Source organism: Paraburkholderia sp. Ac-20336 (assembly GCF_017105025.1).
In the GTDB taxonomy this organism is placed as follows: Bacteria; Pseudomonadota; Gammaproteobacteria; order Burkholderiales; family Burkholderiaceae; genus Paraburkholderia.
Map to the genome: position 1 here is coordinate 1 of NZ_JAAGPS010000036.1, position 54573 is coordinate 54573.

Sequence of the window (54573 nt, forward strand, 5' to 3'; positions counted from 1 at the left end):
CGAAGCCGGCGTGCTCGGCCGCCTCGGTCACGCGGCGCGTGACGACGCCCGCGCCCGAGAAGATCGTCGCGACCTTGCGATCGACGCCGGGCAGGTCGGTCATCTCGACCGGGCCGAGCTGTTCGAGCTTTTCGGTGTTGAGAACGGCCGAGAACGGCGTGAGCGGCACCGCGCCGCCCGTGTAGCCGGTGCCGCCGCCGCGCGGAATCACGGTCAGGCCGAGTTCGAAGCAGGCCTTGATCATGCCGGCGATCTCGGCTTCGGAGTCCGGCGTCAGCACGACGAACGGGTATTCGACGCGCCAGTCGGTCGCGTCGGTTACGTGCGCGACGCGCGACAGGCCGTCGAACTTGATGTTGTCTTTCTGCGTGACCTTGCCGAGCACGCGCGTGGCGCGGCGGCGCAGGTCGCAGGTCTGCTGGAATTCGCTGGCGAACTGGTCGATCGCGCGGCGCGCGGCCTGCACGAGTGTTTCGACGCGCGCGGCGCGCTCGACGCCGGCTTCGTCGCCATGGTCGCGCAGATCGGCGCGGCGGCGCTTCTCGATTTCGGCGAGGCGGTGATTGAGCGCCTCGATCAGCAGCGCGCGGCGCTTCGGGTTGTCGAGCAGATCGTCCTGCAGATACGGATTGCGGCGCACGACCCAGATGTCGCCGAGCAACGCATGCAGAATTCGCAAAGACTGCCCTAGTCCCGGTTCGATGCGCAAGCGAACGAGTGCGTCCCACACGGCCTCACTCAGGAGGCGAATCACGATCTCACGATCAGAAAAAGACGTGTAGTTGTACGGGATGTCTCGATACCTTGCTTTCGCGTCGACGGGCATTCTCGTGTCAGCGCACAGGCGCGCCGCGGGCACATGGACATTCATCGGGTTGAGCCAATATAGGTTTCCGGGTGCGCATGGCCTGTTCTTTTTGCCGGGTTCAATCGACGCAAGCGCATTGATTCGGATTACGCAAGAAAGGTGGTACGAATCAGATCCAGCGCAGTCTTGAGCATCATCAGTGTCGCGCCCCCGATGAACGGCGGCGCGATGATCGCCGTAGCCCCCAGGAACAGGCGGCCCGCGATTGGCAGATCGGGTTTCTTCCAGGCGATGTATACGCCAGCGGGCGGAAGAAACAGGATCGAGAGTACATAGCTGCGATAGGTAAAACCGTGCTTCGCAACGAACGCCTTGATCTTGTCCTTGAACGACATTGCCATGCCCCTTTCAGATCAGACCGAGACGGCTGACTTTTGCAACCGCCTGAGCCCGGTTCGAGACTTTCAGCTTTTCATAGACATTGGTCAGGTGGAACTTCACGGTCCGCTCCGAGACACACAGAATCTTGCCGATCTCCCAGGCGGTTTTCCCTTCGATGACCCACTTGATGACGTCCCGCTCTTTCCTGGTCAACCGGATGCCGCTCAGATCGAGCGAAGGATTGGCGACCGTTTCGCCGAGGTTGAAACCGGCATCGGACTGATCCACTTCCATGATTTTCATCGCCAGAGTTGCATGCAGATGCATCGCGATGAAGCTGACCAGTAACGCGAGATGCACCGTGACATCCGCGCATTCGAGCTGCAGCACCGTGCCGACATCTTCCGCGCTCGACACGCTGGAACGCACGCAGGCCGCGACGCCCTCGCCGCCGCGCATATGGGACGCGACGTCATCGGTAATATGACCGAGTTCGTTGAATTCGCCACGGCAATCCTGCCATTGAAAAGCATGGTCGAGCGGATTCGATATCGTGAAACAGTTCAGGTATTGCTCAAGATCGACAGCGGGGCCGCACAATGTACGGCCAGGAGAGCAATCTGCCTGATCAGTGCGCACGCCATATCGATATACCATGCCATGCGAAATCGCCGTACTCTTGCGCTCATGCAAGATCACGCATCGGTCGAATTCAACCACCTCCCTGACTTTCTCCGTAAATCGGTCGAGCTGATCGGCCAGATCCGTCGGTCGAAGGATTTCGCTAATGATGCATGAAAGTGTTTTCAATTGATCGGTGCATTGAAGGCAAATCAAGTCACCACCTCCGGAAATTATCGTTCCGCTCCGTGTTTGTCATGATGGACCCATCCCCTCCTGTGCCGCTATCGGCGATCACTGGATCTATCGACTCATTGGAAACAGCGTCATTCTCTCGCTTTCCGCTACGACGCTGTGCAAGAGGAGGTCTTGCTGGAGACGGCACAGTATCAATCCTTACAATGACAGAACTATGTATATTGGGTCTTTTACGACGCTTCACCAATTCAGTTTGAATAAAAAAATATATCGATTATTCCACTATATGCTTTATGGATACGGTTTTTCCCACTCATGGCTGCGGGAAATACCGAAAAATCGAATGACTGTTCAAAAATCGGAATAGATTTCGCAATGATTACATTGAGACCGGTAATTTCGCGACGTTCATCACACGTGTAGCACAAGACAAACGAATATCTTCTTCTTATTTTTTAAATTTATTTTCTGATTCAAATAACGTGCCAGAAATCCCCTATTCAGTATCACGAAACGCGCAACGCCATCTCATTGCACGTTAAATTTAATGTGCGAACCAGCAACGAATTAAGCACATATTCATATAGCGAAAATCGTTGCGACTTTGGGCCCGGTCATTACCATGCAACTCCGCCGCACGCGTCACATCGTTCAGACACTGGTGGTCAGATTGCGTGGCGATGCGCTACCGCCCGGTGGCAATTGCCGCTCGTTACCGGCAGGACGGGCCAAATAGCCGGTCGCGTAAAAGTAGTCGAAATAGACGCGCAACCAGTCGTTGGTCGGCCTGATTCCCTCACTGAGTACATCGCCCGCGAGTTGCCGCAAATGAGCGATTGCGATAGGAAGCTGGCGCCCCACGGATGGATCGGCGACCGGATTCAACGTCCTGAGAACCGGAATCAGCATCGTCAACGGATGCGTCTGATCGCGCCGTACGTGAGCGGTCAATGCCTCAAGCCAGGATTCGTAATCCATACGTTCGATGGCGAAGCCCTCGCCCTCGATGAAATCGACCAACGCATCCATCGAATTCCATTGCGGGTTGACGACATGAATCGCCTTGCCATGTACAGCTGGATGCATCGATGTCCTGACGATGAGACGGCTCACGACATCGACAGGCAGCATGTTGTCGAACCCCGTATCGCGCGGTGCCTTGCCGAACAACACGATGCCCTTGATGAGACGGCAGAACAGGTCATCCACATTCATCCGGCCGGAACGTGAATGCCCAACGATACGCGATGGTCGATAGACCGAGACAGGTAAGCCCCTTTGTGCGGCAATGGCAAGCATCTGCTCGGCCACCCACTTGCTTTGTTCATAGCCACTAGTCAGCCTGTCGTGCAATGGAACCGCCAGGACCTCGGGAATCGTCTCGGCGAAACGGTTCAACGTGCCGACTGTCGACACGTAGTGCACCGGCTTCGTCTTGTGCAGGCTGGCAAGACGCAGGACGTCCTGGGTTGCCATCACGTTGACCTGTTTAAGTGAACTGTACGGGTAAACGAAATTGACGAGTGCGCCGTTGTGATAGATCGCGTCGATATCACTCGCCAGATTCGAGAACACCTGATCGGACATGCCGAGGCGCGGCAACGCCAGGTCCCCCGGCACGGCAACGATACGCGACGTCCATGATTCGTTCCATATTCCGTGCCCTTTGAGCGCATCGACGATTCTGCGATGTCCCGACGCGGCGTCGGTCGCACGCACGACGCAATGCACGTCGGCCTGTGTGTCTTGTAGCAGTTCCTCTAGCAGATGAACGCCAAGGAAACCCGTCGCTCCGGTAAGCAGCACTTGCTGATAGGGGCAAGGACGATACGCACTCGCGAGCACGATGTCTTCGTCCAACCTGGCGTCCGCAGACAGATCGATTCCTGCTCGCCCGGTTTCCCCGCCTCTGTTCAGAATCACCGCGGCGAGTCCTGCGATGGTGGGTCTGGCCAGTAGTGTTTCCATATCGATCTTGCAGCCCAGCTTTTCCTCGATCTGGTAAAGCATCACCGTCGCTTGCAACGAGTCACCGCCAAGATCGAAGTAACTGTCCTCAACGCCAATCCTGTCGCTCTTCAGCAACGCGGACCAGATGTCGAATATCGCGGTTTCGACAGCATTGCGCGGTGCCTGCTGATCCTTGCTGACAAGCGGCGTGATCTCGCCGCGCAACAGGGACAGACGATCAAGCCCGCCCTCGCTGCGAGGCAATCTGTCGAGTTCGACGAATTCCGCAACACCAAGCCCATACAACTCACTCGCCTCACGTATACGTTCGGCATGGCCGTCAGCCCGCGCGCCGTCGTTCACGCTATAGAAGACGCTGTACTCCCAATCGCCCATGTCTGAAACACGCTCGACGATAGCCGCCTCCGACACGCCAGCGCGAGCCGCCAGTTCGCTTTCGCGTTTCACCCATTGTCCGGTCAACGTGTCGAGCGCGGCCTCGGCATTCGGCAGTTCGGTATGGCACGCCGCATCGGTCATCCATGCACGCAGTGCGGTGCGCAGTCGAATGCCATCGCGTGTCGCAATCCATGCATGGCGGTCCGGCTTGCCGTTGCTCAGCAGCAGATCGGGGACGGTGTCCCCCGCGATCGTCAGCCGACCTTGTGCGTCGATGGCGGCACGGTGCAACCGGTTGTCGAGCACTTCGACCGTCGCGCCGGCAGCAGGCACACCGGCATCGGTCGACCACCGATACCCCGAGTCGTCCTCTGCGTGTGCTATCAACGTCGAATGAACCAGCGAGTGTGCGGGCCAGCGTAGTTCGCGCATCAGCCGTGCCTTCGGTGCCAGTGCCTGAAGACGATGCGCATCGCGCCGCGTAAGCCCACATGCATCGACGATCCAGTAATCGGAGTCGATCGTGCCCGCCGGGAGCACTGCAGCCGCCCGGCCAATGGATCGCGTATGCGTCGCGCTCAACACGACGCTGTGCCAATGCCTGCCCGACGATGCCAGCGTTCCGATGAACGCCTCTTCTCTCGCGCATGTGACGTAATGCAGCGAGAGGCCCGCGCACAGGCCAGCCAGCCCTGTCCAGATCGTCGAATGGGCGAGTGGGGAATCGCACAATGCCATGTCGAACGCGGCTTGCACGGGATACGTCCGCTCAAACGATTGCGCTGCGCGGAACAACTGCGACTGGCGGTAGCGCGTCAGCCTCCATGCACCCGTATCGATCCTGACGAGCAACGCGCAGGCGCCGCACGCCGGGTTGGCTGTGGCAGGCCCAGACAGGACGTCGGGTTGATCCCGGCGATGGCCGAACGCAGGATCACGCTCATCGAACACGTTGCACTGCATGCCCTGGATTGACTCGGATCGCACGGTACTCACGCAGCCACGCACCGGTTCCGGCCCCCACGCAGATTCCGCCGCCGACACCAGCGCATCGACATCCGATTCCTGATCGGGAACGATGCATTCGATTCCATAGGCAAGACCCGATAACAGCATCACCAGACCCGCCACCGGCTCATTGCTCCGGATCAGAACGCGGTCGCCGGGAAGATAACCGAGCCCCTGCCATTGCCACATCGCGCGCACGATCCGCGAGCGCAGTGCCGCGTAACTCAGACTGGCCGACAGAGTCAATGTCGAACTGCGTGTGCACCTGATTGCCGATGCGGAAAAGGCCAGCCGGTCGGGCGTGCTGTCGGCGTGCCGCATCACCATGGCGAGCAGCGTTTCCGCGCCAGCGGGCATCTCCGCTGCCGGATCACGCCGCGGCGCGGTTTGCAGATGCAGATCGCCAACACGTTGATACCTGGCCAGTACCATCGTTTCGAGGAGAGAGCGATACTGATCGGCCATCCGTGCGATCGCGGGGCCGTCGAAGCGCGCGGTATCGTAGGTCAGCTGGAACGTCAGCGGCTCTTGCGGCAACACGATCAGCGCGAGCGGATAGCTGGTTTCCTCGACCGCGCGCAGGTCCTCGACAGCCAGCCCGCAAGCGGCGACCATCGCCCTGAAAGCATCCTGACCAGGATAGTTCTCGAAGACATACAATGATTCGAACAGCGTGCGCCGCTCAGTGAGTTCGCTACATTGCAGCACGTCGGTCAGCGACCCATACGCATAGCGCTCGGCACGTTGCGTATCGGACTGGATTCGCCGAAGCCACTCCATCGTATCGAGTTCATCATCGAGCCGCACCCGCACGGGCAACGTGTTGATGAACAGACCGGCAGTTTTTTCCACGCCGTCTATCTCGGTCGAACGGCCCGACATCACCATGCCGTAGACGACATCATCGCTATCGCCATAAAGTCCCAGTAGAGCCGACCATGTGCCCTGGCACAGCGTGTTCAAGGTCAGACGGTTGGCGCGGCACAGCTTCGTCGCGACCGATGTCCAGTCGGCCGGCATCGCCGAAGTGATGCTTGCAAGGCGCCGCCTGCCGTCGTTTGCGGGCGCTATACGGGGCGCCATCGACGCCGCAAAACGCAACGGCGCGCGAAACCCCTTCAACGTCTCCTTCCAGTATTCGCGCGCCTGCGCCGCGTCCTGCCCGCGATGCCACGCCACGTAGTGCCGGAAGTCCGTCGACAAAGCGGGCAGTATGGTGTTCGGTTGCGCGTAAAACTGGAAGACTTCGTCGAGAAGAATCGGCATGGACCAGCCATCGAGAATCGCATGATGGTAGGTCCACAGAAAGCGAAACCCGTCGTGTCCCTGCGTCACGACAGTAAGCCGCATCAGCGGCGCCACGCTCCAGTCGAATCCCCTTCTTCGATCTTCCGCCAGCAGCGTGTCGAAACATCGTTGCTGCTCTTCAGGATTCCGGCCGCTCCAGTTCAGTGTCTCGAACGGCAACATCACGGTCCTTCTCACGACCTGCATGGGCTTTTCTTCGTTCAGTCGAATGAATAGCGTCTTCAGGACATCGTGACGATGAGTGACGGTCTCCCATGCGTGCCTGAAGCGCTCAATGTCGAGCGGGCCCTTGAGTACGCACGAGAACTGCTCGACATACACGCCCGATTCGGGATCGAGCCGCGAATGGTGCAGCATGCCGCGTTGCAGCGGCGTGAGGTAATAAATTGTATCGACGTTTTTGCTCATCGTGGATTCCTGCGTTCGGCATGCTTTCCCATGCCGCGCGCCGGGACGTTTGGCAACGGTGACCGGGATGAATCGCCGCCCTTCCTGTTAGCGCTCGAGCGCTTCGATCTCGTCCAGCAGTTCGTCCAGCCCGTCCTGGTTCACATCGAGCTGCGGCACATCGGACGGCGTCAGCCCGCCTGCACCTTCGGTACAGCAATGTCGAATCAGCATGGTCAATGCATCGCTAACCCTGCACATCAGGCAGCCGATGCTCTCGTCGATGCCGGGTGCGCCGTGAAAGCCGGATGCGATCGTGAGCCGGCCATCAGCGATATAGGCGGTCACGTCGAGCAGATGCGTACGGCGTTGCCGCGCGCTTCGGATGCCAGGCGCCGGCTTGAGCACTTCGTCATAAAATGCCGACGATCCGGCGATCTGATCCAGTTGACCGAGATAGGTGAACAGTATCGGTGAGTTCGGCAACGAATCCAGCAATGCCTCGTCCGTACCCTGAGACTCGGACCGCGGGGCTTCGAGATAGCGCAGCGCCCCAAAGCTCGCGCCTTTGCGTGGAATCTGCCGCAGCCGCTCCTTGACGTGCTTGATGAGGCGGCCGGGATCGTCATATGGCGTCGCCTCGATGAACACCGGATAGATCGATGTGAACCAGCCGATGCTGCGGCTCAGATCGACGACATCGGCCAATGCGTCGCGCCCGTGTCCTTCCAGATCGACGAGCAGCGCATCGCTGCCGCTCCACGAACGAAAGCCCGCGTGCAAGGCGGCGATCAGCAGATCGTTGGCATCCGTACCATAGGCCTGATGGGCGGTCGTGCGGAACGCTTCCGTCAGTTCAGCGTCGAGTGTGGCGGTACAGCCTCCCGACGGCTCGTTATACGTGTGATGCACGATAGGCGCGAGACCATGACGCATCAGCGCGACTCTGGCGGGTCCCGCCAGCGCGCCGCGCACATGAGTCACGAAGCGCTGCCAGTACTGGCGATCGCTGTCCAGCACGGCACCTTTGACGAGCGCGTCCCACTGCTCGACCCACGCTTTGGTCGAACTCGTCTTCAAAGGCAGCTTCACCGCCGACTGCGCGCGCAACTGCAGGTAAATATCGCCGATATCCTGCAGCAGGATATTCCACGACACGCCGTCGATGGCGAGATGGTGTACGACGATCAGAAGGCGGCTCGCCGTCAGCGTTGCACTCTCGAGCCAGCGCACGCTCAACAGTCGGCCGCGTTCGATGTCGAGTCCCGCCTGGGCGTCGGCGATCGCCTGACTCCAGATTTCCGCACAGGGCTCGCCCACGTTCGTCGTACACGACACGATGGCCCAATCGGGCGAGTGCGCAGGGTCATCGTCGGGGACGAACACCTGACGCCAGCCGCCTTCGCGCTCTTCGAAACGCGAGCGCAGCACGTCATGATGACGCACTACGAGCCGCAGCGCCTCCTGCATGATGGTAGGGTCCGGCGCCTCGCGCAGGGAGAGGAGCAGCGCCTGATTGAAATGTGACCGGTCCACGTCAACCTTGTCGAAGAACCATTGCGACGCGGGCCCCGGCATGACCTCACCCGTAACGCTCCCTTGCTCCGCCAGGATGCCGGGCACGGCGCTCACCCCCCTCGCAAGACCGGCGATCGTCGTCTGCTCGAAGATATCCTTCGGCTTCAGATACATCCCTTCGAGCGACGCCTTCGAGACGATCACGGCCGCCAGAATCGAATCGCCGCCGAGCACGAAGAAGTCGTCGTCGATACTCACCGACGACTTGCCGAGTACTTCACACCAGATCGCCGCGAGTTTGCGTTCGATGTCGGTAGCCGCGGCGCGGTTCGCCGTGAGCGTGCGCTGCGGCGGTGGCAACCGGCTGACATCGAGTGTGCCGTCGCGATCGAGGGGTAGCGCCTCCAGCATCACGAACGCTTCGGGATGAGTGTAGTCGGGCAGCCCCCTCTTCAAGCTGCCGCGCAGCGCACTTTCAAGCTCACCACGCACGTCATCGTCGATGGGCACCACATACGCCGTGAGCATGATCGCGTCGTCCGACTCGACCACGTGACAGACTGCTTCGCGCACTCCCTGCTGCGATGCGATGAAGCGCTCGACATCTCCGATGGCGAATGGCGCCAGCCGGTGCGTGACTACACGCCCGGACGGGTCGGCGCATACCATGTGTCCAGCGCGCCACGTGACCGTCAAGGACGTCGGGACGATGCCGGTATGCGCCAGCAGGTGTGAGAGATCGTCGTCTGTCGCGACTGAGGACCGCAGCGCGCATACCTCGCGGCTGACCAGACATAGGCGTCCGCGCTGCCGCTCGTCGGCGAGGTCCATGAACGGACCGAGTGCGACCGGCACATGAAAGGCGCCTTGCAACGACGCCAGTTGCCATTCGTCGCGAACCGGGGCGAACGCGACGGGTCCCTTCCAGGCGTCGCAATCGCACACCGGCGCAAAATACCGTGCCTTAGGTGCCGATTGGCACCGAGCCACCCATTCGAGCGTATGTGGATGATTGCCGTACGCGATTAACGCGTTCACACTCGCACGACTGTCGATGGTAAGTGACGGCAGCAGGAGCGCCGGAAACGCGAGCGCTGAAATACGGTCGTGTGCGATCAATTCGCTCAATTCCAGACGCGCCCATTCGGCTCGATCATCGCTGTCGCCGACAAGCGCGCCGATCGACACGCTTTCGGACACGCGAGCCCACCCACCCCGGCGCACGGCCCCGACCATGATCGATAGCGCGAACTGCACGGGCATGCCACGAAGCACCAGTGCGCGGCTTTGTTCGTCCATCTGAAGAAGCTGGCTCATTCCGTCGATGAAAGCGCCGACGCGGGCGGCTTCATACACGCCGCGAGCTTCGACACGCGACTGCGGCTTGACTACGTCGAGCTCATACGGATTCCAGTCCGACCATCCATCGCTCGCACTGCGGCAGATTGCATCGAAGCGCATGTGCAACGCATCGGCATCATGAGGCGACCCATCCGGCAAATGGCACGAGGCCCCTACCTCGAGCACGGCGAGCAAAGCGGCGGCAAGCTCGGCGATACTGCGCAATTGCAGGGAAACCGTACTGCCCGCTCCAATACCAAGCGTCTGCAGCCGCGACCGTACGGCATGTACCGCTTCGGATAGCTCAGCATAGGTGATCGCACGCCGGTCGAACCGCCAGGCGATCTGTCCACCTTTGCGCGATGCGTGGGTAAAGAACGACCCACATTGAAGCGACGGCGGTTTCGCCAACACGTGTGCATCCGCGATGCGCCGGCACGCCGCGTCGCGCACGGGCGGTGCCGTCATCCGGTAGTCGACGGTCCGACGCGCCGGGTCGGCGAGAATCTGCTCGACGAGACGGGCATACTGGCTCGCGAAGCGATCGATCGTCTCGTGATCGAACAGATCGGTGTTGAACGTCCACGCGGCGACGTACTCCGTGCCCATGTCCTGGACGTTCAGCGTCAGGTCGTGCGTCGCGCCGCGCGTACCTGTGCTGGATGCAGCGAGCAGTTCGCGGTAGAACGGCGCCTGGTCCCGCCGCCCGGTGTTCGCCTCGTTGCGCGCCTGGTTCCAGTTGTACATCACCTGATAGACAGGGGACCGGCTCGGATCGCGTGGCGGCCGCAACGTTTCGACCAGTAGCGGAAACGGATAGTCCTGGTGATCGAGCACGCGTAGCATCATCTCGCGCGTACGTTTGACCAGATCGCCAAACGAGTCGTCGGGGCGAACCTCGCAGGCAAGGACCACCGTGTTGACAAAATGGCCGAGCACGCTTTCGCTGCCGGGCGCGCTGCGGCCCGACGTCGGTGCGCCGATCATCAGGCGCGACTGTCCCGTGTGCAGGAACAGGAACAATTGATACACGGCAAGCAGCAGCATATAGGGCGTGACGTGCAGGCTGCGCGCGGTTTCCCTGATTTGCCTCGATACCTCCACGCTCAACGCAACGCTATGCACGCGGCCATGCTCGGTTTTGAGCGGGGTCCGGATGCGATCGGTCGCGAGATTCAGCACCGGCAGCTCGCCTTGCAGCTCGCGTTGCCAGAATCCGGCAAGCGCAGCGCCTTCATCGCCCTGCAGACGGTCGGTCTCGTGCTGCACGCAGTCCTTGTATTGCAACGCAAGGCGCGGCAGTTTCAGCGGCTGCTCCGCCGCCGGCTGCGCAATCGCCATCTGGTACAGCGTGTGCAGTTCACGGATGAGAATCTCGAGCGACCAGAAATCCGCCGCGATATGGTGGACGTTGAGCAGCAGCACGTACCGGATCGACTGCACGTCCGCGTTCGCGTCGCCATGCTCGTTGACGAGCAGCTTCATGCGGATCGGCGACACGGACAGATCGAACGGCAAGTTTGCCTCCTGGTCGATCCAGCGATGGATCGCCATGGTATCGGCGTCGAATACACGGTCGATCATGAACCGCGTGCCCGGCGCAGCGCTTACCTGCTGACGCGGTTGTCCGTCGCTCACCCGATAGACGGTGCGCAGAATCGGATGCCGGGCAATCAGATAGTCGATGCAGCGTTGCAGGGTCTGCAGATCGACGGCGTCATCGAGCCGCGTCGCGTACGTCACGTTATACGCGGCGCTGCCGGGATCGAGCTGATGCAACGACCACAGTGACTTCTGTGCATACGAGAGCGGGTAGCTACCCGCCGTTCCGGCGAACTGTTCGAGCAATGCAATCAGCGTCGCCTTGTGCTGTTTGAGTTCGGCGAGCAGTCCGGGCGTGACGGCGTCTCTCGGCGCCTTGTATTGCAGCTTGCCGTCCTGCGTCCACAGCTCGATGCCGCGACCGGAGAGTTCGTTGATGAAGTCGATCGAACTCATAGTTCGCCACCCTCCATTTCCACGCCAAAGGTCACTTCGCCCGATACGATATCGAGACCATCGGCTGCAGCCCGCCGCACGCGTGGCGCTTCCGGCGCGGGCGAGCCGCCGCTCATCGTGCCGATGATCGTGCGCACAATGTCGTTGAGCGTCGCGCCTTCCAGCAGCCGTCCGAACGGAATGTCGACACCGAGTTCATTGCGCAGCGCGTTACGGAATTCCGCCGCCATCAGCGAGTCGAGGCCGAGTTCGATCAACGCGACTCCAGGACTGACACGATCGCGCGCGACCTGCAACGTAGCCGCGATTTCGCCAATCAGGTGATCGCGCAACGCCGCTTCACGGTCCCCCTCGGGCAACCCTGCCAAACGTTGAGCGAGGCTCGATGTGCCCGCCGCCGGCACTGCAGCATGGGACGGAGCATCCGCGATTTCCTTCAGTAGCGGACGCAGCGAACGGCTCGTACTACGCTTGAGCAAGGTGTCGACATCGACGCTCCAGATCTGGCTCTGGCCCTGGCGCTCGGCCATCAGCGCGTCGAGTGCCTGGAGCGCCGCGTCGGGGTCCAGCGCCTTGAGACCATAGGCTTCGATGCGCCGTAACTGCTGCGCGTCGAGTTGTTCGGCCATGCCTTTGCCGCCCCATAGCCCCCAGTTCATCACATGGCCCGACAGGCCCTCTTCGTTGCGTCCGAGACTCAGCGCGTCGAGATACGCATTGGCGGCAGCGTAGGCGCATTGCCCCGGCGATCCGATACACGACACGATCGACGAGAACGACACGAAGTGATGCACAGAAAGATGAGCCGTCGCGCGATGCAGGTTTTGCGTGCCTGCGATTTTCGGCGTCAGCACTTTCATGACCGACGACATCGGCTGTGTTAATAGCAAGCCGTCTTCGAGCGCGCCGGCTGCGTGCAGGATGCCCTTGAGCGGACGAGCGGCGTCCGCTTCGATGGACTTGATCAGTTCCTCCACGTCCGCTGACGACGCGATATCCGCCGTCCGGAATTCGAGCGTCGCATCGCGCGTCTGCGCCAATTTGGCCAGCCGGCCGCGCTCCGCCTCGGCGGGCAATTGCCGGCTCACCGAGATGATCTTCGGCATCCCCTTCGCGATCAGCCATTCGATCAACCGTGTGCCAATCGCTCCACGTCCGCCCGTCACAAGCCAGGCACCGCGGGCGAGCGGTTTCATGGCCGGCGCGTTGCGCCGCACGAGACGCGGGACGAAGACCTCGTGGCCGCGCACGGCGAACTGCGTTTCGCCTGTACTGGCCGACTCGCTGATCACCGACAGCATCGCCTCGCACGATGCGGCATCCGCACCGGGCAAATCGGCAACGAGCACGCGGATGTCGCCGCTTTCGTGCATCAGACTGCGCGCCACGCCCCATGCCGCCGCCTGGGCCGGCACGACGAGCCGGTCGTGCCCCTGGATGCATTGAGCCGACTGCGTGACGAGGCACACCGTCAACGGGCGGCCCGCCCAGTCGGTGGCCTGCACCGCGCGCCAGAAATTCGCGAAACGGCGATACGCACCGGCAACCTGATCCAGTTCCTCCTCGCTCGTCGGCGTGTTCGCCGTGTCCTGGTCCGCTGACCCGTGTGGCCAGACATACAGGATGACGACGGGAGCGGGCGAACCCGCGCTCGATACGCCCTCGGAAAATGCCTTGCGAAAGCGCCGCACGGATTCGTCGTCGCCATCGGACGCGTCAGCGGACTGCCGCACGACGTGGCAATCCGCATCGACGGCGCGTAGTTGTGCGGCAATCTCTTCGTCGAGCGTCTCAGCGCCGCCGACCAGAAGACAGGCCGGCAATGACAACGGGCGCGCGCGTTCAACCGCCATTGGCCGCCATGCAAGGCTATAAAGGCTCGCCTGTGAAGGCGCCGTGTTGAACTTGCGCGGATCGACGGCAATCAGTTGCAGATGCGCGATCGACGCGACGCATTGCCCCGCATCGTCGTAGAGCCAGAGGTCCGCGCTGATCAGATGACGGCGCGACTTGACGCGCACCGCGCACCAGACGGCACGCGTATCGGGTATCGGCTGACAGGCGATGCGATTGATGCCGATTGGCACATACGCGGACTTGAGCCCGGCGTCCCACAGCGCAGCCGCCACGGTCTGAAAGCAACTGTCGAGCAAGGCGGGATGGATCGAGCGCGCCGCTTTACACGCATGCGATGCATCGAGTTCGATGCGGGCCAGCGCGGCATCGTCGCCGCGCCACAGGCTGCGGATCGACCGGAATGCGCCGTCATAGGCGAGCCCGGAACCGCGCAGCCGCTCATAGAACCGGTCCACAGGCAACACGTCCGCGCAATCGTGCTGGAATGCCGGGAGCGACGGTGTGTCGTGGTCGGCCCGTGCACTGTCCGCGACCGCCGGCAGCCAGGCCGAACAATGGTTGACCCAGTGCGGTTCCAGGTCGGCATCGATATCGTTCCGCGCGAAGATTTCGAGCTGCGCGCGCGCCGCCTTCACTGCGCCCCTCACGTTTTCCGCCGCGTGTACGACCGTGCCCAGCAGAACCGGCCGCTGACGTTCGAGCACCAGCGGATTGTCGAATGACAACTCCTGCACATGGAGCCACGGCGCCGGCGTCCCGTCGGCATCGCTGCCGGCCATGCCGCGCCGCGCCGCGTCGAGCACGATCTCGATGAACCCTGCGGCCGGAAAGACGAAACCGCCATGTACGACGTGTCCTTCAAGGAAAGGCAGATCGCTGACCGCAAGCCGATTCTCATAGCGCCGTCCATCGAGCGCCGGCAGCAACAATTGCTGACCGAGCAGGCTGTTGGGCGCCTGCGTCACCGCCGCGCGCGCGCTGCTCAATGGCCTCGCGCGATCCGCCGCCTGCCGCGAGCCGATCCAGTAGCTGCCCGACTCCAGTGGATAAGGCGGCAACGCAATCCGGCGCGGCCCGATACTCTGCGCACGCGAGCATTCGAAGGCGGCCCAATCGACACGCCGCCCCGCGGTGTACACGTGTCCGAGCGCACCGAGCAACTGCTCGCATTCGACCTCCGCATCGCCGAAACTTTGCAGCGCGCTGACCGCGCGTGCGTTTCCCTGCGCAGCACAACAGGCCTTGGCGAGACGGGTGAGCGTCTTGCCGGGTCCGATCTCGATGAAGGTCTGAACGCCATCGGCCGACAGCGTGCCGACCCCCTGGCGGAAATTCACCGTCGCGCGCACATGCTCGACCCAATACGCCGGATCGCAGTAGCGCTCAGCCTCGAAGATGCCCGACACGTTGGACACGATGCGGATACGCGGCGGCCGATAGTCGATCGAGGCTGTGATCTCGCCGAACGCGTCGAGCATCGGTTCCATCAGCGGCGAATGGAAAGCGCGCGAGACGATGAGCGCGCGTGTCGGAATGCCGTCGCGTTCGAGTTGCCGCGAGAGTTCGTCGATACCAGCGGGATCGCCCGAGACGACCACGCTGCTCGGCCCGTTGTCGGCCGCGATCTCGACGCGGCCCGTGAAAGCGCCCAGATAGCCGGCCAGCCTGGCAGCCGGTGTCAGCACGGCCAGCATCTTTCCGGGCGGCGTCATCGTCTCCATCAAATGACCGCGCACCACGACGAGCCGGCAGGCATCCGCGAGCGAAAACACGCCCGCGAGACAGGCTGCCGCGTACTCGCCGACACTATGGCCCATCAGCACGTCCGGCACGATCCCCCAATCCATCCACAGACGCGCCAGCGCCATCTCGACCGCGAACATCGCCGGCTGCGTATAGCGGGTTTCGTGAATCAACGTCTGCCTGTCGCCCCACAACACGTCGATCAGCGAGTGTTCGCCGAGCGCCTCGAAATGAGCGTCACATTCGTCGAGTACTTCGCGAAAGAGCGGGAACGTCTGATAGAGCTGCCGCGCCATGCCCGCGTACTGCGCGCCCTGCCCGGTGAACAGAAAGGCCAGCTTGCCGGGTTCGTCCGTTTGCGCGGAGCGTTCGACGACGCTTGCGTGTTCGGCCTTCGCCAATGCGTCGAGCAGTTGCTCGCGGGTGCCGGCGACGAGCGCGATACGATGCCGTTGCGTGTCGCGCCCGGCTCGCAGCGAGTGAGCGAAGTCGCCCGGCTCGACGGACGGATTCGCGCGCAGATAGGCGGTGCAACCGGCAACGGCACGAGACAACGTGTCGGACGTATGCGCCGAGATCGGAAAAATCTCCGGACACCCAGGCAACTGCTGTGCGAACGTGGCGATGCCGGGATCACGCGGGGCCGTGGCCTCGTCCGCCTCATCGTCTCGCCAGGCTTCGATGATCAGATGCGCATTGGTGCCGCTCATGCCAAACGAGCTGATCGCCGCGACACGTTTGCCCGGACGGCTCGACGGCCATACCATGTGCTGCGTGACGACCTTGATGCCGTTGCTTTGCCAGTCGACATGCGGCGTCGGCGTGTCCATGTGAAGATGCTTCGGAATCTCGCCCTTCTGCAGCGAACAGATCACCTTCATCAGCCCCGACACGGAAGCGGCTGCTTCGAGGTGCCCCATGTTCGTCTTGATGCTGCCGACGTAGAGGTCCTGCTTGCGGTTCGCATCGCGGCAATAGATATCCTGCAATGCGCGCAGTTCGATCGGATCGCCGAGCAGCGTGCCCGTGCCATGCGCCTCGACATAATCGACTTCGTCGGGCGCGACACCGGCATGGATCAGCGCGTCGCGGATCACGTCGCGCTGCGCGCGGCCATTCGGCGCCGTCATGCCATTGCTCCGGCCGTCATGATTGACCGCCGAACCGCGAATCACCGCGTGAATCGGCCGCCGCTGCGCACGCGCGTCGGACAGGCGCATCAGTGCGACGATCCCGCAGCCCTCGCCGCGCACATAACCGTTGGCCGCCGCGTCGAAGGTCTTGCAGCGGCCATCCGGCGAGAGCGCCTGAAGCTCGCACAACGCGATCGTCATTTCGGGCGACAGCATCAGGTTGACGCCACCCGCCAGCGCCACGTCGGCTTCGCGGTTGCGCAGACTCTGACAGGCCAGATGTACCGTGACGAGCGACGATGAACAGGCCGTGTCAAGTTGCAGCGTCGGGCCATGAAAGCCGAATAGATATGAAATACGCCCCGCCGCGAACGGACGCGCCGTCCCGAGCGACGTCTGCGCATAGCTGAGATCGGCGTGCGGCACCAGTTCGCTGATTCGCGCATAGTCGTCGAGCGACGAGCCGACGAACACGCCCGTCCTGTAAGCGCCAATCGCCTCGCGTGTGAAACCCGCGTCTTCGATGGCGCGCCACGAGCATTCGAGCAGCAGGCGTTGCTGCGGATCGATATGGCGCGCTTCCCGGCCGGAGATACCGAAGAACTCGGGATCGAAACGGTCGACGTCGTCGATGAAAGCGCCGTGCAGGCTGTAGCTGGTATCGTGCCGGCCGGGGCGCGGGTCGAACAGCGCGTCGGTCCAGCGCTCGGCGGGCACTTCGCTGACGGCATCGGTGCCGGCGGCGAGCACCTCCCATAGCTTGGCAGCCGAGTCGGCACCACCAGGCAGACGGCAACCCATGCCGACCACCGCGATCGGCTCATTGGCCGCTTCGCGGACCTCGTTCAGTTCGCGCCGCAACGCATCGATCTTCAGCAAGGCCTGCTTGACGGGCGTCAGTTTCGCGGCTGTAGGCTCGGTCATGATCGCACTCCCGGAATGGCGTTTCGACTTGCGCCGCGTCTAGCGGTCCAGTTCTTTCAGCAACAACGCCTCGGCCTCGGCGTCCGACAACTCCATCAGCTGTTCGGCGCTACGCCGCTCGTCCTCGCCGGTGGCGGCTGTCGCTTGCGTCGCGGGCGGCGGCGCGGGTTCGGCCGTCGCCGACGCGCCGCTTCCCGCTCCCCGCATATCCGCAAGATGCGCCGCCAGCTGTTCGACGTTCGCGCAATCCCAAAGTGCGGCGGCGTCGAATGCGACGCCCGTCGCGTGCTGCACCTTCAGCGCGAACTGCAGCGCGCTCATCGAATCGAATCCCATCTCGACCCAAGGGGTCGTGCGAGACACCTGCTCCTCGCCAATCTTCAGATGCGCGGCAACGATGCGCGCAATGCACCTCTCCAGATCACGTTTGACGAGCAGTGCTGCCGCTGCCTTGTCTTCACGACCCGTGCGCGGCGTAGGCGCTTCTCCCGGTTCGCCGCCCTCATAGCGGCCTTCAGTCCAGCTCGCGACCGTACGCAACTCGCCCTGCACGTAAGCACGGCGGCATAGGGCACGGGCGATCTTGCCGCTCGAGGTCTTTTCGATGGTCGCGGGTTCAACCAGCACGACGGCATGCGGCGTGATACCGAAGTCTTCGCCCACCACCACGATCATCTGGCGCAGCGTCGCGCGGGCATCCATCGCACGTCGCTGGGCGCGCCCAACCTCCTGCACGATGACAAGCTTCTCCTCGCCATCCACCGTCACCGACACCGCCGCGCCGCAACCGCGCCGCAACTCCGGCACCGCGTCCTGCACGCACTCCTCGACGTCCTGCGGATAGAGATTGCGGCCCCGGATGATCAGCATGTCCTTCACGCGACCGGTCACGAACAGTTCGCCATCGATAAACGCACCGAGATCGCCCGTGCGCATGAACGGCAAGCCGCCGGCCCCGGGCGGCTCATCCGGGAGCGTGGCGCGGAAGGTGTCCTGGGTGGCCTGCTGATTGCCGTAGTAGCCGATGCCGATGCCATCGCCTCGCGCCCAGATCTCGCCGACGCGGTACTGATCGGCGACGGCTGCGCCCGCGGAGTCGACGATGCGAATCTCCGTGCCTCGTCCCGTCGAGCCGCACGACACGAGGCTCTTGATATCCGCCTGTCCTGCCTGCGCACGCTCGATGACGCCCGCCGACAATTGCCTGTTGTCGACTTCAAGGTAGCGGACACCTTCGCCGTGTTTCACGCCGGTGATGAGCAGCGTGGCTTCGGCCATGCCGTAGCACGGATAGAACGCTTGCGGTGCGAAACCGTGCGGCGCAGCCGCCTCGAGAAACGTGGCCACGGTATTGCGGTTGATCGGCTCCGCGCCGCAAAAGGCCACCTTCCATGCAGAGAGGTCGAGTTGCGGCTGGGTGTCTTCCGGCAACTGCAACGCCAACGCGGCAAGCTGATAGGCGAAGTTCGGACCGCCCGACGTGTTTGCCCGATGCGCTGCGATCGCCCTCAGCCAGCGCCCCGGCTGCTGGATAAACGCGAACGGCGACATCAGGATCACGCTGGTGCCGATCGACGCGAGATGCAGCATCATCGACAGACCCATATCGTGATAGAGCGGCAGCCACGACAGCATGCGCGTCTCGCTGCTGTGCCCCATCAGGTCCGCAATCACACGCTGGTTATCGACGATGTTCGCATGCGTGATCATCACGCCCTTCGGCGTACCCGTCGAACCGGACGTGTATTGCAGAAACGCGAGATCGGAACCCGTCGGCAACGGCAATGGCGCATCCGCCGCGGGCGCGCCGGCCGTACACAGCTCCTCATAGGTAGCGAAATCGCAACCGGCGAACAGATCTTCCTTTTCGCGCAGCATCCGCAGCTTATCGATCGAGCCGACAGGAGCGACTACGAGCGATGCGCCGCTGTTTTCAACGATGGCCTGCAGCTTCTTCCACTGCGCTATCTTGCGCGGCTGCTGCGGATGGAATGCGGGCACTGCGATCATGCCCGCGGCAAGACAGCCGTAGAATGTGCAAACAAACTCGAAGCTCGTCGGAAGCAGCAGAATGACGCGCGCGCCGGCAGCGACACGGCTGCGCAAACCTGCTGCGATACACCGCATCCCCGCATTCAGATCGCTGAACGTGCTTTCGCTTTCGATCGTCTCCCCGTCGCGCAGGATCGTCAGCGCGGTGCGATCCGGTTCGCGCTCGCTCCATGCGGCGAGCGTCTCGATGATGGACGCGGGCTCGTGTGTCGTCGGAAACGGATGTGAGGTCATGAACAGTCTCTTGAATGTTGCGGGTCAGGTCTGTCGGCGTGTTGCGTTCTCGCGTTGCGCGCTCACGGCGTGGCGGCCCCGATTCATGCCTGCCGCAGAAAGGCTGCGGCGATGGCCCGCCTGTTGAGCTTCAGATTCTTCGTGCGCAAGCCGTTCTCGACGGTGAACTCGCTGCCGGTGAACACGATGTGCGTCAGTTGCCGTTGCGCCGGAAGCGTCTCGTTGACCGAAGCGACATGCGCGCGCAATGTCTGCGTGACCTCGGCATCGTCATGCCGGCGCGTCGAAATGACGACGTTCAGACCCGCGCTCTGGCCCGCCAGTACGACAGCGACCTCGACGCGCGGATCGCGGTGCAGCAGCGCCTCGATCGGCTCCGGATGAAACTTCTCGCCATTGCTCGTGACGATCGCGTCCTTCTTGCGGCCTATGACACGCAGAAAGCCCTCGTCGTCGAACTCTCCGATATCGCCCGTCGCTACCGAATTCGGCCCGACGAACGTCGTGCGCGCGTCCTCCTCCGACGCTTCGAAGTACCCCAGCGACAGCAGCGCACTGCGCGTGACGATCACCTCGCCCTCGTCCGACAGCGAGACGGAGCCTGCTTCGGCGGGTTGCCCCACGGTCCCGACGCGCACGCAGCCCGGCTTGTTCCACGCGACCATACCGGCCTCCGTGATGCCGAAGGCCTCGTAGAGTGGAATGCCGCATTCCCAGAAGAAATCGAGCGCCGTGCGCTTGATGGGGGCCATGCCGGTGATCATGTAGCGCATGTTGCCGCCCGTCAGTTCCTTCAGCCGGCGAGAAAGTGCGTCACCCTCGGCTTGCTGCGCGCCGGCACCGGCGCGTGCGAGGTTTTGCAGCGTCTCGTAGAGAATCGGCGGTGCGATCACGAACGTAGGCCGCTGCTGCTTCAGGCCGCCGAACAACAATTTGAACGGCACGGCGACGAAATCGATGCCGTGATAGAGGCAGAAGTAGTAGATCATCCGTTGCTGATAATTCGCGAACGGAAGGAACGTCAGAAAGCGATCGCCGGGCTCGACACCGAACGCTTCGAAATAGAGATTGAGCAGATTTTCCGTGCCGCACCGGCCGACGATCAGGCCTTTGTTCTTGCCCGTCGTGCCCGAGCTGAACACCATCGAATGCGTGTGAGGCAAATGCTGGATCACAATAGGCGACACGCGTGGCAGGCGGCGAACCTGGTTTGCCTGACTACCCTCTGTGTCGGGCACGAAGCCGATATCAATCACACGATCGGAGCGTGGCGCATCGGCATCGAGCCAGCCAGGATCGACGGCCATGAGGGTCAACTGATACTGATCGATCGACGCCTCGCAGGGTTGCGCAAGCCTGTCGTTCGGAAACGTGACGGACACGCATCCCAGTTCGATACATGCCAGATCCCAGACCATCCATGCGTAGCTACTCGGCGCCGCGATGCCGACACGGCACCCGGGGACAAGTCCCCGCGCCTTGCCGTGCTCGACCATCGCGAGCACGTCGACGAACAGATCGTGAAATGTCCTGGTGGTCTGTCCGCCCTTGTCGTCGACGAAGGTCAACGTATGGGGCTTGCCGCACAGACGACCGATAATTTCGTCGAGCCTCATGGCGTACGCTCCTCGATGAATGTCACGCGTCCAGCCGCGACGTTTCGGCCCCGGCATCGGCACCGAGCGCGTAGTATTTCTGCGCGGCGCTCTCATACATGTTCCAGAACAGACGGCAGGTGTGGCGCACCGCGAAGAGTGCTTCTTCCTGCGCCTGCGGCGTCCTGCACAGTTCCGATACGAGCTGGATGCCTTCGGCGACGTGTCCGATGTCCTCCTTCTGGTGAACCGAAAAGAACCGCGTGTCCTCCTCCGTGAGGCCATAGCAGCTCGCGAGAATCGTGTGGCGCGCGTCGCCCGCACGCGTTTCGAGGCTCTGACCCTCACTGGCGATCATCACAGCCGCCGCGCCGATGTGGTACGTGGCCTCGCCCTTGCAGTTCTCGAGGCGATAGTCGATCAGTTCGCGCGTGGCGTCCGACGGCGTCCATGCATCGCGCTCTTCGTCACTGATGCCTTGCGCGCGAATGAAATCTTCCATGAGTTCGACATGGTTCTTGGTCTTCGAAAAACGCCCTGTCTCTTCTTCGAACAGGTTGTACAGAAGACGCCGCTTGTGCTCCGGATACGGGCAGAGAAAATACAGATTCTCGATATATTCGAGAAAATATTTCGTGATCTGATAGCCCTCGAGCGTGATGATTTTCAGCAGGTTCCAGTTCCGCTCAGGCGTGAACAGCTCCCTGAAAATCGGATGATCGAGTGTGAGTTGTTCTTCGAGCGTCGAGCGCAATGCGCGTGCAAACGTTTCCTTGTCCAATGCAACGGCTTCAGCGGCTGGCGTCATGATCGTCGTTCCCTGTCGGTTGGGGGTAATCAGACTGTAAAGCCCAATGGCTGTCACCGAAACCTGTCCGTTCGGACGGTCCTGCCTCACCCTGTACGGCAGTTCAGGTTTTCAGGGCCCGGCGCAGCGGTTATAAAACAGAACGCCTGTGACCAATGGAGAAGCACATGGAAGATCACGTCAACGTGTTCGACGCGCTCACCGGATTGATCCCGCAGATCGTCGCAATCGACATAGCGCCGGCATCGATTACGCGCGACACGACGCTGACCGGCGATCTGATGCTCGATTCCATTTCGCTGCTATCGCTGATGGCTCTGACGGAAGAACGCTTCGACATCAGTTTCGCCGAGCACACGGAAGCCGTCGCGAATCTGGCGACTGTCGGCGATGCCGTCGATCTTGTCGAAACACTGCTTGCCGTCAAGGTCTGAGGTGCCTATGCCTATGTCTACCGGTGTGGCAGAAGATCGCGTGCATCCGCTCGCATTTCAATTCGCACGTTATTGCGAACGCATGGCGGGCGGTGGTCGTGTGGCGGAAGGTGGCGAATCGACTGTATTCCTGACGAAGCGGGACGTCAGTGCCTTGTGCGCGCTTGCTAACGGCGCTTGCGCGGTGCAGTCCCCAACAATTCAGGCATTGTTGCGTCGAGGGCGAGCGGAACGTCTGCGGTTGGTTGTCGATGATCCCCTGCTGGCGATGCATGAAGAGTACGGGCGCTTTTTACAGATACTCGGCGTTGTATTCGGCTATGCCCCAGATACGCTTGCCGAAGCCTGTATTGTCGTACTGGCTAACGCGGTAGCGGATTGCAAGGCCACAGACTCCGACGCCGCGGATTCCAACGCGGTATGCATGCCGCTCGATGCGCTCACCGATAGCATCGCTAACCCGATCTTCGAAGTCCGCCGTCGCGCCGATGCATACTTTGAATGTGAGCCGCTCGCGCTTCCGGCGGATGACACCGGCGACGTGCACCTGCTAACGGTCGAATCCGTCATGGCATGGCTCGCATCCGACGATGCATCGACACGCGTGCCCGGCGTCCACGTGCTTCGGGCGGATGCGTCGTTCACATGGCGCGCGTTGGTACAGACCGTTGCGAACGCGGCGAACGTCCCCGTGCGCGACGCCGGCAGCGAGTCCGGAACCGCAACGATCGACGCGCTCATCGAGCAGGAACGGCGCCATGTAGCCGAAACTCTTGCCCTCGACGATGGGCCGCACGAGGCACAGACCAGCAACGCGATACATGTGCACCGTCTCTCACCAGGCGGATTCGATTGGCGTAGTCTCGTGACGTATCGTGTGGCGACTCGACTCGGCTCGCATTGCCGGCGAACCGCACCGTGCTTTGGAAAACTTGCGGGGGTGCAGCGCAAATCGACTCGTACAGGTCACAGCTATCTGCGCGTCGGAAATGGCCATTTCGCCATTCTGCTGGTCAACGCGTTTGGCCTGTCCAACGATGTCTGGCACGACTTTGCCCATGCGTTGCTCGATCGCTTCACCGTGTTTGCGATCGACGACGAAACGGAACACGAAGGCGCTTCCCTACCGCGAATCTACTATTCGACGCACGACGCCTTGCCACGCTTCACCGAAGCGGTCTCGGCCATGCTCTCCGAGGAAGGCTACGAGACCTGTCATGTGGCAAGCTGGTGCGGCGGTGCGAAGTACGCGATCGAACTGGCGCGTGCGTTACCGGACACCATCGCGTCGTTGAGTCTCTTCGCCCCCTCGTTCGCCGGCGCGGAAGATCATGTGGGCTCCGACTCGGTCTATGAGAAGAACCTGCATACGATGTGCAAACTGGTCGACCGAACGCCACAGGCCGCGCAAAGCATGGCGAAGTCGATGATCGCGCTGCTCGAGCGGCAAGCAAACGCACAAGGCGGCGACCCCCAGCCGTCCGTGTTCGAACTCGCCGATAGCGCGACCGTTCACTGGCTGCACGCGCCGTTTCTCTCCGCGTCGAACATGGTGGAATACAGCAGACAGTTGCTGAACTTTCGCACGCATCACATCGTGGCGCGTCATCCGAACGAACTCGGTGATCTGCCCGTCATGCTCGTCACCGGGAAGAACGACAGCATGACATGCTCGATTCGTGCGCATGCTATTTGCGCTGACTTGTGCCGGCCTCTGCACTTTGAACTGCACCACGCCAGTCATCACCTGATCAACCAGAACAGCGACTTGCTCGCACACTTGATGCGGGCATTCGTCGCCGATGGTCCCGCAACCGCTTCGCCGCACCCGCGGCTCTCGCGCGCGTCCACATTGAAAGCAGCACACCCGGAACACAACGAAACCGTCGTGCATGGAGAAATATGACGTGCGGGATCGTCGCTCCACACTGCCCTAACGGACAGCTACACGCAGGTTCTGCATCTCACTAGAGTGACACTATCAACCACGCCTTTGGCCGAAGCGCGACACGTTGGCGAATGGTTAGCGAATAGCACGCGCCTCGCGGTCTCTGGATTGGCCAGGAAAAAACTGCTGGCTGGAGGATTTCCCATGTACGCAAACAGTCTGGTCGAACTGATCGGTAATACGCCTTTGCTTCATCTCAGGAGCCTCTCGAACGAGCAACGGAATATCCGCGTTTTCGGCAAGCTCGAGTGCCACAACCCAGGCTATAGCGTAAAGGACCGCAGCGCGCTGCAATTGCTGCGCCAGGCCGAGCGCGATTACGGTCTGAAGCCGGGCTGGTCGATTGTCGAATCGACCTCGGGCAATATGGGCCATGCGCTCGCGATGCTGTGCGCGATTCACGGATACCGCTTTATCTGCGTGCTCGACCCGAAGACGCCGAAGGCGAATGCCAACGTCGTGCGCGCGTTTGGCGGCCAGGTCGAAATGGTGAATCAGCCCGACGAAACGGGCAGCTACCAGAAAAAGCGCATCGCCGTAGCGAAGTCGCTTGCGGCGACCACGCCGAATTGCATCAACCTCGATCAATACAACAACCCCGCAGCCATCGACGCACACTACTACTCGACGGGTCCCGAGATCGTCAACCAGTTGTCGGGCAAGGTCGACGCAGTCGTCGTGTCCGCGAGCACGGGAAGCCATCTGAGCGGCATCGCGCGTTACCTGAAGGAGCGCGATTCGCGCACCCACGTGATCGGCGTCGAACCGGAAGGCTCGGTGGTATTCGGCGGGGTGTACGTGCCGCATCTGCAGAACGGCTCGGGGCTCAGCTTCAAGCCCGGCAACATCCTCACGGATCTGGTGGACGAAACAGTCAAGGTATCGGACCGTCACGCCTTCGCCGGCTGCCATCGACTGGCGCTGGACGAAGGGCTGCTGCTGGGCGGCTCGTCGGGATCGATTGCGCACGCGGCGCGGTGCTATGTGGAACGGCTGAACGATCCGGCGAACATCGTGCTCGTGCTGCCGGACAGCGGCGTCAAATACCTCGAAACCATCTACGACGACGAGTGGCTGAGCGCACACAGACTGCATGACATTCTGCGCGATCTCGACACCGCGACGGAAGCGACCGAGGCTCACGCGCTCGCGCTCGAATCTCTCTAACACGATCCTGGCAGCCATGAACGACTCCCTGAGAACCGTCGCGGCGGATGGCGCGCATTACGTCATCGTCTTCGAAAAGGCGCGAGTGTCGCATGTCATCTACCGCTGGCCGCCGGACGTCGATGCGCGGCTCGGCGAACAGATTGTCGAACTGATGCGCCATACGAGCCAGTCGGCACCGATCATCGGTTTTGCCGAAGCGATCAGCGATACGGAAGCCGAACACTATCTTGTCGAATTGCGGGCGAACCTCGCCGCGCAGAAGTGCCGCCTGCTCGCGATCCTCGCGGATAACGGCACGCTGATCGGTCTGTGCACGCTGCGCCGTAATCTCAATCCGAACAATCGCCATATCACCGATCTCGCTAAAGGCATGATCCACGAAGCATTTCGCGGCGGCGGCGTGCTGCCCGCCGCCTTCGTCGAGATTGCGCTGCAATGCGAGGCCGATGGCGTGGAACTGGTCACGCTCGATGTGCGCGCCGACACGCCCGCCTATCGCGTGTGGGACCACTTCGGCTTCCAGACCTACGGTGTGCTGCCCGACTACGCTCGCGCGCAAGGCAAGACGCATGCGGGACACTTCATGATGCAGAAAGTCGCCGACCTCAAGGCACGCTCGCTCGGCATGCTTCAGGCACGCGTCGCCGATTCCCCGCGGTCCGGCGCGCAAGCGGCGTGAGCAGCATGAGCGGCACGACCTACGACGGGCTCGTCATCGATGCTCACTGTCACATCGCATCGACGCGATTCATCCCGCCTGCTTTCTTCGAAGGACTGTGCCGCAACGTCAAGGTGCGGCTCGCGGCGACGGGCGTAAAGAAATCGCTGGGCGAACTGCTCGACATGTATGTGAAGCTGAGCCAGGACCATCAGGGCGATGCGCTCGTCAAGGAGATGGATTCGGCCGGCATCGCCCAAGCCGTGCTGCTGCTGCCCGACTTCACGTACGTGATGAAGAGCGAGCTGACCATCGACGAGATGTTCGCCGAGCATCACCAGATTCTCGCGCGCCACGCCGGGCGCTTTTTCGTGTTCGGCGGTGTCGATCCGCGTTGGGGCCCGGATGGGCTGGCGCTCTTCGAGAAAGGCGTCGACCGCTATGGCGTTGCCGGCCTGAAGCTGTATCCGCCTTGCGGATATAGTCCGAGCGATCGCCTGCTCTACCCCTTTTACGAGCTTTGCAACGCGCGACAGTTGCCGGTGTTGATGCACATCGGCCCGACCAGTCCGACGCTTGACTTTTCGTACTCGCATCCGGACCTGCTCGAGCGCGCCGCGATGGATTTCCCTGACGTCAATTTCATTCTCGCTCACGGCGCGATCCATCACGTCGAAGCATGCGTCAACCTGTGTGCGTACCGGCCTAACGTGTATCTCGACATCAGCGCGTTTCTCGCCTCGATGCATCCGCAAGGCTGGCGCGCCGCGCTCGCCGACCTGTTCAGGATGGGCATCAATCACAAAATCCTGTTCGGCACCGACTGGCCGGTGTTCCGGAACTCGGGTGGACACCGAAAGGTCATGGACATGTTCACCGCGCAGGATGGCCCGTTGTCGGCCGTGTCGCCGCATCAGCGCACGTGGCTGATGTCGCATAATGCGATGCGCCTGCTTCCGGAGAAACAGCTTGCGACGATGGCGGCGTAATCGCGAAAGGAAGCGTTCAGCATCGGGAGAACACGTACGCGCTCTGGCTGCGCGGCTTGCGATCGTCGTCGCATACGGTTGGATCGCGTGCCTCGCTCACGCGCAAGACGGCCGGAACAGCGGCACTGGCACGGTGGACCTCGATCACTGGACGCCCGACGAAAAGGCACAACTGGCTGCGATGCGCTTGACGCCCGCCGCCATCAATATCGACCCGTCGAACCGGGTCGCCGCATTGCCCGAAGCAGCTCAACTCGGCAAACTGCTGTTCAACGATCCACGCTTTAGCCGGAACGGCGCTGTTTCGTGCGCAAGCTGTCATCACCCGGACCGGCAATTCCAGGACGGCCTGCCACGCGCGCAGGGATTGAGCGAAGGGGTGCGCAGGACAATGCCCGTCGTCGATGTGACAGCCGGGCCGTGGTTCTTCTGGGACGGTCGCAAGGACAGCTTGTGGGCGCAGGCGCTCGGTCCACTGGAGGACCAGAAGGAGCATGGCAGCAATCGCCTGCACGACGCGCATCTGGTACAGGAGCACTATCGAACCGGCTACGAGGCCCTCTTCGGCCCGGTACCGGACCTGGGTAAGCTCCCGCAAAACGCGAGTCCACTCGGCACCGAGGCCGAAAAGGCCGCGTGGCAAAAGCTCGATAGCCAAGCGCGCACCGACATATCGCGCGTGTTCGCGAACATGGGCAAAGCGCTCGCGGCCTATGAAGCAACGTTGCGGTTTGGAGATTCGCGCGTCGATCAGTACATCGACGGAATTTCGAAGAACGATCCTAAACTGCTCGCGGCGCTCACTCCTGCCGAAAAAACCGGTCTGCATCTTTTCCTCGGCAAGGCGCAATGCGCTACCTGCCATACCGGCCCGCTACTTACCGACCATCAGTTCCACAACGCAGCCGTTCCGCCCTCCGACCCGAGACATGCAGATCAGGGTAGAGCCGCCGCGATTCAAAAAGTGCTTACCGATGAGTTCAACTGCATGGGTCCGTTCAGTGACACCAAACCCGACCAGTGCGGCGAATTGCGCTTCATTGCCAAAGACGACCCTCACATGTTAGGCGCGTTCAAGACACCGGGGCTGCGCAATGTCGCACTCCGTCCACCGTATATGCACGCCGGCCAGTTCGCAACGCTCGCAGACGTGATGCGCCACTATTCCAAACCGCCGAACGCCGTGGTTGGGACAAGCGAGCTGAAAACACTGGATCTTTCGGAGACCGAGCAACAAGATCTTATCGCCCTGCTACATGCGCTCTCCGGTCCCATCATCGAGATGCCGCCCGCGCAGTGATGCGCGGGCGGCACGCTTACGCCGCATTGGACGACCGGCGCTCCCTGATCGCGACACCCATCACCTTGACCTGTCCGCCAAACGGCAGCGCGGCGACCTGATAGATCGTGCGTGCGGGGCGTCGGCCGGCTTCGAACCGTCCGGCGAAAACTTCGTTGACCTCTGGCAGCGCACCGAGATCCGTGAATGCGATATCGACGAACACCAGATTCGCGGGCTCGAAGCCAGCAGCGTCCAGCGCGCGAAACAGATTGTCGAAGGCAAGCTGTGCTTCCTGCGCCGGCGTACCGGCGACGTAGTGGCCATCGCTATCGATCGACAACTGGCCGCTCAGATAGCACATGTCGTCGACGACGACCGCATGACTGATCGGCGAGGACCATTGCGGCAGACCTTCGCCGGACGTAACGAAATGCCTCATAGTGCGTCACTCCTTTGAGTTTGGGATTGCGATGCCTTCCAGGACATCTCGGTCCAGTACAGTTCGCCGACACCCGATGCGCCGTCGATGCAAAACAGCCGTGCACGTGCAACCGCACAATCGGCGCTCGCGACCACGGCCAGCGTCGCGCATCCGATCTTCCTGCTCAGCCCTGTCCATTGACGGCCTTCGTACCACGCACCCGGCTGCGTTTCGTCGAGGTCTTGCCAGCACGCATCCCGTGGAGGGCGACTAAAGCCTGTGCCTGCCGCCTTGAGCAGCGCTTCCTTCAAAGTCCATAGACGAAAGAATGCATCGTCGAAACACGGCTGCCGCTCGAGCCAGCGGCGCTCCCGTACATTGAATACCAACCGCGCAAGCGATGCCGCACCCAAGATCGGTCGATGCCACTCCACGTCGACGCCCACCTCGACCGCCGACACCGCAATCGCTACGCAGTCCCCGCTGTGACTCAGGTTGAAACGATAGGGAAACGGCTCAACGACTTGCGGTTTGCCGCAATTGTTGCTCGTGAAAGCAAGATCAAGCGGTGAGTCTGCGTTGCCATATCGCGCAAGCACCAGGCGCTTCAACGAATGCGCGCGTTCGTAGCGCTTGCGCGCGACAGCGGCGCTGAACCGGTCGCGCCGTTGCCGCTCGTCGTCGCTCAGGCATGGCACAAGTGCCGGCGCGGACAGCGAACACCAGATGTCGAGCATGACAGTCACCTCAGAAGTAATGCTTGACGAGCACTTGCCACAGCGTCTGCTGAGGCATCGCGCCGTATTCGCTGAGGCTGCTGCCGCCATTCAGTTGCCACTGAAGCGCGACGTCGGTGCGATTGAGGTGATAGCGTGCTTCGAGCCATGTCAAACTGCTGTGATCGGCGAGATTCATACGGATGAAGCCGCTCAGATCGAGCCGCGGTATGAACGCATCCTGCCAGCGCAGCATCGCAAACACATCGTCACGCGTCGCCGGATCCTGCTGTGCGTTGGCGAGATTACGGTAAGCGAGGTACTGCTGCTGCGGGCCTTTCTGAAGCGATTCCCAGCCTGCCTTGTCGAGTGCCGCGCCGTCTCGCTGGTATTCGAGCGTCAACGACAGATTCCGCGACGTCGTACACGTCAAGCCCGTCGACAGGCTCCAGCGGAACGCGACATCGCTTTCCGGCTGCCCCAGCGCGCGCGCGAGGGTCGATGGGCTGCGGCCGCCGGTCCACTCGACATACCCCACACACGCGTTGTTGATCAGATGTGTGAGGTTCACACCGAACTGCGGCGAGCTCCCGGGCTTGCCGTCGCCGTAGAGCAGAAACTGCGGCGACAGATCGGCAACCATGTGCTGGCTCACGGCCATCAGCCAGCGCGTATTCTGGTTGGTTGCGCCAAGGTCGACGGAAAAGTCCGCATCATTCGGCCCGCTCGCGAGCTTCGGCGCAACCAGGGCAGTCAGCGAACCACCCGTCCACACTCGCTGGCCCCGCAGCATCACGGTGCCGAGGCGGTTCTCGCGCAGGCTGGCCGGGTCCACGGACGCGACGGAGCGCACGGCGTTGTCACGGAAATAGTCGGTCGGATTGTAGCCGGTCGCCACACCCAGGCGCATGTTGATCCGGCCGATATCGACGAGGTTCTGTCCCTCGCGTCCGACGCTTCCGCTAACGTAAAACTCCTTGAGTGTATTGATCGCGCCGGGGTCGCCGCTGAAGCGTTGCGGGCCATTCAGATCGAGGCGGCCCGCGAAGTTGAAGCGCCAGCCTGTCGCGAAGGCCTTTTGCACCGCCAGCTCGATGGCGAGACGCTCGGCCGTTTGCACCTGGTCGTCCGGCCGCACGGTCGCAAGACGCAAGGCCGGTTCGAGGCTGAACTGATAGTCCGCCTTGTCCACCTTCTGCGTCGGCGTGGCATCGGCCAGCTTCAGTCCGGCTTCTTCCGCATCATCCGCATGACACGTGCCGGCCAGCAGCGATAGCACGGCGAAGACGACGCACCCACGCATCATTCGGGCTGGAAGCTCGGCAGATAGTCATGCTGGAACCAGCTGTCGGGGATCTCCCGCGCGGTGAAGTCCGAGTAGCGCATAACCGTGACCAGATTCGGATTGAGCCCGTCGATGATGACGATTTCAGTCGGCCTCAGCGCGCCGAGTTGCTCCTGATAGCGTCGATAGAACGCGGTTTTCAGCAGCTTGCCGCTGTCGCTGAAAAAGCGCGCCTTGATGGGCCGCTGGCTTTCCTTGTCGATCCACATCTCGACGGAGTTGTACGTCATGTCCGGCACGCTTTCTGTGAGCGCCAGCTTGTAGGCGCGGCGCGTCTGCCGGTCGCCGTCCTGCACGTCCTCTTCGTCTTCGATGCGCGCCTTGTAGCCCTGCGCGAAATTCACTGTCACCACGTCGCCATTCGATGCCTGGCCAAGCAGGCGCTGTTGCGGCGAGATGCGGATGCTGGCCTTGCTGGTGGGATCGAAAAACCACAGGTCGTTGCCCGTCTTGAGCATCAACTTGTTCACATCGCGTGCGGGTGCCTCGAAGCGGATCAGGCTACGGAACTGGCCGCTGTTCGGATCGACGCGTGAATACGCCTGCAACGCGTTCGAATCCGTCTGCTTGCCGTCCGTGTATTGGGTCAGCGTCACGTTCAGCGAGAACGGCTGGGCGGGATTGCGAATGGCGTCGCTGGCGGCAAGGATGCCCTGCGCATCGCCCGCCACCGAGGCCGCCTGCACCGCGGACCAGACCACGGCGGCCACCGTCATGGCGACCGCGCCACGGATCACGAAACGAATCGACAACATGGGAGACTCCCTTGCGATGTGGCTTGTCAAAGGGTGTGCGGGACCGGCCCGTCCCTGAAAGGAAGGCAACGAAACAATCGGTTGAGCGCCGCGCATGCAGCGCGCGGCAAGGTTTGCGCGGCGGCTAGTAGCCCGGGTATTGCATCTGCAATGCAACCCACGCGGCGGTGCGTTTGCCGAAATCGTCGGCAACCGCCTTCAGCGATTCGTCCAGCGCCCGCAACGGCCGGCTGGAATCAGGCGCGGGCAGCATGCGGCTCGGCGCATCGATGCCCGCCACCCTGTCCGGCACGATCATGAGTCCGCGCTTCGTGCGTATCGGGTCGCGGCTTTGCGCAACCGTATAGGCGGTAGAACGAAAAGTGGTCGAATAGACGTCGGCTTGCAGCACGAGCGCAATTTCATCGACGCCCGGCTCGATCGGAATGCCGAAGTCGTCGTGCGACCAGAAGGACACGTAGTTGCCCGCGATCGTCATCATCGACGGCAAGCCGAGGTGAAAGCTCGCACTCGGAATTTCCGACGACCACGACTGCCGGCCCAGCGATTCCGCCAGTTCATCCGCGCGTTCGCGCCCCGCAATGGCCTCCACCAGCGCGAGCGATGCCGGAATCGTCGCCGTCACGCCCGTCGTGGTGACGACCTTGCCGTCGGCGATATAGCGCTTGCCCTCGACCCAGTTCGTCTTCGGGAACTTCTTGCGCAGATCGCCCATGGAGTACCAGTGCCCCGTCGCGCGACGGCCATCGAGCAGCCCCGCTCTCGCCACGACCCACACGCCGTCGCACACGCCGACGATCGTCGCCCCCTTCTTCGCCTGCTCCGCAACCCAGGATACCAACGTCGCATCGCTATCGCGGTGCACGGCCGGAACGATCACGTAGTCCGCGCCCTCGGGAACGCGCTGATCGAATTCCGCCGTCGTTTCCTTCGGTATCACGTTCATCGGCGCGGGGAACATGCGAATCGGACCGGGTTGCGTCGCAAGCGGGATGACGTCTGCCGCCCCCGAAGCCATCAGTATTCCGTACGGAACCACATAGTCCGTGAGCTCGGTGTAGTAGTTCTCGCCCACCACGACCACGACCGGACGCGAACGACCGAAGCGCGGCTGATAAGGCGGCAAACGGTCGGGCCTGGCACTCGTCGTCTTCGCCGATGTCGCAACGGCCAGATGCACGGCGGCAAACGGAGTGACGGCGATCAGCAGCATCAGCCAGAACATAACAATTCTTCGCATGGAGACCTCTTGAAAATTGCGTCACCAGGTACTTCAACCTGCATCCATCTGCTTCGACCTGGCAGGACCATCGTGCCGGGTTATCACGACGATGGCGGCAACACGACATTGAATGTCACCGCATCCGTACCCATTGGCGATCTGACCTTCAGATTGATCACCCACCATCCCGGCATGCTGAATTTCATGCCTTCCAGAAGGTAGTGCCCGGCATCGCCCTGCTGCACCACCTGAGGTTGCGTCGGCAGTCCATGTCCGTGCTGCGGCATGCCGCCGCCGACGTCGATCACCGCTCCTTGCACCAGTTGACCGGAGGGTGCGCGCAGCGTCATGCTCCACGTCTGGATCTGGTTGAGACGCACGTTCCGTTCCGGCGGTTCGAGCGCAATCACGTACTTGCCCGCGTTCGTCTGCTGCGTCAGTGCAAGATTCAGATTGGCAGGCACCTGCTGACCATACGCATTGCAAAGCAACAATGAGAGGACGAACGCCGCCAGTAACAATTTGAGCATCTTCTGCACGATTGTCCCGTCCATAAAAGAACGATTGATGAATTAAATTCCACATGCATAAAACATCCGCATCAAAACATTCGCTACGCATAACGAAGCGCATCGACGATGTTCATGCGCGACGCACGCCGTGCCGGCAGCAAGGCAGACAGTACCGACACCGCGAGCAGCCCGACTGCCGTTCCCGCAATCAGGTCGTTCTCGCCCCACACCCGGATGATCAGCGGTACGGGCGAGCGTCCCGGGGGCGTCCACGTGAGCCCGTTGTGATTGATGATGGCTGCAAGCGCGGCCGCACTCAGCACACCCAGCGATGCGCCCAGTATCCCCAGTAGTAATCCTTCGCAAAGGAACAGCCGGCGCACGCCCTCACGACGCAGTCCCATCGCCCGCAGCGTCCCGATTTCGACGGTACGCTCGAAGACTGCCATGCTCATCGTATTGCCGACGGTGAAGAGGACGATCGCGGCGATCAGCAGCGCAATGAAGCCGAACAGCGTGGCAAACATGGCAAGCGCCTGCCCATAGAACGGATTGAGTGTCATGTAGTCGACGACTTCCGTTTCTTCACCCTTGAATCTGGTGCCCAGCAGTTCTTCGATGCGTGCCTTGGCGGCAGGCAGTTCGGCTGTGTGCTTCAGTTGCACGACGATGGCCGTCGCCTTCGGTTGATCGCTACCATAGACGAGGCGCTGCGCCTGGGCCAGATGCAGGCCCACGTACATGTCGTCGTATTCTTTCACGCCCTGCTGTTCCGCCTTGACGACATGCAGTTCCGAGACGTTCGGCGCGCCGAGCGCCGTCGCGGCGAGCAGTTCGATGGTCGGATATTGCGCGGCCTTCTCCGGCACGGGTTCGGTCGCGCTGGCGAGCTGAGCGACATCCGCAGGCAGATCAGGGCCCGTGTTGTCGTGCGGCCTCGTCTGCGGCGCGCAGTTCTTGACCTCCAGCTGGCCGCACAGTTGCAACACGCGCGCGAGCCCCGTGCCGACGATCGCCGCGTCCGTATCCGTTCCCGTCAGCGCAAGCGGCGGGATAGTCACCGGAAATCGATAATCGTTCCACGCCCGCATCCGGTTCTGATCGTCGACGACCACGCCCAGCGCGAGAGCCGTACGCGACACCCCTTCCCTGAAGTTGCCGGCGATCCCCTGTAGCTGCAACGTCGGCGTCACGACAGTCACCATCGACGCCAGCACGGGGTCGGCCTTCAGCGTATCGGCGATCTCGCGATAGTTCGCAATGCCATACGCGGCCGGATCGCCACTGCCGAACTCGTAATAGCCCTTCCGTTCGATCTGCAGGTGGCCGCCATACTTCACGTAGTCGGTCTGCAGTCCATAGGTGATGTTGCGTGTGTATCCGCCGAACAGCAGCACCGCATGCGCACCGACGATCATCGCGAGCAGGGTCGTGATCGACCGTCGCCGGTTGCGCAGCAGATTGCGCAGAGCGAGCGAAAGCGTCTTCATGCCACTGCCTCCTCTTCTTTTGCCCGCGAGACGCTGACCACGCGCCCATCACCGATGCCGATCACGTCGTCCCCTTCGGCCAGCACCTTCGGATCGTGCGACGAGATCACGAACGAGACCTGTCGCTCGCGTTGCAGGCGGCGCATCAGACCGATGATCGCATCCCCCGTACCGCTGTCGAGATTGGCGGTAGGCTCGTCGGCCAGCACGAGATTCGGCGACGCGACCAGCGCTCGCGCAATCGCAACACGTTGCCGCTGACCGCCCGACAGTTGCCCTGGCCGGTGGCCCGCCTTGTCGGCAAGGCCCACCGCCTCGAGCAACTCCCTCACGCGCTGCGCCCGCTGCGCATCCGTCAGGCGAATGCCGGCGAGCAGCAGCGGATATTCGATGTTCTCGTGCGCCGTCAGCACCGGCAGCAGATTGAAGTTCTGGAAGACGAAGCCGAGATGCCGCGCACGAAAATCCGACAACGCATCGTCCGGCAATCTGGAGACGTCTTCATCCGCGACGACGATGCGACCGCGGTCGGGACGATCGATGCATCCAATCAGATTCAGCAGCGTCGATTTACCGCTCCCCGATGCGCCCGCTATCACCGTAAGAAGACCCGTTCGAATTTCGAGGTTGATGTCCTGCAACGCGGCGACTTTGACGGCGCCCATGAGATAGCTCTTCTCAACGGCTTCGAGTTTGACGGCGTTCATGGTCTTGGCGAATGGAAAAATTCCCAGCTCGAATGGAGTTCATCGCAGACGGATGGCGGCGACGGCCTTTACGCAGAATATCAACTTGTTCGCGAGGAAAAACCTGTTCGATGGGGCAGGCCTTTGGCGCGTCAAGTAGATTCCTTCGTCATCAAAATGTTGGAAAAAACATGTCATCGTTGCCCCATCCTCTCTATAACGTGCCATCGACGATGACAATCCGTCTCGCCACACCCGCTCCCGAAACATATCTTCAGCCGCTTCTTATCCATCACATTCTGTATGGCGCGATCACCGCGCATGCGGATCAGCAGATCGTCTATCGCTCACATCACCGGCAGACCTATTCGGATCTTTTCAAGCGCGTTCATCGACTTGCGAACGTGCTTGCTTCGCTAGGCGTCGACGAAGGCCATACGGTCGCTTTCATGGACTGGGACAGTCATCGCTACCTCGAGGCCTATTTCGCGGTGCCAATGATGGGTGCGGTACTCCAGACGGTCAATGTCCGCCTGCCGCAGGAGCAACTGATCTGGTGTCTGCAGGATGCGAAAGCATCCGTGCTCGTAGTTCATCGGGACTTTCTGACACTCGTCAATGCGATCGCGCCTCTTTTGCCGGATCTTCGTCGCTGCATCGTAATCGCGGACGGTGAAGCGTTCTCAGGGCAGAACGATGTGAGCGAATACGAGACCATGTTGGCGGCGTCCGGCACGAAATTCGACTTCCGCGAGTTTAATGAAAATGCAATCGCCACGACATTTCACACGACGGGAACGACGGGCCACCCGAAGCCTGTCAGTTTCACTCATCGCCAACTCGTGTTGCACACGCTCGCCCTCGCGACCACGCTCGCTGCGCAACCCGACAATCAGGGATTGCGACGCAATGACGTCTACATGCCGTTGACGCCGATGTTTCATGTTCACGCGTGGGGCGTACCCTTTGTCGCGACAATGCTAGGCATCAAACAGGTGTTTCCGGGTCGATACGACCCAGCACTTATGCTGAAGCTCAGACGCGATGAGAATGTGAGCTTTTCACACTGCGTACCAACGGTCCTGCAGATGATTCTTGCGGCCGCGCGGTCGGAGCAAGCCTCCGGTCTTGCACCATGGACAATGCTGATTGGTGGCTCAGCGCTTACACGTGCACTACGTCAGCAAGCCGCTGACTTTGGCATCGATACGCTTGCAGGGTATGGGATGTCAGAAACGGGACCCGCAATCGCCATTGCGAGAAATGTGGAAGAACACCCAGACAAGCTGGATGCGGCGCTCCGCCGTGCCGGCTGGCCGCTACCGCTGGTGCTGGTCGATATTGTCGATCCAGAGATGAACAGTCTTCCGCATGACGGACGCAGCCAGGGCGAACTGGTGCTTCGCGCCCCTTGGCTGACGCAAAGCTATGGCACCGATGCAGCCGCAAATAAAGCGCTCTGGCTTGGTGGCTGGATGCATACGCAGGATCTGGCTTCGATCGACCTGCGTGGCACGCTCACCCTCCGCGATCGCATGAAAGATGTCATCAAGAGCGGTGGTGAATGGGTATCGTCCGTGCAACTCGAGGAGTTGATCGTCTCGCATGAGGGCGTTGCCGAGGCTGCAGTCATTGCCGTCGAGGACGAAAAGTGGGGAGAACGCCCGCTCGCTTATGTTGTGCCGAAAGTCGAGTTTTCCGGCAATGTAACGTCGGACGCCATTCAACAGCATCTCACTGCTTTCGTCGAAAATGGCACGATCAGCCGTATCGCTGTTCCCCACGACATTCGCGTCGTTGAAAGTCTCCCCAAGACCAGCGTCGGGAAAGTTGACAAGAAGGCATTGCAAAAAAATACGCTGGCAAGTGCACGCCCTGATAGACATGTAGTGGTCAACCCATCCCGGACACTGCGTTAAGTTTTTCTTCCGCGACTGCCGGCGCCAGTCCGTCGTTGAACTGATGCGGCCGTATCCAGTTGTACCGATGCATCAGGTAGTGGCTGATATCCCCGTGTGCTTCCTGCACCGACATGTACCCCACTGACGGTAGCCATTCCGTCTTGAAGCTGCGGAACAGCCTTTCCATCGGAGAGTTGACGCTCCTATGTCAAGAAGTGCGGGCTGAATCCGCCAGGTCGGCCAGAATGAGCGGATACAGCTCTCTGACGATATAGCGCTTCAGGCAGCGGTGAATTTCCTTGTAGGACATTCCTTCCCTGGTTCGTCGCTCGACGTACGCCCGGGTCCTCGGGTCGCTGCGCATTCGCACCATGGCAATGGTCCACAGGGCGTTGTTCGCAGCACGGTCTCCAATGCATGAACGACCAGATCAACATCCGGACGTGCTGAGAACGCCCAGCCAACAACCCGACGCGTGAACAGATCGAGTACTACGGCCAGATAATGCCAACGGCCCCGCGCCCAGACATATGTGATGTCACAACACCAGACCTGATTCGGCGTACCAACATCGAATTCACGATTGAGATGGTTCGGGATATCAATCCGCTCGACCGTAGCCCGCCTGTAGTCATGGCGACCCGGTTGCTTGCAAATCAGCTCGAGCTCTTCTATCAAGCGGCTGGCCAGCGCGCTCCAGGTGGCACCGCAGATTCAGGCCATGCGTGATGACCGCCGCGCCTCGGGCTCGCCGTAACGGACGCATTGCGGTGAAGAAGTTCGCGCGAAGCAGGCACTCATCGGGCTGAAGAGACAGCGAGCAATTGACGTTACCGACATCAATCATGCTGTTCTGGAAGTCAGTGCTAAAGCAATGCAGGAACGCGGGGCGGCTGCGCCGCCCCGCCCCAAAACCATAAAAAGAAGCAAGACTAAAACCGCTCTGAACCCCGACATTTCTATTTAGCTGGAGGTACGGCATTTGAACTTAGCGGGGACAAAGGTGGTATCGTCTCCAGAGCTTCATGATCGCCACGTAGGCCAGAATCGTGACGATCAGTTCGATGACGACCATGGTCGGAATATAGAGATCGTCAGGGTCACGAATGCCAAACCAGTCCGAGGCGGCAAACCAGAATGCCAGCTGGCTTTCAGGCATTGGCATCGGGTACGTATGGACATAACGAACGGAAAGCAGAAACAGTCCGATAAATAGCGCCACTTTAAAAATGCTACGGACAAGTCGTACCATTGGCCACTACCTCGATAGTTCCATACGCGCGAATTCCTGAATTGCGGGCCGGGATAGTGAACGTGTGCAGAAGTGCGCGCCGTATCTTTTCAAAATCGGCGTAACTCGGCAAGGTGATACAGCCGAGTGAAATACCTCGGCCGCCGGCCGGATGCAGCCGGAATTGACCTCGCTCTATGCCATTGATCCAGGTGAGGTCATCGATAACACCGTCGTCCCGATAGAGCGCAAACCACTCAATATGGTGAGACGCCGGACCGACCCTCCCGCTCCACCAATCTTTGGCCTGTGCCACAGATCTGGATCGTAACCCGCCAGTCAGTCGATCCACGATCCAATACAACCCTGCCGGAATCGGACCTTTATCGGGAACAGCGGTACACCCACCCTTGTTCTTATAGACGTTGTCGCCTGAAAACGCTTTAAATGTACCAATTTCGGGAATAATCAATGAAGAATTATCCCCATCGATTATGAATTTCCCATAATAAGCCAATTGCCGCACTCCTCTTATGTCGACAGATTCCTTAATCAGGATGCCACACAAGAGAAAGCGCAGGGCATCTTAATAATACCTTGTTGCCGATTAACATCAGACAATACGAAATTATTAAAAATCAGAAAATTCCTAATCCAACAGACAGAAAATTCCCGTATCGACCCCGCCGGTTACTCGATCGACTTTAGATTTTCAGGCAGTGGAGAGTACGTACAGAATCACCATAGGACTCCTAGGTAGCCGTGGCTGTCGAGTACCTGCTGCATGTTGGAGCCTTCCCACGAACCGGGACGGCTGTTCGTCATGGCAGCGTCCTCGGCCAGCATGGCAAGCATGCCTCGGCACAGTCATCGGACCGTGCGTCGTCTTGTCTGGGGCAGTCCGATCATGTTCTGGTGTAGTCCAGCGCAACGCCGTCAAGCTGACGCTCGGTGTTCTGCTCGAAGGTGCTGACGCGTATATAGCCGACCCGTTGACCGTTCATGGACGGACGTCGGGTGAAATGTCAGCTTGAAATCCATGACGTTCCGAGTCCGGTGTCAAAGAATTGCGGAACCAGCCCCATCCTGATGTGCCCGACGGCATTTCCCTGACATCAGGATAGGGTATGCTCCAATCGGACACAGTCTGCCAGCCTGTCGTTGAGGGCGGATCAATGATGTAGGTCGCTTATTGATTGGCACGCACAGCAGCAAACTGACCTGATCGGCAGATACCGGCGCCGCGTTACTCTTCTAAAAACTGTATCAACTCCGCCGCGAATTTTTCCGGTTCCTCGATCCAAGGCATGTGGCCGCTTTCCTCGAACATCACCAGTCGAGCGTTGCCAATGCCCGCATGCAAGCGCTCCGCGACCGGCACGGGACAGATCCAGTCATGCCTACCCACCATAACCAGTGTCGGGGCGCGCACCTGATCAAGCAGGGCTGTCTGATCGCTGCCAGCCGCTTTGTCTGCTGCGTTCTGCGCCTCGAATGCATAAAGCGAGATCTGCTCGACCAGTAACTGTTCCCGAGCTAACGCAAGATTTTTTTCCGGACTCTGAAGGTATAACGGCAAAAGCTCTGCGACAAACGCTGATAGTTCAGCATCGCTCGCAAGGGGTTTGGCTTTGCCGGAAAAATGTCCGATCGCCGCCTGAACTGCGGTCTTATACCGGGGGTCCTCAGCTCTCGCTTCCAGGAATGCCTGCGTATCATTGCCCGAACTGAAGCCAAGCATTTGACTGTCAATCAGCACCAGTTTGCTGACGTGATTCTTATACCTTTCAGCGTACGAGAGTGCGATGGCTCCGGAGTTCGAATGACCCAAAAGTTGAAGAGTAGAAAGTCCTAGATACTCGCGTAGTGCCTCAAGATCATCCGCCATATCGTTGCTGCTCATCTTCATGCGATCGGCCGGGCGTCCAGACTGGCCGCTTCCCCGCGTGTCGATGAAAACCAAGCGAAATCTCTCTCGCAGGAAGTTGAAGCCCCTTTGCAAATAACCGCTACCTACTCCCCAACCCGGAGAAATCAAAAATAACAGAGGCCCTTCGCCGCACACGCGGTAGTGGAGATCGACACCGTTCAGATTGACGGTGTGGTCGCCCGAACCTAGCAAGTCTTTCAAATTGTCAGATCTTGTGTTCTGCGATGCTGTACTCATGTGTCGCTGTTCCTTGCATTTTCGATAGAGTGGTCAACTTGAGAGATTCCCGGCTGATAAATGGTTCACCTTGAACCGCTCAGAAATATCTCATTCGGAAGCCAGTTTTTGAGCGCGCACTCGTTATAACAGAAAAAAGTGCCCATCGTTGGTAGACAGGCAAGTCAACCATTTTATTCCTTGCACCAGCTAATCACGGAGGTAAAGAATTGGTGCGTTCGCCTGCTGCTGATCACCCACGCCGCGGCACTGCGCCGGCATCCTGAAAATCCGTTTCACACGTTTTTGTTTGCCCTGAGCGACGGTCGCTACTGCATCGATGCGCGCAACGGTGGCAATGCGGCACGCTGGATCAATCACCGCTGTGCCCCCAACTGCGAAGCGATCGAGGAACGTGACCGTGAGGGTGTCCTTGAGCGTGTGGACCAGATCGCTGCGAATCGTGCAGCAGAGGCAGCCGCTGCTCATCTCGACCACGATGTCTTCACGACTGTGCGCGACGAGCAGGTGGTCGAGCCCGATCTCACCGAACTCGTTGATCAGCACCAGTGCATCCGCCATTTCCGGCTGCGGCACCATCCGGTTCAGCACCGTCGTCTTGCCGCTGCCGAGAAACCCCGTCAGCAGGGTGACAGGTATCATGTCCATCGCACACTCCCCGTTTCGTTGATCCAGAGTCCCCGAATCCGGCCGTTGCGCGTTCTCCTTGGCGCCCGCGCCGGGCTGCGGGCTCATGCCGTACCTTCCGCCTCGGTTAGCAGACAGGCGTCACGGCGCTGGCGCCATGCTGGCTCGTCCATATCAACGCCGATCAGTACCTGGTCCTGATGTGTGTCGCCGACAGGCAGGCCGACGAGCCACTTCTGTTGCGCCTGGTAGCCGGAATCAAGCTTCACGCCGGGAATCGATTTGGCCTTGATCTGGTTAGAAATCCCCAAAAAGTCAATCTTCGCCTTTTAGGACTGTGTGTCGTGGATTGCGCCGGCTGCTACTTGAACGTGCGCTTAAATGATGCCTTTCGATGGCATGGGGAGTTAAATATGGGTGGCAATATCGGGGTTGGAAGGATGCCTGGTTTGGTTCCCCTGCCAGAGAGCGAGACCCCGAGGACGGAGAATCCGTCCCGCTCATCCGGTATGCCGTTGCCCGACACTCGGTTCATCGGGTTGAAACCGAAACCGGTGTCGGTTTCACCGACTGGCAGGGCCGGAACCTCAGGCATCGGGAGTACGCAAAGTTCCATTCGCAGCGGGGGAAAAAGCCTGAAACAACTTGATCTGCCGCTCAGCGATGTAGTGGCGTCAAGCGCGCTCGTGGGACCCAAAAATGGCAGGAGCGATTGGACGATGTTTGACGGAGGGCAAGTTCAGGCGAGGTACGAGCCTGGATACAAGCTGATCCGGACTTATGTTGGGCGTGCTCAAGAGGTGGTGAATATCAACCTGTCTGACGATGGGCAGAGGGTTCGTAGTATCACCGGCTATCCGCAGGTCTCTCCGGATAAATTGCAGCGCTTGGTAACCGCCGGCCTTCTGCGTCCAGATCTATTGGCTACCGTAGGCGTCTCGCAGGAACAGGTGAAAATTGCGATGGAGCGTACCGCCCATGACCAGCAAATGACCCTGCGCCTACAAACGCATAGTGTCGAAAAATTACCATCTATCGAAAAGTATTCCGGCACGAATCACAATACGAAATTTGTCGGGCAAGGCGAGGCCCATTTTCTTTCGAGTGCGAAAGCCGACGTCAACGGTTTGTACACGGCAGGCGCTACTTCTTGCGTTATTTTAATTGCCGTTTTCAAAAATGCTCTGGGAAAATCGGAGAACGTTGCGATGGCGCATGTGGATGGATACGTCACAGATCAGGCGCTTGACCAATTCTTCGGATCACTGTCTGCGTCCGGGAAAGCGGAGGTCACCCTGCTTGCCAGGAACGAGGAAGAATCTGCTAAACGTGCCATGAAGGCGGCGGACAAAGCGGGAGCAACTGTGGTCTTTGCCCATGCGGGGCACGAGTCAGGCGGCGGCTATGGTGCGGCCGTAGACCGAGACGGCCGCATTTACTTCGGTAGCAGGCTTTCTTTAAGCAAGCAGATTGCTACAAATAAGACGGAAAGAAGAATCATGAAAGGCATGATGTCCGGAGAGAAACTGCCAATTCATGAACAGTTGCCTGCCCAATTTCATGTTTAAAAGGAAATCAGAAAGCGCTCGTTTCTGTCATTTTCCGAAGTCGCTGCACCACGTACCCACACTTGCGTGCGAGTCGGAGAATGTCAGGCTGAAGCGGCCCTGTTTCGAAGTTGCATGATGGACTGCCGTGCCGTGCCATAGTCGCGTGCCAATTGCGAGACCGATTCGCCCGCTATTTTTTCAACCATCCGTGTGAATCTCAACCCGCCTTGAACACGGAAATCCTGCCCTCCCCCCGTGCGGACTTAAGGATCGTATTCCCACTGCCATAGTCTATCAAACGATACTGCAACGCTTTCCGGCTCCGCTGCAGATCTCAAGAAAAGACTAGAAACTCTGGTGGTTCGATACCGGCAATGCGGTCGAATACATGACCTGCTTTAAGGCAAAGCTCGACCGAATGTTTCGAATATTAGGTAGCCGCGATATCTCATCGATGATCAAGCGCTCCAATGCCTGAGTATCCCGGACCAGCACACGCAGGAGGTAGTCCGCGTCTCCGGACATCAAGTAGCATTCCATCACGTTTGGTATCGCAACTACCGCCCGTTCGAATTCATCGAGCCCGTCACGACGCTGATTTTCCAGGCTTAAATGAATGAAGACATTCACATTCAATCCCAGACTCGCTGGATCGAGCAGCGTCACACGCTGCCGGATTACGCCATGACGCTCTAGCGCTCGAACACGAGTCAGACACGGCGACGGCGAGAGGTTCACGCGGGCAGCTAACTCGACGTTAGTCAAACGTGCGTCGCGCTGTAGTTCCGCCAGAATCTTCTGATCAATTGCATCAAGTTGCATATGCACCCTATGAGACACCATTCGGACGAAAACTGGCCGGCATTAGGCGAAGTTCATTGCGCATCCAGGCAGCACGTCCGTCTGCTTGCGAGTTTCAGCTGCGTTCGGCAAGGACTGCAAGAACGTGTCAGCGCCGCAAGGAGTGACTTTCCACTCACCTGCGTATTTCATTCTAGCGTTTGCTAGTGTTTGGCGTTGTCCAAACTTGCAGACGATTTAACAGAACTCCGAAGGAGTGAGCTATTCGGCTCAGGCATACCTAAGGCACACATTACCGAGGGAGCAAAGAGAAGCGCGACAGTCCTAAATCCGTCGCGTCCGGGGAAATGCGGGATCGGCGCACTGCAACTGGCGATCGGCGTACTTTTCAACGCTATCGACTGGCCGGGATGCGTCAGTCGTGTACCACGTCACCCGACTCCATGAGCATATCCGACAATCCCGCTCCCGCTGGCACCATCGGCCATACGTTCTCGGTCGGATCCGTAATGAAGTCCATAAAGACGGTTCGGTCCTTCATAGCCATCGATTCACGCAAAACCGGTTCGACGTCGCTCGGCCGTTCAACCCGGAATCCGACATGGCCGTAAGCGCGCGCAAGCGCTACAAAGTCAGGAAGCGCGTCAAGATACGATTGCGCGTACCGTCCCTCGTAGTACACGTGCTGGAGTTGCTTTACCATTCCAAGGTAACCGTTGTTCAAAGAGGCTACCTTTACGTTCAAACCATATTGCTTGCAGGTCGACAGCTCCTGGATGCACATCTGTATCGATCCATCTCCCGTTACGGCCACAACATCGCTCTCCGGGAAGGCTCGCTTCACACCCATCGCATAAGGGAGACCAACTCCCATGGTTCCAAGCCCGCCAGAATTAATCCAGCGTCTGGACTTGTCGAAGCCGTAAAGCTGCGCAGCCCACATTTGATGCTGACCGACGTCCGAGCACAGAAACGCGTCGCCTCCGGTGACTTCCCAAAGTTTCTCTATAACGTACTGCGGTTTGATAATCTTCGGGCCCTGTTCAAAGGCAAGACAACGCCTCGAACGCCACATCTCCACCTGTTTCCACCATGAATCGCGCGACGTCCGGTTTACCGGCTGCCGGGTCAGAAGCTCATTGAGCGTGCGCAGGACACACTTCACGTCTCCGACGATTGGAACATCAACCTTGACTCGTTTGTCGATACTCGCCGGGTCGATATCCACATGAATGATCGTCCGCTCACCTTTAGCAAAGTCTTCTGTATTGCCGATGACGCGGTCGTCGAAGCGAGCTCCCAATGCGATTAGCACGTCGCAATGCTCCATCGCCATGTTTGCCTCGTAGGTCCCATGCATCCCCGGCATGCCAACGTAGCGCCGGTCGGTTGCGGGGAAAACACCAAGCCCCATGAGCGTGGTCGTTACAGGCGCGTCTACGAGTTCAGCGAGTATGCGCAACTCCGCCTCGGCCTGCGCCGCGACGGCACCGCCACCTACATAGATGTACGGTCTGCGGGCAGAAGCAATGGCCTTAGCCGCCCGCCCAATTTGGGCCGCATGGCCCTCGGTAGCCGGCCTATACGAGCGAATCGAGACAGACTCGGGATAGACAAACGCCCCTTGCGCCAGCAGGATATCCTTCGGAATGTCGACCACGACGGGCCCTGGCCGTCCTGTTCTCGCGATGTAGAACGCCTTCTTCATCACCAGCGGAAGCTGATTCACATCCCGAACCAGAAAGTTATGCTTAACGATAGAACGGGTGATACCGACCGTGTCACACTCCTGGAATGCATCCTGCCCGATTGAGTCCGTAGGCACATTTGCGGAGACAACGACAATCGGGATCGAATCGAAGTAAGCGGTTGCGATTCCAGTCACCGCGTTTGTCACCCCCGGACCGGACGTGACAAGCGCAACCCCGACTCTCCCGGTTGCGCGAGAGAAACCATCCGCGGCATGAACCGCTGCCTGCTCGTGCCTAACAAGCAGATGGTCGATCCCGGTCGTCTCCTCGAGCGCATCATAGATCGGCAGCACCGCGCCTCCGGGGTATCCCCACACTGTATCTACCCCCTCAGCGACTAGCGCTCGAACGACCATTTCCGCGCCCGAAATGACGAAGCTCTCCTCCCCTTCCGGCTTGCTTGCCTCTTCGATAAACTCCATTTCTGCTGATGCGATTTTCAAGGTGTACTCCCCTACGTAAACGACGTCACTTGAGCGTTGCTGGTCGAACAGGTTTCTCCTGAGTCGAGCGAGCAGTCGACCGGATCTGCACAGTCGCAAGCGACTGCCTCCGAAGGCCGAAGCGGCCACGAAATATCCGGAAGTTCTGGTAATCCTAGCGCAGCTGCTGCGCTCAGAAATTCCGAATTGCGTCTTCCCGGACGGCATTTTCAGCACAAACCACTGCTCGCCGGGCATGTGGATTAGCACTTGTGCCGCACACCCGCGCAGCCGCATATCAAGTCTGTCCTTCGATGGCGGCAAAGCCGGCCGTAACCGACACAGACTTCATTAGCCTGCCGCCAGGAGGAGGGAGTGCGAGAACCGCGTTAGATCAGCGCTTCGATCAGTCGAGGACCTCGTTTCCGCATCGCGTCCGCGAATGCATCTTCAAATGCGCGGGGTGAATCTACGCTTACCGCTTCAACACCCATACCGGTTGCGAGCTTCACCCAATCCAGTGAAGGGTTTTGCAAATCAAACATCGAAGCTGCAAGTGCCCCCTCGTTCGTTGCGCCTACTCGCTTGAGTTCGTTGCTGAGAATCTTGTAGCCACGGTTTGCGTAAATGACCGTAGTAACGTCGACCTTCTCCCGCGCCTGCGTCCAAAGCGACTGGAGGATGTACATCGCGCTGCCGTCGCCCTGAAGCGTTACGACTTTTCGGTCAGGGCACGCTATACCCGCACCTGTCGACACGGCCATCATGCTACCGATCGCACCGCCTGTCAGATTCAGATAGTCGTGAGGCAACGCTGACGCGGTCACGCCGTAGTGCATAAACCCGGACGACAGTGACTCGTCTGCAACGATTGCGTTTTCCGGCAGATGCTTGGCCACAGCCTGCATAATCGCCTGCGCATCAAGCACATTGGCATTCTTGACGCCGATCGGCTTACGTTCCAGCACGCGTGCTGTTTCGTTGTGCGCGCCCAAGGCATGCAGAAGCGCCTCGAGTGAGGCGGGACCATCCTCGTGGGGATGCGCGAGTACCGCAAGCTGGCATCCGGCAGGCGTCAGCCAGCTCGGCTTGTCCAGATATGCAAAGAAACTGACGGGGGGCGGCGCTCCAACGAGAATCATTTGTTCCGTACCAGCAAGAGCATCGACAACTTGCTCAGCAAAGTACGGAAGACGTTCGAGCTCAATTCGTCCGGCACCGCGCTGCAGACGCGGGAAGAACGTGTCACACATAATTCGGCATCCGGTCTGCGCCGCGATCTTGCCAAGTGCTCGAAGCCCGCGATCCTGAAGAGCCTCGCCTCTGGTCAGTATTACTGTCTTCTTTCCGTTACGAAGCAGACGCGCAGCATGATCCACTGCGTTTTGAGTTGCCAATTGTCGAACCGGAGCAGGCAACGGCGGAGCGACGAAATCCGCCTCTTCCCATGCAGTGTCAGCCGGAAGAATCAGCGTCGCAATTTGCCCCGCTCCTGAGCGCGCAGCGTGAACCGCGCGCGCGGCGTCGGCACCGGCCGTGCGCGAACTCGATGACGAATGTACCCAGTGGGAGACCGGCCTCGCGAAACCGATCACGTCTGATGACAGCGGCGCGTCATAACGGGCATGGGTCGCTGCATGGTCGCCGACGATATTGACGATCGGAGTCGACGCCTTACGCGCGTTGTGCAAGTTTGCCAAGCCATTTGCAAGACCGGGACCGAGATGCAGAAGCGTGCACGCCGGTTTTCCGGCCATGCGGCCGTATCCATCCGCAGCGCCTGTCACCACGCCCTCGTACAGACCAAGTACAGGATGCATGCCCTCCACTGCGTCGAGCGCTGCCACGAAGTGCATCTCAGAAGTGCCAGGATTAGCAAAGCAAACATCCACTCCGCTGGCAATGAGCGAACGCAAAAGACTTTCAGCACCATTCATATCTACTTACCCCTTGATTATCCTCGAATCTGACGGCCTACGCTGGGCGACGAAAGTGTCGCGGCGTAGTCATGGCCGGATCGTATCGACCGGGGTAAGATATAAAAATATAGTCCTACTACAATCATCTTTGTATCATGCGCAAGAATCTGGAAAACGGCGTCTTCCACGCGATGAACGCCTTTATTCGCGTGGTGCATTCCGGAAGCTTTACGGCGGCTGCAGCGCAACTGGATGTTACGACGCCGCAAATCTCGCGACTGGTTACCGAACTCGAATCGCGGCTTCAGACCAAGCTCCTGCAACGCACTACTCGCAAGCTGGTGCTTACCAGTGCGGGTGAAAAGTACTTCAAACAGGCAGAGCTGATCATGGAACTCTTGGCCGAGGCCGAGCAGATGGCTGCGGGCGCTGCGGCTCAGCCGGCGGGGCGCCTGCGCGTTCTATGCATGGCAAGCTTCGGAAATCGATATGTTGTACCGTTGGTGACGAAGTACTCCGCGCGACACCCGCTGGTGTCGATTGAATACAGTACTTCGCAGTACATGCCGGACCTGCTCTCGGAAGGTATCGACGTTAGCGTCTATCTTTCCCAGCATCTGCCCGACTCGGGCTTGATCGCCCAGCGCCTCGGCACGATCTCTGCGGTCCTGTGCGCCTCTCCAAAGTATCTGGCGACTCATGGGGTGCCCGAACATCCGCGAGACCTCGTCAATCACGCGTGCCTGCGCCTGGTCAATCCATCGCTCACCACTCACTGGAAGCTTATCAATGGAAACGAATCATTCACCATTGATCCTGTTGGACCGATTATTGGTGATCTCCCAGAGCCCGTTGTTCACGCTGCCATTCACGGCCTCGGGATCGCTTTGCTCATGAGCCACAACATCGTGGATGCGCTGCGCAGAGGCACATTGGTACACGTTCTTCCTCAGTGGAAATCGCCTGAGATTGGAATCTATCTACTCTTTCCATCGAGAAAGTTCGTCGACGCAAAGACCCGGGAGTGGGCAGAACTTCTGAAAACCGAAATTCCGATCCTGCTTGAAAAGGATGCCGAACATATGAGCCAGGTGATGCAGTCAAATGGAACCAGTACTCAATAATTTTTCTCCGACGTTCTATTTTTCTGGAGAACTTCTCCACAGAATTGCGATTTCGCTCTCTATTTCTCCGAGAGTCGCTCACACAAGGCACCAACCCAGACCCGTGCCGCCTTACTGAGGCACAGAGAAAAAAGCGATCCACACCCGGATCGCTTTTTTCATGCCGGACCAGCCGTTATGCCACGACAATGCGGCGGGGATCAGCGAGGGCAAGCGCCTCTGCACGATCCGCGCTGGGCGGGTAGATCCACTCCGTATTGATCTTGGTCTTCAGAGCTTTGGCTTCGGCGCCAACCAGTTTGACCTCACGTTCCCAGCCCTCGGTGTACACCGCTCCCCATGGGCCCAGGTCCAGGCACGTCACGTACTTGGGCTGGCTATACGGAATCGATGGCTCGCCAAGCAGATCGGCCGCCACGTTGTGGCCGGCGGAGCGACCCAGATTCATGGCGTGCTGGCAGGACATCTTCGCGTAATTGCCGTCGTCGTCCGTGGCGGCATAGGCGCAGTCGCCGGTGGCAAACACCCCGTCCAGGCCCTTGACCTTCAGGTTGCGGTCCACGTGCAGGCGACCGAAGTTGTCGCGTTCGGCGGGGATTTGCTGAGTCAGTTCGCTGGCTCGCGCTCCAGCGGTCCAGATCACCGTGCCGGCATCGATGCGTTCGCCGTTTTCCAGCGTGACGCCCGTGGCGTCGACAGCCGCAACACCCGAGCCCAACTTCCACGTCACGCCCAGTTCGGTCAGCGCCTCAATGATTACCGGACGCGGACCGGGGCCCAGATCGGGACCGACTTCGGCGTTGCGCTCGACCATGATCACCGTGACCGCCTCATCCGCGCCCAGGACTTCACGCAGACGCGCGGGCATTTCCGCCGCGGTCTCGATTCCCGTGAAACCGGCCCCAGCCACCACGACCGTATTGCGAGCCACGCTGGCCGGACGCTCGGCCAGACTGTGCAAGTGGGTTTCAAGCACAGCCGCGTCGGCGATCTGATCGACGTTGAAGGCATGTTCTTTCAGGCCGGCAATGGGCGGGCAGAATAGACGGCTACCAGCGGCCAGCACGAGGCGGTCATAACGGATGGTGTGATGCGAAGTGTCGGCCCCCACGCCGATGACGTTGACCTCTTGCCTGGCAACGTCGATGTTCTGCACTTTGCCCTGAACGAACTGGACGCCGACGGCTTTGAAAATCTCTTGCAGCGGCGCCTTCATTCCCAGCGGATTTTGCTCATACAGACGCGGGCGGACATGAAGTTCAGGCTCGGGCGCGACCAGCGTGATCTCTACGTCGGTACGTCCGACCTGATCGAGCAAGCGGGCCGAAGCCAGCGCGCTCCACATACCGGCGAAGCCGGCTCCAATAACAAGAATGCGTTGCGACATCTGTCGTGCTCCTGAGAAGAGTCTGCGGTACGGGTGACCGAGAAACCGCATGGCACAAAGGTCCCAGCCATCAGGACGACATGTTCATTACCATGTCGTTAACTTAGACTATATCAGTCGTAGTTAAGGCATGCAACTGCCCGTGATCAGCTTGCCAGGGCTTCCGCGCGAAGCCCCTTACAAATAGAGAGCAGACGATCCCGCTCTCACTGAACAGGTACAAAAATGTCTTTCACCTCAATTACATCAAATTTTAGATGAATAACCTTCAGATGCCGTTCAAACGTCCGCGAAATTCCCCCCCGGAGCCTGTCGGCAATTCGGCCTGGACGACAGTCGCATAAGACTCCGCGAGCCAGCAATGACGGACCCACTTTGCGTTGATCCTCTCCGGTTCGGGTCAGCTAGAAATATCGGGTTCCGTGAAGGTTGAGCGCCGGATAGCCTGCTTCGTCTATCAAACACAAAGTTCGTCTGGTGCACGACCGCGTTACGCCGGATCACTAGAGTGTCGTTGTGCAATGCATCGGGATCGGGATACAGCCATGAAAAGCGTGCTAACGAGATTCATCGCCTCCACCAGCGGGAGCACCCCGCCATCGGACGGCGTTCAGGAGAATCAGGACGCAGTCCGAAACAGAGTGAAAGACCGTTCCATGTCCGGGCCGCCGGCAAGTCTCTCCGGTCTTCGCAATCTGCCGACAGGTAATACGAAGACGGCTAATCGAACCAGGCTGGTGGGTGCAGACCAGGCGACGCAAAGTCCGAACCTGCCGGTGGAGTTGCTTCGTGAAATCGTCGAGAACGGCGACTCCGCAACACGAGACGCGATACGCTTTGCCAACCGTCGACTCAATGATATTGCCGAGGTTTATACCGACAGCCGCAGAATCACAGACCGCGAGCACCTCAGAAACGTTCGGGATGCGATGAACAATGGGCGTTATCCGCATACCACACACCTCGATGCGAGTGGCCTGGATATTCAGCCACCGGTGTGGACCAAGCTCAAGCCGTTTTCCAAACTCGGGACGCTACCGGCGTTCGGCATGGCCGAGAAGCTCGACGTGCAGGAAAATTCTGCTCTCGGCAGTATCGGGCTCAGGCAACTGTTGGGCAAGGGTAAAAAGATTCGCGAACTGAATGCATCCGGCACGCGCTCAGGCGACGCTGGAGCAATGAAGATTGCGAAGCTCCCTCTGTTGCAGAAGCTGATGTTTTGCAACGAAAACCTTACCCTGACCGGCGTAAAAGCGCTCGCTGCCGCCCCACAGTTGGTGGAACTCGATCTTAGCGATAGTCACGGTATCGATGACGACTGCGCGGCAGCGCTGGCCGAGAATAAGAATCTGCGAGAGTTGCTGTTGAACGGTTGCAGCATCAGTAATCTCGGCGTACAGGAACTGATGAAGAACCGTGCATTGCGAAAACTCGGCCTTGCGGAGAGCGAGCTCGACGAAAATGGATTTGCCATGCTGGCGGAGCATCCCTCGCTGGAGGAGCTCGATGTCAGCAATTCGCTGGAATCCAGCGACGCCTGTGCGATCGCGCTATCGCTCAACCCACGACTGAAAGTACTGGCGATGAATCACGCGAATATTCAGGCCGACGGCGCCATCGCGCTGTCGGGAATGTCGGGGCTGCGCAAGGTCACCCTTTCGTCCAATATGATCGACGATAGTGGAGCACGTGCGCTGGCAGCGAACACGCAACTTCGCTACATCGATCTGCGGAACAATCCGAAAATCAGCGAGAAGGCGAAGCGCGAGATTAATGAGCAAGCCGAGACATCGGGGCAGACGATTCTGTTCTGAGTGTGGGCTGGTTCTGGTTGCGACAGGCACGATTAGAGATTTACCGTGTGCGTGTGATAAACACGGCCGCGCAGCACGACACCCTGCCAATGAATTGCTCAAAGGACGGCGCGGTGTCGCGCACCTCCGGCATCACGATGAGACACGGCCGGAATCCGCAAAAAAACTCCGCCGGATTCCGACCCAACACTTTGACTTCAAGGTGAAGTTATTGGCCAAATCGATGCCCTTCCGCGCGTCAATATGACGCTGGTGGGACTAGCGCTGAGAGCAATAGCGATGCCTTGACCCGCCGAACCCCAGGCTGATGAGTTCGGCAAAAGGCCCGTTCAACTAGACATGCTTGCAAAACCAGTCAATCTGCCTGGCAACGCTGCTTTCGAAGTGTTGCCCATCGTACATGTCGTAGTGGCCGGCAGTTTGCTCGACGTGAAGCTGCTTCGTGGTCGCCGCAACTGCGTCAAAAAGCTCGATACCGTGATTCGGCGGATTCACACCATCTTCGCCGGCGATAACAACTAGCACAGGACATGTAACGCGCGCGGCATAGTCCTTTGGCTTGTAATTCAATATCTCACGAACGGTCAGGAAGGGAATCTTGATATCCATTGCTGGATAGTTCTTCCGGTTCTCCTCGAAAAATGTTTTCGATTGCGGGTCTGTGAGTACTTTCGTAATCGGGACAAACATTTCCCTGCCGGTGCTCTGTTTCTTCTCGTGCATCCGTTCGAGCGTCGCAACGAATGCCTGCTTTTCGGCTTCGGTCATATTGCGAGTCGTCGCTTGTTCGCCGTCAGCAAAGCCAAGCTGACTAACAACGGCCTTGATGGACGGATCACTTGCGGCTGCGGCAAGCACATGGCCGCCGCCGAGCGACGTCCCCCACAGCCCGACGCGCTCGGCGTCGACATAAGGCAGTTCCCTGACAAACGCGATAACAGTACGGATATCCTCAATCTGCATCGCCGGGATAAGCCGGCCCTGTTCTCCCCCACTCGCGCCAAAGCCGCGATAGTCGAACGTAACAGCCGCATAGCCGGCGCGGGCAAAAGCTTCGGCAAATTTTGGAAGCAGCAACTCCTGGATGCCGCAAAACCCATGACACAAGATGACGACGGGTGCGGGAGTCTGCGTGTCGGGCCGACGTACGGTCACTGCAATGTCGTTAGCCGCTCGATATGAAGTAGTTTCCATATAACCTGGAAGTAGATAATGAATAGACCAAAACCGGAATCGTTCATGTCCGTCATGTGCGATCACATGCGAATTTGGCATTGTCGCACGTTGCCGATATAACAGCATTGACGATGCCCGAATCACATTCCGCACTTTCATTTCATGGCGGTTTTCGGGCAATTGAAATAGCAAACATGCACGCACAGTTGTCGACAAACGTGACGTCTATAAAGCCGGAGCATTCGAGTTATTCGCGGGTTAGAGCATGCGTACGGAAAGTACTCCATTCAGCATCGATCGCCGATGAAAGAAGTAATACCGGTTGCGGCATCAGGTAGACCGGCCCCTGATCTGTGCGGCGCTTGACCCTGAGCATGCCCCCAACGAGCAACGGCACATCGCCGTTTCGAACGTCTGGCTCAAGGATGGAAACCTCTCCCTGGCAAAGTCCGACATGCGTCGTCCCTGGCCAGCAGTGCGGTCCCGCGCATCAATGCTCATGTCCGAATCCGACCAGAATACGCACGCCTTTGCTTTAAAGTTCAGGCATGCGCCTCGGCCCAGACACCTGCTACCAGACGATGCTCTCGCGAGACCGCCGTTTCGACGGCTGGTTGACACGATCACGCGACGATGCACAGTTTGTCTCGTTGCAACCACGTACGAAACCGGCCGCGACCCAAGCATCGCACGCGCGTACTCGTGCCGGATTGCCTGCGAATCAGAATCCCTTTGCAACAAGAGCAACACCAACCGCAAGCCACTGTATGCCAGCCACAACCACACTCGCCCGCAGCAGCCCGACCGCGCCT

General features: G+C 60.0%; 36 protein-coding genes and 6 pseudogenes. 11 read left to right on the forward strand and 31 right to left on the reverse strand.

Going from position 1 to position 54573, the window contains the following annotated elements; translation table 11 throughout:
• The 9 genes from GXB81_RS13410 to GXB81_RS13450 all read right to left on the reverse strand — a co-directional run.
• Positions 1-871 (reverse strand): DUF3683 domain-containing protein (locus GXB81_RS13410; RefSeq protein ID WP_241016352.1); only part of this gene is annotated, 871 nt, incomplete at its 3' end.
• Positions 872-954: 83 nt separating this feature from the next.
• On the reverse strand, positions 955-1203 hold the full coding sequence (locus GXB81_RS13415; protein WP_167036979.1) for a hypothetical protein: 249 nt from the start codon (positions 1201-1203) through the stop codon (positions 955-957).
• A 13-nt stretch (positions 1204-1216) separates the two neighbouring features.
• Complete coding sequence (locus GXB81_RS13420) at positions 1217-1999, reverse strand: LuxR C-terminal-related transcriptional regulator (protein WP_241016353.1); 783 nt, start codon at positions 1997-1999, stop codon at positions 1217-1219.
• A 660-nt stretch (positions 2000-2659) separates the two neighbouring features.
• Positions 2660-7081, reverse strand: coding sequence for a thioester reductase domain-containing protein (locus tag GXB81_RS13425; protein WP_205989379.1), 4422 nt, complete (start codon positions 7079-7081; stop codon positions 2660-2662).
• 87 nt (positions 7082-7168) lie between these two features.
• Complete coding sequence (locus GXB81_RS13430) at positions 7169-11917, reverse strand: condensation domain-containing protein (RefSeq protein WP_205989380.1); 4749 nt, start codon at positions 11915-11917, stop codon at positions 7169-7171.
• Positions 11914-17574: a type I polyketide synthase gene (locus tag GXB81_RS13435; RefSeq protein ID WP_205989381.1), complete on the reverse strand. Its 5661-nt coding sequence runs from the start codon at positions 17572-17574 to the stop codon at positions 11914-11916. Before GXB81_RS13435 ends, GXB81_RS13430 begins: the two co-directional genes overlap by 4 nt.
• Before the next feature lie 39 nt (positions 17575-17613).
• Positions 17614-19860 (reverse strand): AMP-binding protein, encoded by a 2247-nt coding sequence (locus GXB81_RS13440; protein WP_205989382.1) that lies wholly within the window; start codon positions 19858-19860, stop codon positions 17614-17616.
• Positions 19861-19943: 83 nt separating this feature from the next.
• Positions 19944-21476: an AMP-binding protein gene (locus tag GXB81_RS13445; RefSeq protein WP_205989383.1), complete on the reverse strand. Its 1533-nt coding sequence runs from the start codon at positions 21474-21476 to the stop codon at positions 19944-19946.
• A gap of 22 nt (positions 21477-21498) precedes the next feature.
• Positions 21499-22263, reverse strand: a complete 765-nt coding sequence (locus GXB81_RS13450; RefSeq protein WP_205989384.1) for an iron-containing redox enzyme family protein — start codon at positions 22261-22263, stop codon at positions 21499-21501.
• Between the two features lie 167 nt (positions 22264-22430).
• Here GXB81_RS13450 and GXB81_RS13455 point away from each other — a divergent pair, with 167 nt between their 5' ends.
• The 6 genes from GXB81_RS13455 to GXB81_RS13480 all read left to right on the forward strand — a co-directional run bounded on the left by GXB81_RS13455 (position 22431) and on the right by GXB81_RS13480 (position 28762).
• Complete coding sequence (locus GXB81_RS13455) at positions 22431-22697, forward strand: phosphopantetheine-binding protein (protein WP_167036999.1); 267 nt, start codon at positions 22431-22433, stop codon at positions 22695-22697.
• A 13-nt stretch (positions 22698-22710) separates the two neighbouring features.
• Entirely contained in the window at positions 22711-24603 is a 1893-nt protein-coding gene (locus GXB81_RS13460; RefSeq protein ID WP_205989385.1) for an alpha/beta hydrolase, read from the forward strand.
• A 186-nt stretch (positions 24604-24789) separates the two neighbouring features.
• On the forward strand, positions 24790-25812 hold the full coding sequence (locus tag GXB81_RS13465) for a cysteine synthase family protein (protein ID WP_205989386.1): 1023 nt from the start codon (positions 24790-24792) through the stop codon (positions 25810-25812).
• A gap of 16 nt (positions 25813-25828) precedes the next feature.
• The gene (locus GXB81_RS13470; protein WP_205989387.1) at positions 25829-26494 is read left to right on the forward strand and encodes a GNAT family N-acetyltransferase; all 666 of its coding nucleotides are present in this window, start codon (positions 25829-25831) and stop codon (positions 26492-26494) included.
• Between the two features lie 5 nt (positions 26495-26499).
• Positions 26500-27462 (forward strand): amidohydrolase family protein, encoded by a 963-nt coding sequence (locus tag GXB81_RS13475; RefSeq protein ID WP_205989388.1) that lies wholly within the window; start codon positions 26500-26502, stop codon positions 27460-27462.
• 133 nt (positions 27463-27595) lie between these two features.
• A complete protein-coding gene (locus GXB81_RS13480) occupies positions 27596-28762 on the forward strand; it encodes a cytochrome c peroxidase (RefSeq protein ID WP_346777792.1) in 1167 nt (388 codons plus the stop codon).
• Between the two features lie 16 nt (positions 28763-28778).
• On the opposite strand, the gene GXB81_RS13485 is transcribed toward GXB81_RS13480, so the two are convergent.
• The 8 genes from GXB81_RS13485 to GXB81_RS13520 all read right to left on the reverse strand — a co-directional run bounded on the left by GXB81_RS13485 (position 28779) and on the right by GXB81_RS13520 (position 35912).
• A complete protein-coding gene (locus GXB81_RS13485; RefSeq protein WP_167037017.1) occupies positions 28779-29183 on the reverse strand; it encodes a RidA family protein in 405 nt (134 codons plus the stop codon).
• Positions 29180-29902, reverse strand: a complete 723-nt coding sequence (locus GXB81_RS13490) for a 4'-phosphopantetheinyl transferase superfamily protein (RefSeq protein ID WP_205989390.1) — start codon at positions 29900-29902, stop codon at positions 29180-29182. Before GXB81_RS13490 ends, GXB81_RS13485 begins: the two co-directional genes overlap by 4 nt.
• Before the next feature lie 10 nt (positions 29903-29912).
• The gene (locus GXB81_RS13495) at positions 29913-31187 is read right to left on the reverse strand and encodes a hypothetical protein (protein WP_205989391.1); all 1275 of its coding nucleotides are present in this window, start codon (positions 31185-31187) and stop codon (positions 29913-29915) included.
• A complete protein-coding gene (locus GXB81_RS13500; RefSeq protein WP_205989405.1) occupies positions 31184-31942 on the reverse strand; it encodes an outer membrane lipoprotein-sorting protein in 759 nt (252 codons plus the stop codon). Before GXB81_RS13500 ends, GXB81_RS13495 begins: the two co-directional genes overlap by 4 nt.
• A gap of 163 nt (positions 31943-32105) precedes the next feature.
• A complete protein-coding gene (locus GXB81_RS13505) occupies positions 32106-33221 on the reverse strand; it encodes a DJ-1/PfpI family protein (protein ID WP_205989392.1) in 1116 nt (371 codons plus the stop codon).
• An 83-nt stretch (positions 33222-33304) separates the two neighbouring features.
• On the reverse strand, positions 33305-33733 hold the full coding sequence (locus GXB81_RS13510) for a FixH family protein (protein ID WP_240158699.1): 429 nt from the start codon (positions 33731-33733) through the stop codon (positions 33305-33307).
• Positions 33734-33816: 83 nt separating this feature from the next.
• Positions 33817-35205 (reverse strand): FtsX-like permease family protein, encoded by a 1389-nt coding sequence (locus tag GXB81_RS13515; RefSeq protein ID WP_205989393.1) that lies wholly within the window; start codon positions 35203-35205, stop codon positions 33817-33819.
• The gene (locus GXB81_RS13520) at positions 35202-35912 is read right to left on the reverse strand and encodes an ABC transporter ATP-binding protein (protein ID WP_167037035.1); all 711 of its coding nucleotides are present in this window, start codon (positions 35910-35912) and stop codon (positions 35202-35204) included. Before GXB81_RS13520 ends, GXB81_RS13515 begins: the two co-directional genes overlap by 4 nt.
• Positions 35913-36082: 170 nt before the next feature.
• On the opposite strand from GXB81_RS13520, the gene GXB81_RS13525 reads away from it, so the two are divergent.
• Positions 36083-37810 carry a long-chain-fatty-acid--CoA ligase gene (locus GXB81_RS13525; protein WP_241016354.1) on the forward strand — a complete coding sequence of 576 codons (1728 nt, stop codon included), beginning with the start codon at positions 36083-36085 and terminating at the stop codon, positions 37808-37810.
• Here the strand turns inward: GXB81_RS13525 and GXB81_RS13530 are convergent.
• The 7 genes and pseudogenes from GXB81_RS13530 to GXB81_RS13560 form a co-directional block, all read right to left on the reverse strand.
• A pseudogene (locus GXB81_RS13530) lies at positions 37785-37988 on the reverse strand (integrase core domain-containing protein); the annotation flags it as partial. The gene GXB81_RS13525 and the pseudogene GXB81_RS13530 overlap by 26 nt on opposite strands.
• Before the next feature lie 12 nt (positions 37989-38000).
• Positions 38001-38204 (reverse strand): annotated as a pseudogene (locus GXB81_RS13535) (IS110 family transposase); the annotation flags it as partial.
• Positions 38201-38470 (reverse strand): annotated as a pseudogene (locus tag GXB81_RS13540) (DDE-type integrase/transposase/recombinase); the annotation flags it as partial. The pseudogenes GXB81_RS13535 and GXB81_RS13540, both read right to left, overlap by 4 nt.
• 310 nt (positions 38471-38780) lie before the next feature.
• Positions 38781-39044 (reverse strand): hypothetical protein, encoded by a 264-nt coding sequence (locus GXB81_RS13545; RefSeq protein WP_205989394.1) that lies wholly within the window; start codon positions 39042-39044, stop codon positions 38781-38783.
• Positions 39025-39540, reverse strand: coding sequence for a DUF2778 domain-containing protein (locus tag GXB81_RS13550; protein ID WP_205989395.1), 516 nt, complete (start codon positions 39538-39540; stop codon positions 39025-39027). Before GXB81_RS13550 ends, GXB81_RS13545 begins: the two co-directional genes overlap by 20 nt.
• A gap of 403 nt (positions 39541-39943) precedes the next feature.
• Positions 39944-40027 (reverse strand): annotated as a pseudogene (locus GXB81_RS13555) (recombinase family protein); the annotation flags it as partial.
• Positions 40028-40269: 242 nt separating this feature from the next.
• Positions 40270-41190: an alpha/beta hydrolase gene (locus tag GXB81_RS13560; RefSeq protein WP_205989396.1), complete on the reverse strand. Its 921-nt coding sequence runs from the start codon at positions 41188-41190 to the stop codon at positions 40270-40272.
• A 246-nt stretch (positions 41191-41436) separates the two neighbouring features.
• Between GXB81_RS13560 and GXB81_RS31440 the strand changes: the two are divergent.
• Positions 41437-41589: pseudogene (locus GXB81_RS31440) on the forward strand (SET domain-containing protein-lysine N-methyltransferase); the annotation flags it as partial.
• On the opposite strand, the pseudogene GXB81_RS31445 reads toward GXB81_RS31440, so the two are convergent.
• Positions 41557-41838: pseudogene (locus tag GXB81_RS31445) on the reverse strand (GTP-binding protein); the annotation flags it as partial. The pseudogenes GXB81_RS31440 and GXB81_RS31445 overlap by 33 nt on opposite strands.
• 83 nt (positions 41839-41921) lie before the next feature.
• The gene (locus tag GXB81_RS31450; RefSeq protein ID WP_241016356.1) at positions 41922-42128 is read right to left on the reverse strand and encodes a hypothetical protein; all 207 of its coding nucleotides are present in this window, start codon (positions 42126-42128) and stop codon (positions 41922-41924) included.
• 102 nt (positions 42129-42230) lie between these two features.
• Between GXB81_RS31450 and GXB81_RS13575 the strand changes: the two genes are divergently transcribed.
• The gene (locus GXB81_RS13575) at positions 42231-43385 is read left to right on the forward strand and encodes a hypothetical protein (RefSeq protein ID WP_205989398.1); all 1155 of its coding nucleotides are present in this window, start codon (positions 42231-42233) and stop codon (positions 43383-43385) included.
• Between the two features lie 327 nt (positions 43386-43712).
• Here the strand turns inward: GXB81_RS13575 and GXB81_RS13580 are convergent, their stop codons facing one another.
• From GXB81_RS13580 to GXB81_RS13590, 3 genes are all read right to left on the reverse strand, one after another.
• A complete protein-coding gene (locus GXB81_RS13580) occupies positions 43713-44189 on the reverse strand; it encodes an Lrp/AsnC family transcriptional regulator (protein WP_167037947.1) in 477 nt (158 codons plus the stop codon).
• Positions 44190-44583: 394 nt separating this feature from the next.
• A complete protein-coding gene (ilvB, locus tag GXB81_RS13585) occupies positions 44584-46341 on the reverse strand; it encodes a biosynthetic-type acetolactate synthase large subunit (protein ID WP_205989407.1) in 1758 nt (585 codons plus the stop codon).
• 389 nt (positions 46342-46730) lie between these two features.
• A complete protein-coding gene (locus GXB81_RS13590) occupies positions 46731-48278 on the reverse strand; it encodes an acetolactate synthase large subunit (RefSeq protein WP_205989399.1) in 1548 nt (515 codons plus the stop codon).
• A gap of 137 nt (positions 48279-48415) precedes the next feature.
• On the opposite strand from GXB81_RS13590, the gene GXB81_RS13595 reads away from it, so the two are divergent.
• The gene (locus GXB81_RS13595; RefSeq protein ID WP_205989400.1) at positions 48416-49384 is read left to right on the forward strand and encodes a LysR family transcriptional regulator; all 969 of its coding nucleotides are present in this window, start codon (positions 48416-48418) and stop codon (positions 49382-49384) included.
• A 175-nt stretch (positions 49385-49559) separates the two neighbouring features.
• Here GXB81_RS13595 and GXB81_RS13600 read toward each other — a convergent pair whose 3' ends face one another.
• Positions 49560-50771: an NAD(P)/FAD-dependent oxidoreductase gene (locus tag GXB81_RS13600; protein WP_205989401.1), complete on the reverse strand. Its 1212-nt coding sequence runs from the start codon at positions 50769-50771 to the stop codon at positions 49560-49562.
• 545 nt (positions 50772-51316) lie between these two features.
• Here GXB81_RS13600 and GXB81_RS13605 point away from each other — a divergent pair.
• Complete coding sequence (locus GXB81_RS13605; protein ID WP_205989402.1) at positions 51317-52585, forward strand: hypothetical protein; 1269 nt, start codon at positions 51317-51319, stop codon at positions 52583-52585.
• Positions 52586-52918: 333 nt separating this feature from the next.
• On the opposite strand, the gene GXB81_RS13610 is transcribed toward GXB81_RS13605, so the two are convergent.
• On the reverse strand, positions 52919-53779 hold the full coding sequence (locus GXB81_RS13610; RefSeq protein WP_205989403.1) for an alpha/beta hydrolase: 861 nt from the start codon (positions 53777-53779) through the stop codon (positions 52919-52921).
• Positions 53780-54573: the final 794 nt, after the last annotated feature.

Bases quoted from the DNA above. Each gene is read 5' to 3' on its own strand.
- GXB81_RS13440 (WP_205989382.1), bottom strand. From the start codon at position 19,860: ATGACCTCACATCCGTTTCCGACGACACACGAGCCCGCGTCCATCATC.
- GXB81_RS13465 (WP_205989386.1), top strand. From the start codon at position 24,790: ATGTACGCAAACAGTCTGGTCGAACTGATCGGTAATACGCCTTTGCTT.
- GXB81_RS13605 (WP_205989402.1), top strand. From the start codon at position 51,317: ATGAAAAGCGTGCTAACGAGATTCATCGCCTCCACCAGCGGGAGCACC.
- GXB81_RS13490 (WP_205989390.1), bottom strand. From the start codon at position 29,902: ATGCTCGACATCTGGTGTTCGCTGTCCGCGCCGGCACTTGTGCCATGC.
- GXB81_RS13495 (WP_205989391.1), bottom strand. From the start codon at position 31,187: ATGATGCGTGGGTGCGTCGTCTTCGCCGTGCTATCGCTGCTGGCCGGC.
- GXB81_RS13455 (WP_167036999.1), top strand. From the start codon at position 22,431: ATGGAAGATCACGTCAACGTGTTCGACGCGCTCACCGGATTGATCCCG.
- GXB81_RS13600 (WP_205989401.1), bottom strand. From the start codon at position 50,771: ATGTCGCAACGCATTCTTGTTATTGGAGCCGGCTTCGCCGGTATGTGG.
- GXB81_RS13590 (WP_205989399.1), bottom strand. From the start codon at position 48,278: ATGAATGGTGCTGAAAGTCTTTTGCGTTCGCTCATTGCCAGCGGAGTG.
- GXB81_RS13520 (WP_167037035.1), bottom strand. From the start codon at position 35,912: ATGAACGCCGTCAAACTCGAAGCCGTTGAGAAGAGCTATCTCATGGGC.
- GXB81_RS13515 (WP_205989393.1), bottom strand. From the start codon at position 35,205: ATGAAGACGCTTTCGCTCGCTCTGCGCAATCTGCTGCGCAACCGGCGA.
- GXB81_RS13415 (WP_167036979.1), bottom strand. From the start codon at position 1,203: ATGTCGTTCAAGGACAAGATCAAGGCGTTCGTTGCGAAGCACGGTTTT.
- GXB81_RS13460 (WP_205989385.1), top strand. From the start codon at position 22,711: ATGTCTACCGGTGTGGCAGAAGATCGCGTGCATCCGCTCGCATTTCAA.
- GXB81_RS13595 (WP_205989400.1), top strand. From the start codon at position 48,416: ATGCGCAAGAATCTGGAAAACGGCGTCTTCCACGCGATGAACGCCTTT.
- GXB81_RS13470 (WP_205989387.1), top strand. From the start codon at position 25,829: ATGAACGACTCCCTGAGAACCGTCGCGGCGGATGGCGCGCATTACGTC.
- GXB81_RS13545 (WP_205989394.1), bottom strand. From the start codon at position 39,044: ATGGTACGACTTGTCCGTAGCATTTTTAAAGTGGCGCTATTTATCGGA.
- GXB81_RS13475 (WP_205989388.1), top strand. From the start codon at position 26,500: ATGAGCGGCACGACCTACGACGGGCTCGTCATCGATGCTCACTGTCAC.
- GXB81_RS13525 (WP_241016354.1), top strand. From the start codon at position 36,083: ATGTCATCGTTGCCCCATCCTCTCTATAACGTGCCATCGACGATGACA.
- GXB81_RS13560 (WP_205989396.1), bottom strand. From the start codon at position 41,190: ATGAGTACAGCATCGCAGAACACAAGATCTGACAATTTGAAAGACTTG.
- GXB81_RS13610 (WP_205989403.1), bottom strand. From the start codon at position 53,779: ATGGAAACTACTTCATATCGAGCGGCTAACGACATTGCAGTGACCGTA.
- GXB81_RS13435 (WP_205989381.1), bottom strand. From the start codon at position 17,574: ATGACCGAGCCTACAGCCGCGAAACTGACGCCCGTCAAGCAGGCCTTG.
- GXB81_RS13450 (WP_205989384.1), bottom strand. From the start codon at position 22,263: ATGACGCCAGCCGCTGAAGCCGTTGCATTGGACAAGGAAACGTTTGCA.
- GXB81_RS13580 (WP_167037947.1), bottom strand. From the start codon at position 44,189: ATGCAACTTGATGCAATTGATCAGAAGATTCTGGCGGAACTACAGCGC.
- GXB81_RS13510 (WP_240158699.1), bottom strand. From the start codon at position 33,733: ATGCTCAAATTGTTACTGGCGGCGTTCGTCCTCTCATTGTTGCTTTGC.
- ilvB (WP_205989407.1), bottom strand. From the start codon at position 46,341: ATGGAGTTTATCGAAGAGGCAAGCAAGCCGGAAGGGGAGGAGAGCTTC.
- GXB81_RS13575 (WP_205989398.1), top strand. From the start codon at position 42,231: ATGGGTGGCAATATCGGGGTTGGAAGGATGCCTGGTTTGGTTCCCCTG.
- GXB81_RS13500 (WP_205989405.1), bottom strand. From the start codon at position 31,942: ATGACGGTGGCCGCCGTGGTCTGGTCCGCGGTGCAGGCGGCCTCGGTG.
- GXB81_RS13505 (WP_205989392.1), bottom strand. From the start codon at position 33,221: ATGCGAAGAATTGTTATGTTCTGGCTGATGCTGCTGATCGCCGTCACT.
- GXB81_RS13425 (WP_205989379.1), bottom strand. From the start codon at position 7,081: ATGAGCAAAAACGTCGATACAATTTATTACCTCACGCCGCTGCAACGC.
- GXB81_RS13430 (WP_205989380.1), bottom strand. From the start codon at position 11,917: ATGAGTTCGATCGACTTCATCAACGAACTCTCCGGTCGCGGCATCGAG.
- GXB81_RS13445 (WP_205989383.1), bottom strand. From the start codon at position 21,476: ATGAGGCTCGACGAAATTATCGGTCGTCTGTGCGGCAAGCCCCATACG.
- GXB81_RS13485 (WP_167037017.1), bottom strand. From the start codon at position 29,183: ATGAGGCATTTCGTTACGTCCGGCGAAGGTCTGCCGCAATGGTCCTCG.